The 57,251-nt window shown below is 65.7% G+C and carries 49 protein-coding genes and 2 tRNA genes (1 of these 51 running past the window's edge); 17 read left to right on the top strand and 34 right to left on the bottom strand.

Annotation, left to right across the window (positions count from 1 at the left end):
- On the top strand, nucleotides 1-249 hold the 3' portion of the coding sequence (locus tag PVW49_RS14735) for a TfoX/Sxy family protein (protein WP_074835538.1). Its footprint begins 96 nt before the window's first position; 249 of the gene's 345 nt are visible here — the last part of the coding sequence; its start codon lies beyond the left edge, outside the window; its stop codon occupies nucleotides 247-249.
- A 76-nt stretch (nucleotides 250-325) separates the two neighbouring features.
- The gene (locus PVW49_RS14730) at nucleotides 326-946 is read left to right on the top strand and encodes a thiamine phosphate synthase (RefSeq protein ID WP_048533762.1); all 621 of its coding nucleotides are present in this window, start codon (nucleotides 326-328) and stop codon (nucleotides 944-946) included.
- Nucleotides 947-1,220: 274 nt separating this feature from the next.
- On the opposite strand, the gene PVW49_RS14725 is transcribed toward PVW49_RS14730, so the two are convergent.
- The 3 genes from PVW49_RS14725 to PVW49_RS14715 form a co-directional block, all read right to left on the bottom strand.
- The gene (locus PVW49_RS14725; protein WP_274565415.1) at nucleotides 1,221-2,057 is read right to left on the bottom strand and encodes a lysophospholipid acyltransferase family protein; all 837 of its coding nucleotides are present in this window, start codon (nucleotides 2,055-2,057) and stop codon (nucleotides 1,221-1,223) included.
- Complete coding sequence (locus PVW49_RS14720) at nucleotides 2,054-2,821, bottom strand: GNAT family N-acetyltransferase (protein ID WP_074835535.1); 768 nt, start codon at nucleotides 2,819-2,821, stop codon at nucleotides 2,054-2,056. Before PVW49_RS14720 ends, PVW49_RS14725 begins: the two co-directional genes overlap by 4 nt.
- A 129-nt stretch (nucleotides 2,822-2,950) precedes the next feature.
- The gene (locus PVW49_RS14715) at nucleotides 2,951-3,133 is read right to left on the bottom strand and encodes a DUF3553 domain-containing protein (protein WP_048531461.1); all 183 of its coding nucleotides are present in this window, start codon (nucleotides 3,131-3,133) and stop codon (nucleotides 2,951-2,953) included.
- 24 nt (nucleotides 3,134-3,157) lie between these two features.
- Between PVW49_RS14715 and PVW49_RS14710 the strand changes: the two genes are divergently transcribed.
- Complete coding sequence (locus PVW49_RS14710; protein ID WP_274590898.1) at nucleotides 3,158-3,781, top strand: histidine phosphotransferase family protein; 624 nt, start codon at nucleotides 3,158-3,160, stop codon at nucleotides 3,779-3,781.
- A gap of 19 nt (nucleotides 3,782-3,800) precedes the next feature.
- Here the strand turns inward: PVW49_RS14710 and PVW49_RS14705 are convergent, their stop codons facing one another.
- The 7 genes from PVW49_RS14705 to PVW49_RS14675 form a co-directional block, all read right to left on the bottom strand.
- On the bottom strand, nucleotides 3,801-5,066 hold the full coding sequence (locus PVW49_RS14705; RefSeq protein WP_274590897.1) for a glutamate-5-semialdehyde dehydrogenase: 1,266 nt from the start codon (nucleotides 5,064-5,066) through the stop codon (nucleotides 3,801-3,803).
- 78 nt (nucleotides 5,067-5,144) lie between these two features.
- Nucleotides 5,145-6,248 (bottom strand): glutamate 5-kinase, encoded by a 1,104-nt coding sequence (gene proB / locus PVW49_RS14700; RefSeq protein WP_074835530.1) that lies wholly within the window; start codon nucleotides 6,246-6,248, stop codon nucleotides 5,145-5,147.
- Entirely contained in the window at nucleotides 6,236-7,273 is a 1,038-nt protein-coding gene (obgE, locus tag PVW49_RS14695; protein WP_074835797.1) for a GTPase ObgE, read from the bottom strand. Before obgE ends, proB begins: the two co-directional genes overlap by 13 nt.
- 143 nt (nucleotides 7,274-7,416) lie before the next feature.
- Nucleotides 7,417-7,959, bottom strand: a complete 543-nt coding sequence (locus PVW49_RS14690) for a GNAT family N-acetyltransferase (protein WP_074835529.1) — start codon at nucleotides 7,957-7,959, stop codon at nucleotides 7,417-7,419.
- Between the two features lie 395 nt (nucleotides 7,960-8,354).
- Nucleotides 8,355-8,624 (bottom strand): 50S ribosomal protein L27, encoded by a 270-nt coding sequence (rpmA, locus tag PVW49_RS14685; protein ID WP_074835527.1) that lies wholly within the window; start codon nucleotides 8,622-8,624, stop codon nucleotides 8,355-8,357.
- Nucleotides 8,625-8,636: 12 nt separating this feature from the next.
- A complete protein-coding gene (locus PVW49_RS14680) occupies nucleotides 8,637-9,248 on the bottom strand; it encodes a 50S ribosomal protein L21 (protein ID WP_048531452.1) in 612 nt (203 codons plus the stop codon).
- A 227-nt stretch (nucleotides 9,249-9,475) separates the two neighbouring features.
- Nucleotides 9,476-10,312, bottom strand: coding sequence for a DUF2059 domain-containing protein (locus PVW49_RS14675; protein ID WP_274565413.1), 837 nt, complete (start codon nucleotides 10,310-10,312; stop codon nucleotides 9,476-9,478).
- A 193-nt stretch (nucleotides 10,313-10,505) separates the two neighbouring features.
- Between PVW49_RS14675 and PVW49_RS14670 the strand changes: the two genes are divergently transcribed.
- A tRNA-Ser gene (locus PVW49_RS14670) sits at nucleotides 10,506-10,595 on the top strand.
- Nucleotides 10,596-10,678: 83 nt separating this feature from the next.
- Here PVW49_RS14670 and PVW49_RS14665 read toward each other — a convergent pair.
- Genes PVW49_RS14665 through PVW49_RS14655 form a run of 3 tightly spaced genes read right to left on the bottom strand, consistent with a single transcriptional unit; the run spans nucleotide 10,679 to nucleotide 14,030 of the window.
- Entirely contained in the window at nucleotides 10,679-10,996 is a 318-nt protein-coding gene (locus tag PVW49_RS14665; RefSeq protein ID WP_274590896.1) for a hypothetical protein, read from the bottom strand.
- The gene (gene ctaD, locus PVW49_RS14660) at nucleotides 10,993-13,437 is read right to left on the bottom strand and encodes a cytochrome c oxidase subunit I (protein WP_274590895.1); all 2,445 of its coding nucleotides are present in this window, start codon (nucleotides 13,435-13,437) and stop codon (nucleotides 10,993-10,995) included. Before ctaD ends, PVW49_RS14665 begins: the two co-directional genes overlap by 4 nt.
- Entirely contained in the window at nucleotides 13,434-14,030 is a 597-nt protein-coding gene (locus PVW49_RS14655; protein WP_244526447.1) for a cytochrome c oxidase subunit II, read from the bottom strand. The genes ctaD and PVW49_RS14655 overlap by 4 nt, the downstream gene beginning before the upstream one ends.
- Before the next feature lie 78 nt (nucleotides 14,031-14,108).
- Here PVW49_RS14655 and PVW49_RS14650 point away from each other — a divergent pair, with 78 nt between their 5' ends.
- Nucleotides 14,109-14,627 carry a DUF2231 domain-containing protein gene (locus PVW49_RS14650; protein ID WP_048531443.1) on the top strand — a complete coding sequence of 173 codons (519 nt, stop codon included), beginning with the start codon at nucleotides 14,109-14,111 and terminating at the stop codon, nucleotides 14,625-14,627.
- Here PVW49_RS14650 and PVW49_RS14645 read toward each other — a convergent pair.
- Nucleotides 14,594-15,106, bottom strand: a complete 513-nt coding sequence (locus PVW49_RS14645) for a CopD family protein (RefSeq protein WP_048531441.1) — start codon at nucleotides 15,104-15,106, stop codon at nucleotides 14,594-14,596. The two genes, PVW49_RS14650 and PVW49_RS14645, sit on opposite strands and share 34 nt — an antisense overlap.
- Nucleotides 15,103-15,816, bottom strand: coding sequence for a cytochrome c oxidase assembly protein (locus PVW49_RS14640; RefSeq protein WP_074835506.1), 714 nt, complete (start codon nucleotides 15,814-15,816; stop codon nucleotides 15,103-15,105). The genes PVW49_RS14645 and PVW49_RS14640 overlap by 4 nt, the downstream gene beginning before the upstream one ends.
- 385 nt (nucleotides 15,817-16,201) lie before the next feature.
- Here PVW49_RS14640 and PVW49_RS14635 point away from each other — a divergent pair, with 385 nt between their 5' ends.
- The 3 genes from PVW49_RS14635 to typA all read left to right on the top strand — a co-directional run bounded on the left by PVW49_RS14635 (nucleotide 16,202) and on the right by typA (nucleotide 20,064).
- The gene (locus PVW49_RS14635) at nucleotides 16,202-17,749 is read left to right on the top strand and encodes a trimethylamine methyltransferase family protein (RefSeq protein ID WP_274590894.1); all 1,548 of its coding nucleotides are present in this window, start codon (nucleotides 16,202-16,204) and stop codon (nucleotides 17,747-17,749) included.
- 102 nt (nucleotides 17,750-17,851) lie between these two features.
- The gene (locus PVW49_RS14630) at nucleotides 17,852-18,184 is read left to right on the top strand and encodes a DMT family transporter (protein WP_048531435.1); all 333 of its coding nucleotides are present in this window, start codon (nucleotides 17,852-17,854) and stop codon (nucleotides 18,182-18,184) included.
- 62 nt (nucleotides 18,185-18,246) lie between these two features.
- Nucleotides 18,247-20,064, top strand: a complete 1,818-nt coding sequence (gene typA, locus PVW49_RS14625; protein ID WP_048531433.1) for a translational GTPase TypA — start codon at nucleotides 18,247-18,249, stop codon at nucleotides 20,062-20,064.
- A gap of 196 nt (nucleotides 20,065-20,260) precedes the next feature.
- Here typA and PVW49_RS14620 read toward each other — a convergent pair whose 3' ends face one another.
- From PVW49_RS14620 to recA, 3 genes are all read right to left on the bottom strand, one after another.
- Complete coding sequence (locus tag PVW49_RS14620) at nucleotides 20,261-20,545, bottom strand: DUF1330 domain-containing protein (RefSeq protein ID WP_048531431.1); 285 nt, start codon at nucleotides 20,543-20,545, stop codon at nucleotides 20,261-20,263.
- Nucleotide 20,546: 1 nt separating this feature from the next.
- On the bottom strand, nucleotides 20,547-23,207 hold the full coding sequence (alaS, locus tag PVW49_RS14615) for an alanine--tRNA ligase (RefSeq protein ID WP_274590893.1): 2,661 nt from the start codon (nucleotides 23,205-23,207) through the stop codon (nucleotides 20,547-20,549).
- 173 nt (nucleotides 23,208-23,380) lie between these two features.
- A complete protein-coding gene (gene recA / locus PVW49_RS14610) occupies nucleotides 23,381-24,457 on the bottom strand; it encodes a recombinase RecA (protein WP_074835501.1) in 1,077 nt (358 codons plus the stop codon).
- Between the two features lie 214 nt (nucleotides 24,458-24,671).
- Here recA and PVW49_RS14605 point away from each other — a divergent pair, with 214 nt between their 5' ends.
- Nucleotides 24,672-25,265, top strand: coding sequence for a gamma-glutamyl kinase (locus tag PVW49_RS14605; RefSeq protein ID WP_274590892.1), 594 nt, complete (start codon nucleotides 24,672-24,674; stop codon nucleotides 25,263-25,265).
- A 56-nt stretch (nucleotides 25,266-25,321) separates the two neighbouring features.
- On the opposite strand, the gene PVW49_RS14600 is transcribed toward PVW49_RS14605, so the two are convergent.
- The 8 genes from PVW49_RS14600 to pdxH all read right to left on the bottom strand — a co-directional run bounded on the left by PVW49_RS14600 (nucleotide 25,322) and on the right by pdxH (nucleotide 36,963).
- Nucleotides 25,322-27,559, bottom strand: coding sequence for an ATP-binding protein (locus PVW49_RS14600; protein ID WP_371398938.1), 2,238 nt, complete (start codon nucleotides 27,557-27,559; stop codon nucleotides 25,322-25,324).
- A 190-nt stretch (nucleotides 27,560-27,749) separates the two neighbouring features.
- Nucleotides 27,750-28,901: an RsmB/NOP family class I SAM-dependent RNA methyltransferase gene (locus PVW49_RS14595; protein WP_274590890.1), complete on the bottom strand. Its 1,152-nt coding sequence runs from the start codon at nucleotides 28,899-28,901 to the stop codon at nucleotides 27,750-27,752.
- Nucleotides 28,901-30,349, bottom strand: a complete 1,449-nt coding sequence (gene guaB / locus PVW49_RS14590; protein ID WP_048531423.1) for an IMP dehydrogenase — start codon at nucleotides 30,347-30,349, stop codon at nucleotides 28,901-28,903. The genes PVW49_RS14595 and guaB overlap by 1 nt, the downstream gene beginning before the upstream one ends.
- A 504-nt stretch (nucleotides 30,350-30,853) precedes the next feature.
- Nucleotides 30,854-34,516 (bottom strand): vitamin B12-dependent ribonucleotide reductase, encoded by a 3,663-nt coding sequence (locus PVW49_RS14585; protein WP_274590889.1) that lies wholly within the window; start codon nucleotides 34,514-34,516, stop codon nucleotides 30,854-30,856.
- A gap of 589 nt (nucleotides 34,517-35,105) precedes the next feature.
- Nucleotides 35,106-35,182: transfer RNA gene (locus tag PVW49_RS14580), tRNA-Pro, on the bottom strand.
- 82 nt (nucleotides 35,183-35,264) lie between these two features.
- Nucleotides 35,265-35,744 (bottom strand): DUF192 domain-containing protein, encoded by a 480-nt coding sequence (locus PVW49_RS14575; protein WP_274590888.1) that lies wholly within the window; start codon nucleotides 35,742-35,744, stop codon nucleotides 35,265-35,267.
- Complete coding sequence (locus PVW49_RS14570) at nucleotides 35,717-36,247, bottom strand: cold-shock protein (protein ID WP_048533757.1); 531 nt, start codon at nucleotides 36,245-36,247, stop codon at nucleotides 35,717-35,719. Before PVW49_RS14570 ends, PVW49_RS14575 begins: the two co-directional genes overlap by 28 nt.
- 110 nt (nucleotides 36,248-36,357) lie before the next feature.
- Nucleotides 36,358-36,963: a pyridoxamine 5'-phosphate oxidase gene (pdxH, locus tag PVW49_RS14565; RefSeq protein WP_274590917.1), complete on the bottom strand. Its 606-nt coding sequence runs from the start codon at nucleotides 36,961-36,963 to the stop codon at nucleotides 36,358-36,360.
- A gap of 135 nt (nucleotides 36,964-37,098) precedes the next feature.
- On the opposite strand from pdxH, the gene fabI reads away from it, so the two are divergent.
- The 5 genes from fabI (at nucleotide 37,099) to trpE (ending at nucleotide 42,609) form a co-directional block, all read left to right on the top strand.
- Nucleotides 37,099-37,905 carry an enoyl-ACP reductase FabI gene (gene fabI / locus PVW49_RS14560; protein ID WP_048531415.1) on the top strand — a complete coding sequence of 269 codons (807 nt, stop codon included), beginning with the start codon at nucleotides 37,099-37,101 and terminating at the stop codon, nucleotides 37,903-37,905.
- 3 nt (nucleotides 37,906-37,908) lie between these two features.
- Nucleotides 37,909-38,514 carry a LysE family translocator gene (locus tag PVW49_RS14555; RefSeq protein ID WP_274590887.1) on the top strand — a complete coding sequence of 202 codons (606 nt, stop codon included), beginning with the start codon at nucleotides 37,909-37,911 and terminating at the stop codon, nucleotides 38,512-38,514.
- Nucleotides 38,515-38,607: 93 nt separating this feature from the next.
- Nucleotides 38,608-39,111 carry a xanthine phosphoribosyltransferase gene (gpt, locus tag PVW49_RS14550; RefSeq protein ID WP_048531412.1) on the top strand — a complete coding sequence of 168 codons (504 nt, stop codon included), beginning with the start codon at nucleotides 38,608-38,610 and terminating at the stop codon, nucleotides 39,109-39,111.
- Nucleotides 39,112-39,241: 130 nt separating this feature from the next.
- Nucleotides 39,242-41,086, top strand: a complete 1,845-nt coding sequence (locus PVW49_RS14545) for a peptidylprolyl isomerase (RefSeq protein WP_274590886.1) — start codon at nucleotides 39,242-39,244, stop codon at nucleotides 41,084-41,086.
- A gap of 11 nt (nucleotides 41,087-41,097) precedes the next feature.
- Nucleotides 41,098-42,609, top strand: coding sequence for an anthranilate synthase component I (gene trpE, locus PVW49_RS14540; RefSeq protein ID WP_048531407.1), 1,512 nt, complete (start codon nucleotides 41,098-41,100; stop codon nucleotides 42,607-42,609).
- A gap of 204 nt (nucleotides 42,610-42,813) precedes the next feature.
- On the opposite strand, the gene prfB is transcribed toward trpE, so the two are convergent.
- The 4 genes from prfB to PVW49_RS14520 form a co-directional block, all read right to left on the bottom strand.
- Nucleotides 42,814-43,941: a peptide chain release factor 2 gene (gene prfB / locus PVW49_RS14535; RefSeq protein ID WP_274590885.1), complete on the bottom strand. Its 1,128-nt coding sequence runs from the start codon at nucleotides 43,939-43,941 to the stop codon at nucleotides 42,814-42,816.
- 108 nt (nucleotides 43,942-44,049) lie between these two features.
- Nucleotides 44,050-46,563: a penicillin-binding protein 1A gene (locus tag PVW49_RS14530; RefSeq protein WP_274590884.1), complete on the bottom strand. Its 2,514-nt coding sequence runs from the start codon at nucleotides 46,561-46,563 to the stop codon at nucleotides 44,050-44,052.
- A 109-nt stretch (nucleotides 46,564-46,672) separates the two neighbouring features.
- Nucleotides 46,673-47,884, bottom strand: a complete 1,212-nt coding sequence (locus tag PVW49_RS14525; RefSeq protein WP_274590883.1) for an N-acetylmuramoyl-L-alanine amidase — start codon at nucleotides 47,882-47,884, stop codon at nucleotides 46,673-46,675.
- Nucleotides 47,885-48,070: 186 nt separating this feature from the next.
- A complete protein-coding gene (locus PVW49_RS14520) occupies nucleotides 48,071-49,228 on the bottom strand; it encodes a pyridoxal phosphate-dependent aminotransferase (protein WP_274590882.1) in 1,158 nt (385 codons plus the stop codon).
- A gap of 57 nt (nucleotides 49,229-49,285) precedes the next feature.
- Here PVW49_RS14520 and PVW49_RS14515 point away from each other — a divergent pair, with 57 nt between their 5' ends.
- Both PVW49_RS14515 and PVW49_RS14510 read left to right on the top strand, forming a co-directional pair.
- On the top strand, nucleotides 49,286-50,596 hold the full coding sequence (locus PVW49_RS14515) for a M48 family metalloprotease (protein ID WP_082154448.1): 1,311 nt from the start codon (nucleotides 49,286-49,288) through the stop codon (nucleotides 50,594-50,596).
- A 25-nt stretch (nucleotides 50,597-50,621) separates the two neighbouring features.
- Nucleotides 50,622-51,377: a DsbA family protein gene (locus tag PVW49_RS14510; protein WP_274590881.1), complete on the top strand. Its 756-nt coding sequence runs from the start codon at nucleotides 50,622-50,624 to the stop codon at nucleotides 51,375-51,377.
- Between the two features lie 190 nt (nucleotides 51,378-51,567).
- On the opposite strand, the gene ispG is transcribed toward PVW49_RS14510, so the two are convergent.
- From ispG to hemA, 3 genes are all read right to left on the bottom strand, one after another.
- Nucleotides 51,568-52,692, bottom strand: a complete 1,125-nt coding sequence (ispG, locus tag PVW49_RS14505; protein ID WP_074835476.1) for a flavodoxin-dependent (E)-4-hydroxy-3-methylbut-2-enyl-diphosphate synthase — start codon at nucleotides 52,690-52,692, stop codon at nucleotides 51,568-51,570.
- Nucleotides 52,693-52,766: 74 nt separating this feature from the next.
- Nucleotides 52,767-54,071: a helix-turn-helix domain-containing protein gene (locus PVW49_RS14500; RefSeq protein ID WP_274590880.1), complete on the bottom strand. Its 1,305-nt coding sequence runs from the start codon at nucleotides 54,069-54,071 to the stop codon at nucleotides 52,767-52,769.
- A gap of 121 nt (nucleotides 54,072-54,192) precedes the next feature.
- Entirely contained in the window at nucleotides 54,193-55,416 is a 1,224-nt protein-coding gene (gene hemA, locus PVW49_RS14495) for a 5-aminolevulinate synthase (RefSeq protein ID WP_048533755.1), read from the bottom strand.
- Between the two features lie 228 nt (nucleotides 55,417-55,644).
- Here hemA and PVW49_RS14490 point away from each other — a divergent pair, with 228 nt between their 5' ends.
- Nucleotides 55,645-57,024 (top strand): M20/M25/M40 family metallo-hydrolase, encoded by a 1,380-nt coding sequence (locus PVW49_RS14490; RefSeq protein ID WP_274590879.1) that lies wholly within the window; start codon nucleotides 55,645-55,647, stop codon nucleotides 57,022-57,024.
- A gap of 52 nt (nucleotides 57,025-57,076) precedes the next feature.
- Here PVW49_RS14490 and PVW49_RS14485 read toward each other — a convergent pair.
- Nucleotides 57,077-57,251, bottom strand: a 175-nt coding sequence (locus PVW49_RS14485) for a transposase (protein ID WP_274590916.1), incomplete at its 5' end; no start/stop codon positions are given.

Here is a 57,251-nt window from a genome sequence, read left to right as displayed (position 1 = left end):
GGCGGGCTCTGCTTCATGCTCAACGGCAACATGCTCTGCGGCGTGCACAGGGACGGGCTGATGTACCGCGTGGGCAAGGACAATGCCGATCGCGCCCTGGCGCTCGAGGGCGCGCACCCGATGGCCTTCACAGGCCGGCCGATGGGCGGCATGATCGAACTCTACGAGGATGACCTCGACCGCGACACCACCCGCCAGGGGCTGATGGCGCTGGCGCTCGACTTCGTCGATGCCCTGCCGCCGAAATGACCGGGGGTCTCGCCAGTGATGGCCATGGCCGAAATTTGCCGCTATAGGGAGCGCAGCCACCTGAATGGAGCCCGAAATGGCCGATATCGAGCACCCGCAAATCTACCTCATCACTCCAGCCAGCTTTGAATTGTCAAGCTTCGGCAAGGAGTTGGAACGGGTCCTCGATGCCGTGCCCGTGGCCTGCCTGCGGCTCGCCATGGCCAGCCACGACGAAGACCGGATCGCCCGTGCCGCCGATATGCTGCGCGAGATCACCCACCGCCGCGACATTGCCATGGTGATCGAATCCCACGTGCTGCTGGCCGAACGGCTGGGCCTCGATGGCGTCCACCTCAAGGAGGCCCACGGCGTCCGTGCCGCGCGCAAGACGCTGGGCGAGGATGCCATTGTCGGGCTGCATGCCGGCAGCTCGCGCCACGACGGCATGTCGGGCGGCGAGGCCGGCGCGGATTACGTCTGTTTCGGCCCGGTGGGCGCCGCCGGTCTCGGCGATGGCGACCTGGCCGAGCGCGATCTCTTCGACTGGTGGTCGCAGATGATCGAACTGCCGGTGGTCGCCGAAGGCGCGCTCGACGAGAGCCTGATCCGCACGCTCTCGCCGGTGACCGATTTCTTCGGCCTCGGCGAAGAGCTCTGGTCTGCCGAGGATCCCGCCGCCCGCGCCCGCGCCTGCCTGGCGGCCATGGGCGGCTGACAGCTCCAAAGGCCGCGACACAGCGCCCACCCAGTCCTTCTTCTGGCCAAAAATATCCTGGGGGGAGGCCGAAGGCCCGGGGGGCAAAGCCCCCCTATCTCGACCCTGCGAGCAAAGCCCCCCTGTCTCGACCCTGCGGGCAAAGCCCCCCCTGTCTCGACCCCGCGGGCAAAGCCCGGCTTTTTGCAGAACTGGCCCCCTCCTCCGGTCCCGCCGGGGCGCAGCCCCGGCCCCCCGTCGACACGCGCAGGCGTGGCGAAATCCCGAAGCGTCGCTATCCCCGCAGCGCCGAGTGATGCGCCGCGCGCACCGTTTCTTCGAGCGTCCTGGCCAGCGCCTTGCGATCGGCAAAATCCGCGACCTTCAGCGGCGGGTGAAAGATCACCTCCGCCGAGCCGTGCCGCCGTGCCACCAGCATCGCCAGCATATGCGCACCAAATCCCATCTCGCCCCACCAGCCATAAAATCGCGGGTCGGTGCCGGCGGGCGCGTGATAGACTAGGGTCACCGGCTGGACATGCAGCGCATCGCGCAGTGCCGGGTCGAAACAGGCGGCAAACAACGTCGGCTTGAACGGCAGCACGCGGCGCGAATCCGTCGAGGTGCCCTCGGGAAAAAACAACAGGTGGTGCCGGCCCATCAGCCGCGTGCGGAACAGCTCGGTCTGTGCCCGCGCCTCGCGCCGGTCGCGGGCGATAAAGACCGTGCCGGTGGCCCGCGCCAGCAGGCCGATACCGGGCCAGCCCGCCACCTCGGCCTTGGAGACGAAATAGACATCCCGCGCCGCGTTCAGCACGAAGATATCCAGCCAGGAGGCATGGTTGGCGACAAAGGCGCCATGGTGGCGCATCGGCGCGCCCTGCAATCGCGTGGCAAGCCCCAGGAGCCGCAGCACGCCGCGACAGACCACCACGGTGATATAGGGCGTGACCGGGCGGCGTGCCCCGAAAAGCGGCCATTCCACCAGCCGCACCAGCAACAGCAGCGCCAGGCCGAGCCCCAGCAGCACGAGGATCGGCACCCCGCGCCGCAGCACCCGCAGCCAGTCGCGCAGGCCGTGTGGCCGGCCCAGCGGCGGCGCCGGCGTCTCGTCGGTCCAGGTCGGGGTCATCGCCGCGCCCCCGAGCCGGCATAAAGCTGGCGCTGACGGCTGTTCATCCGGGCGGTGTCCATCACCAGACAGACATCGGTGGTGTTGAACTCATGGTCGATCCAGGCGCCCTCGCCGACAGTGCCGCCCAGCCGCAGATAGGCCTTGATCAGCGCCGGCGTCTGCAACATCGCCTGCTTGCGGTCGATCCGGTCGCGCGGCAAGAGGTCCATGCGCTGATATTGCGCCGGCCGCGCCCGCACCCGAAGCTCTTCCGGCGCCAGGTGGTTGTGATAGAGCGAGGACAGCGGCTGCGCCAGAGCCGCGGCATCGGTGCCGTGAAAACTCGCCACGCCGAACAGCACCTCGATGCCGTGCCGCTCGACGTAATCGGCGAGCGCCTGCCAGAGGTGAAACATCGCCGCCCCGCCGCGATAGTCCGGGTGCAGGCAGGAGCGGCCCAGCTCCATCAGCCGCCGGCCCGAGGCGCGCAGCGGCGCGAGGTCGTATTCCTCGTCGGAATAGAACTGCCCGATCGCCGCCGCCTGATCGTCGCGCAGCACCCGGTAGACCCCCACCACCGGCGCCGTGTCGCGGGCCCGGTCATAGAGCAACAGGTGATCGAAATAGGGGTCGAAGCGGTCCTTCTCGAGGCCGGTCGCATGATCCACCAGCGCGCCGCCGCCGCCCAGTTCCTCGACAAAGACCTGATAGCGCAGGGCCTGCGCGGCGCGAATCTCGGCCTCTGTGTCCGCAAGCCTGACAGAAAACTCCGGTGTGCGCATGGATATCCCGCTTCGCTTGGCCGTCGCGCGTGTCATAGTGCCGTCGCCGCGCAAAGACAACGTGTGGCCCCGGATTGCGCCGCCCTGCCGCACCGTGTTTAACAGGGCGTTAACCCCGGGCCGCGTAGCCTAGGTCTCGAAGACAGGTTCCAGAGCGATCCTGTTGCCATCTATGACAACTTTACCCGCTTCACGGAAATTCACTGTGATCCTGCCTGCGATATTCGATTGCACCTGCCCTACGCCCCAATCCGGGCGCTCCGGGTGGCGCACCAGATTTCCCGGTTCGAGCAAGGCGTTCATGTCGGTCATCCGTGGCACCTCCGGAGTAGATTGATGACCTCCTATACGGCAAAGCTCGCCTCCCTGATAGCCTCGCGCATCTGCCATGACCTGATCTCGCCGGTGGGCGCCATCGCCAACGGGCTGGAGCTGATGTCGCTGGGCGGCGCAAGCAACGGCGGGCCGGAGCTGGCACTGGTGACCGAGAGCTGCGACCACGCCAGCGCGCGCATCCGGTTCTTTCGCATCGCCTTTGGCGCGGCGACCGACAATGCGATGGTCTCGCGCAACGAGGTTGTGGCCGTGCTTCAGACCCTTGGCGCGGCGGGACGGGTGTCCTACGACTGGGCCCCCGGCGGCGATCTGCCCCGGCGCGAGGTGCAGCTTGCGCTGCTGGCGCTGCAATGTGTCGAGGCCGCCCTGCCGCGCGGCGGCGAGATCTGTATCGAATACCAGCCCGGCCGTTGGTCGGTCACAGGCCTGTCTGACCGGATCGCCCCCGACCCGGCGCATTGGCAGCAGATGGAGCGGATCGCGGCCGCGCCGGTGCCGGAAGCCGAAGAGCCCGCGGTGGCGCCCAACCATGTGCAATTTGCCCTGCTGCCGCTGCTGGCGCGCGCGCTGGACCGGCGGCCGACGATGGACGAGGCCAGGGGGCGGCTGACGCTGACGGTCTGACGCCCCTCTTTCGGCGCGCTTATGGCCGGGTGGTGCCGTTGCCGTCGACCAGATACTTGAAGCTGGTGAGCTGCGCCGCGCCGACCGGGCCCCGGGCGTGCATCTTGCCGGTGGCAATGCCGATCTCGGCCCCCATGCCGAACTCGCCGCCATCGGCGAACTGGGTCGAGGCGTTGCGCATCAGGATAGCGCTGTCGACCCGTTGGAAAAAGCGCTCGGCGGCGGCATCGTCCTCGGTGAGGATGCATTCAGTATGCGACGAACTGAACTGCCGGATATGGGCAATCGCCGCGTCGAGATCCTCGACCACCCGCGCCGCCAGGATCGAATCGAGGTATTCCTTGCCCCAATCCGCCTCTTCCGCCGCCACCGTGCCGGCGATCTTCCGCAGCGCGGCATCGGCCCGCACCTCGACCCCGGCATCAATCAGCGCGCGGATCACCCCCTGGCCGATGGTGTCGACAATCTCGCGGTGGATCAGCAGACATTCGGCGGCGCCGCAGATGCCGGTGCGCCGGGTCTTGGCATTGAGCACCACGTCGAGCGCCTTGACCGGATCGGCCGCCTTGTCGAGATAGACATGCACGATGCCCTCGAGATGGGCAAAGACCGGCACCCGCGCCTCGCGCTGCACCAGTCCGACGAGACCCTTGCCGCCGCGCGGCACGATGACGTCGATGAAATCGGTCATCGTCAGCATTTCGCTCACCGCCGCCCGGTCGCGCGTGGGCACCAGCTGGATCGCATCCGCCGGCAGCCCGGCCGAGGTGACGCCGGCAACCATCGCCGCATGGATCGCGCCCGAGGAATGAAAACTCTCGGAGCCGCCGCGCAGGATCACCGCATTGCCGGCCTTGAGGCAGAGCGCGCCGGCATCGGCGGTCACATTGGGCCGGCTTTCGTAGATCACCCCCACCACGCCCAGCGGCGTGCGCACCCGGCGGATGTGCAGCCCCGACGGCCGGTCCCATTCCTCGAGCACCGCGCCCACCGGATCCGCCTGTTCGGCCACCGCGCGCAGCCCTTCGACAATGCTGCCGATGCGGGCCGAGTCGAGCTTCAGCCGGTCGAGCATTGCCGGGCTCAGCCCCTTTTCGCGGCCAAATTCCATGTCCTTGGCGTTGGCAGCGATAATCGCGTCGCGGGCGGCCCAGACCTCGTCGGCCGCGGCGGTCAGTGCGGCCTGTTTGGCCTCGGCCGGGGCATAGGCCAGTTCGGCGCTGGCCGCCTTGGCGCGGGCGCCGATGTCGGCCATCAGGGCGGGGATATCTGCGAGGTCTTTCATGTCGGGTGCCTTTTCTCGGCCTTGGTCCAGAGACTTTATGCCTCCGGCGGCGGTATTTTCAAACAGAAGAAGTGCGGATCACAGCGCCATGTCATCGCGGTGGATCAACACCGCGCGGCCCGGATAGCCCAGCAGCGCCTCGATCTCGTCCGAGCGGTGCCCCTTGATGGTGCGGGTCTCGGCCGCGGTGTAGCGCGTCAGCCCCTGCCCCAGCACATGGCCCGCCCCGTCGAGAATTGCCACCGGCTGGCCCCGGCCATAGGTGCCGCTGACGCCGGAAACACCGGCCGGCAGCAGGCTGCGGCCCGCGCGCAGCGCCCGCACCGCGCCGGCGTCGAGCGTGACCTCGCCGCGCGGTTTCATCGCCGCGATCCAGCGTTTGCGCGCCGCCTGCGGATCGATATGGGCGGTGAACCAGGTGGCATTGGCGCCCTCTTCCAGCGCCTTGAGCGGCCGCAGCGCCTCGCCATGGGTGATTACCATGGCACAGCCCGCCGCCGTCGCGGTCTTGGCCGCCATCAGCTTGGTCTTCATGCCGCCCTTGGACAGGCCCGAGCCGGCATCGCCGGCCATGGCCTCGATCTCGGGGGTGATCTGGTCGATCACGTCATACCGCCGCGCCCGCGGATCGACCGCCGGATTGGCGCTGTAGAAGCCGTCGACATCCGACAGCAGCACCAGCACATCGGCGCCCACGGTGGCGGCGACCTGCGCCGCCATCCGGTCATTGTCGCCATAGCGGATTTCATCCGTCGCCACGGTGTCGTTCTCGTTCACAATCGGCACCGCGCCGAGCGAAATCAGCGTTTCCAGCGTCGCGCGCGAATTGAGGTACCGCCGCCGGTCGCTGCTGTCTTCCAGCGTCACCAGCACCTGTGCGGTGGTCAGCCCATGCGGCGCCAGCGCCTCCTCATAGGCGCGCGCCAGGCGGATCTGTCCGACCGCGGCGGCGGCCTGGCTCTGCTCCAGCGCCAATTCGGACAGCCCCAGCCCCAGCGCCCCGCGGCCCAGGGCGATCGAGCCGGAAGAGACCAGGATCACCTCGGCGCGGGTCTTGAGCCAGGCCACGTCCTCGGCCAGGGCGCGCAGCCAATCGGCCTTGAGCGCGCCGGTCCGCCTGTCCACCAGAAGCGCCGAGCCGATCTTGATGACAATGCGGCGGGCGTCGCTCAGGGTTGCCACGTCTCGGGCTCCTCGTCCTGCGCCTTCTGCCGCAGCTTGTCCTCGGAAATCTCGGCGCGCAGCGCGCGCAGCACCTCGGTCACCCCGTCGCGCGCGACGCCCGACATCAGCCTCACCGGCCCGCCGACCTCGGCCTCGAGCGCGGCCTTGGCTTCGGCGCGCTCTTCGTCATCCAGCGCATCGATCTTGTTGAGCACGGTCACCCGCGGCTTGTCGGCCAGATGGCCGCCATAGGCCTCGAGCTCGGTGATGATGGTCCGGTAATCCTCGGCCACGGTCTCGGAGGTGCCATCGATCAGATGCAGCAGCACCGAACAGCGTTCCACATGGCCCAGAAAGCGGTCGCCGATACCCCGGCCCTCATGCGCGCCTTCGATAAGCCCGGGAATGTCGGCGACGACGAACTCGGCGCCATCAACCCCGACAACCCCGAGATTGGGATGCAGCGTGGTGAACGGGTAATCGGCGATCTTCGGCCGGGCGTTCGAGGTGGCGGCCAGGAACGTCGATTTGCCGGCATTGGGCAGGCCCAGAAGCCCGGCGTCGGCGATCAGCTTGAGCCGCAGCCAGATCGTGCGTTCCACCCCCGGCTGGCCGGGATTGGCGCGGCGCGGCGCCTGGTTGGTGGCGGTCTTGAAATGCAGGTTGCCAAAGCCGCCGTTGCCGCCCTTCGCCAGCACCACCTGCTCGCCCACCGCCATCAGCTCGGCCACCAGCGTCTCTTCGTCCTCGTCCAGCACCTCGGTGCCGACGGGAACCCGCAGGATGATGTCGTCGCCATCCTTGCCGGTGCGCTGCTTGCCCATGCCGGGCTGGCCGTTCTTGGCAAAGAAGTGCTGCTGATAGCGGAAGTCGATCAGCGTGTTCAGCCCCTCGACCGCCTCGATGATCACCGACCCGCCCTTGCCGCCGTCGCCGCCGTCGGGCCCGCCGTATTCGATGTACTTCTCGCGCCGGAACGACACCGCGCCGCCGCCCCCGGCGCCGGAACGGATATAGACCTTGGCAAGATCGAGAAATTTCATGGCGTGGGCCTCATTGATTGCTGCACCGGCGATAAAGAAAATGCGCCCCGGCCTCAAGCCTTGGCGCATCCCCTGTTTCTTCTGTTTTCAAATGCCCTCGGGGGAGACAGCCCCCGCGAGGACGGGGGGCAGCCCCCCAGGCCCTACCTGAGCTTGCGCAGATAGGTCCAGGTCGGCACCTGGCTGCCGCGCGCCACCGAATAGCTCTCGGCGTCGCCGATGTAGTCAAAGCCGCAGTTGGTCAGAACCTTGGCCGAGGCCGGGTTGTCCTGGAACACCGAGGCGAACATCGTGTCATGGTCCATCGGGTTGGCCTCGACCAGCGCGCGCACCGCGTCGGAGGCCAGGCCGGTGTTCCAGAAGGCCGGCGCCACCCAATAGCCCACTTCCGATTGGTTGCGGTCCATCCGCTCCAGCGAGATCAGCCCCATCAGTTCCGGCCCGTCCAGCCGCGTGCCGTCCATTGCCCAGACATCCTCGTCCCGCTCGGCCGCCATGGCGCGGGTGACAAAGGCTTCGGTCACCCCGGGCGGCAGCGGATGCGGGATCGAGGTCGTCATGCGGGCCACCCGCTCATCGGAGGCATGCATTTCGATCAGCCCCATGTCGGACCGGCGCAGCGGGCGCAAATCCACGCGCTCGGTTTCGATCAGGGGTTGGGCAACCAGGTATTGCTGGGCGGTCATGCAGTTCCTCCTCAAAAACGGCAGTCTCGGGATCGGGCCGGTGACAGGCGCCCAAATTGGCGGATGTCAGGCCCAAAAGGGATTACTTCAGCGCGGTCCGGACAGGTGCGAGGCAAGCCGCCCGCAGTAGAACCCGTTCAGATTACTCCGAAAACATGGCAGAGACATGGCGATTGGCGGTTGATCATGCAAGGGGTCCACCCTCCTCCCGGGTGCGGCATCTGCCGAATGGAACACTGACCACTTGTCGATCTTCATCTGGTATTTCTATCCGAAAAGCCGTCAATTCAGAAACACCAAATCGCCGCAGGCGCCGCGCCCTGCCGGTAGCAAAACGAAACGGGGACCGGCTTTCGCCGATCCCCGTTGTTTGTCGTGCAAACCTTTAGGTCGGCTTATTCGGCGGCCTCCGCGGCCGGCAGCACGGAAATGAAGGTGCGGCCCTTGAAGCCCTTGCGGAAGGTGACCTGGCCTTCGACGGTTGCAAAGATGGTGTGATCCTTGCCTTCGCCAACGCCTTCACCCGGCCACCACTTGTTGCCGCGCTGACGCACGATGATGTTACCCGGGATGGCGCGCTGGCCACCGTAGAGTTTCACGCCCAGCCGGCGTCCGGCAGAGTCGCGACCGTTGCGGGAGGAGCCGCCTGCTTTTTTATGTGCCATGGGGTACTCTCCTTATTTCCCGGCCAGTTCTTTGGCCTGTTGCGTCCATTCCGGCTTGATCTTGACGGCATCGAAGCTGTCAACGTCAACCTCTGCAAGCTGGGCGAAGCTGGTGATCCCGGCATCGTTCAGCTTTTTCGCGGCCGCGGGGCCCACACCGGTGATCTTGGTCAGATCGTCGCCCGCAGCGGCGTCGGCTTTCGGAGCCTCTGCCTTGGGGGCGGCTTTTTCGGCCTTGGGCGCTGCGGCAGCCGGCGCACCGGTGACGGAGCCCGCGCCGATCGCGGCCTTGACGCCCGACTTGTCGGCGCCTTCGGCCAGAATGTCGGTCACGCGGATCAGCGTCAGTTGCTGACGGTGGCCCTTGGTGCGCTTGGAGCTGTGCTTGCGGCGGCGCTTGACGAAGTGGATGACCTTGTCACCCTTGATCTGGTCGATCACTTCGGCCTGCACGGCGGCACCGCTGACCAGCGGGCTGCCCAGCACGGTGGTGTCCCCACCCAGCATCAGCACGTCGTTGAATTGAACCTTTTCGCCGGCATCAGCAGCCAGTTTCTCGACGCGAAGCGTATCGCCCGAGGAAACCTTGTATTGCTTGCCGCCCGTCTTGAGGACTGCGAACATTCTCGTCTTCCTTTGTTTCCGCGTTCTGTGGCCCCGGGTGCCCGGCGTTGGTGGCATCTGTCTTTCACATCTGCCGCCGCGAACAGCGCGCCCCGTTCCGGAGCGTCATGAATATCAAACCCCGCGAGGCCTGGGCCCGGCGGGGTGTGGGCCTTATTCAGAGGATGGCCCCGCGTGTCAAGCGATTTCCCACCTTGGCGCCCGGCAATCCTGCGGCGCGGGCCGCCCTACAGCTCCTGCGCGGTCATCTGCCGCGCCAGTGCCAGGCCCAGCGCATAGGAGATCTCGGCATACATCCGGTCGTAGCCGGCAAACAGCGCGCGGTTGAGCGCCCTGCCCTGCGCGCTCGACGCAAGGTCGACATAGTCGCGCAGCGCCGCCTCTTCCAGGGGCCGATAGGCCAGCATCATGTAAGAGAACAGCCATTCGCGGGTGTCGCTGCGGTTGTCGGCCTCGCTGTCCCAGACCACGCCGAGGATCTCCTCTTCGCTCATCTCGAAGGCGCCGCCATCGACCAGCCCGGCATAGAATTCATAGCTCGAATTCATCGCACCGACCACATTGGCATCGATCAGGTCGTTGGCCTCGATGAAATCGGCGATCAATTGCAGCCGCGGATCGCCGGCGCCCGCGTCGAGGCTGTCGCGATAGGCATCGCGCGCGGCCTCTTCGACCCCGGGATCGATCATCGCCTCGCGCGCCGAGATCTCGAGGCGGATCACCTGCTGTCCTTCCGCCGAGGCAAAGAAACCGGCAATCGCCTCGAGCGGCATGTCCTCTTCTTTCCAGGCCGAGGCAAAGCCGCGGCGCACGGTCTCCTCCATCCGCTCGACGTCGTAGATCCGCGCCACCACCTCGCTCCAGCTGCGGCCGCCGCCGCCGGGCAGCATCTCGTCGGCCAGCTCTTCGCCGTAATCGAGCCCCTCCTGGCGCATCACCGCCACCGTTTCCGGCAGACCGAGCTGGTCGAGCAGCGCGTCGGTGGCCCGCGTCGCCTGGGCCCAGACCGGCGTGGCCAAGGTTAGCGCCGCAGCGGTGGCAAGAGGCAGGAAGCGATGCAGCATAAGGAGGCTCCGATGAGTGGCTTTGCGCGAATCTAACCTCTGGCCGCCCGGTTTCCAAGCCGGGCAAAGGGGCAAAGGCTTCACATGCCGGTCACCGCCGAAAAAACCGCCGGCGAAAATTGCGGTGAAAAAGTTCGGTTTGCCGCTTGCACCCGGCCAAAAGTCGGATTAAACGCAGCCCCCAGACCCCCGCGGAGAGGTGCCGGAGTGGTCGAACGGGGCGGTCTCGAAAACCGTTGTCCCTTCACGGGGACCCAGGGTTCGAATCCCTGTCTCTCCGCCACTATCGTCCTGATAGTGCACACTTATCCCGATAGTTCCCCGGCCTGGCCGCGCGTGATTCGATGCCACGCGGGCGACTGGCGCTCACAGGCAATGTGACGCCGCAACCACCGGGATCAGCGTCCAGAGCGTGGAGACCAGCGCCACCACGCCCAATCCCAGGCTGATGTGCCGGATCACGGTGTTGCTTTCGGGCCAGACAGAGGCCCGCAGGGCCAGGATCAGCGCGACTTGCAGCAGGATCGCCAGCGCGGCGGCGGCGATCAGCAGACCGCGTCCGGGCAGATCGTCACCGGCCAGCGCCCATCGGCTCGAACACAGCAGACCGTGCAGCCCGTAGATCGCGGAAAAGCTGGCCAGCCAGAGCGTCAGCGGCAGGGCGATGCGCAGAAGACTGCTCATGTCAGCGCCCCCGGCAGCCCCACCGCCGCCGCGATCACCAGGGATATCAGCGCGGTGTAGCGGCTCCAGAGGTGCGACACGCGCTCGGCGCCCCGGGTGGTGGTGGCGGAATGCCCGGCCCGCCGGCGGGCGGCGACCACGGCGATCATCAGCAGACAGACGGCGTGATGCAGCAGCCCGTATCCCACCAGCACCCAGACCGTGGCGTCATAGGCATGGGCCGAAGGGTCCGGCACCAGGAACAGGGCCGCAATGCCGGCGGCGCTCAGCAAGAGACTGCCCACCGCCGCGACCCAGTGCCCCGCTCGCGGCCCGGCAAGCGCCAGGCCGGCGCCGAGCGCCACCAGAAGGAGCAGCGCCGGCCCCGGTTCGGCATAGGCCGGCGGCGGCCAGTTCGGCGCCACGGTCCAGAGGAAGGCATAGCCAAAGAGCAGCGCGCCGAAAAACGTGCCATCGGCCAGCAAGAGAAACAGTGACCCCCACCAGCCCGGCGGATCCGCCGCCTCGGCGGCAGTGGCCAGCGACAGCCCGCGTCCGACCGGCAAACGGCCTTCGGGCCGGCGGCGTCCGAGGCTCCAGACCCAGATCAGCGCGCAGATGATGACCCCCACGGCCGAGATCGGCACCAGCCAATAGGTCTTGAGCAGCAAGCCGAGAAAGAACAGCCCGGTGATCGCCGCCATCCAGATCGGCAGGAGGGTGTTGCCCGGAAAGACGACGATATGGCGCGGTTCGGCGCTGGCGACGTCGATCGCCAGCGTCTCGCGGCGGTTGCGGGCGGGATCGCCCAGATAGCCTTCGCCGCGCGCCAGCTGGGCCGGCAGATCGGGCGTGTCATACAGCGGATCACGTGAGCTCACCTGCGGCAGGCTGGCGAAATTATAGGCCGCCGAAGGGGTCGGCATGGCCCATTCCAGCGTGCCCGCCCCCCAAGGATCGCGCGAGCCGCGGATCGCCACTATGGCGTTGACCACCACGTCGACCAGCACCAGCGCAAAGCCGATCGCCATGACAAAGCCGCTGACCGAGGCGATCAGGTTGATCAGCTCCCAGCCCTGCCCCGGTTCGAAACTGTCGATCCGCCGCCGCATGCCCAGCAGCCCGGCCCAGTGCAACAGCAGAAAGGTGCCGTGAAAGCCCGTGAAGACCAGCCAGAAGGCCGTGGTGCCCAGTTTGAAATACGTCCGCCGGCCGGTGAAATGCGGCATCCAGTAATAAAGCGCGGCGAGCATCGGAAAGACAAAACCGCCAACCAGCACATAATGCAGATGGGCGACGATGAAATAGGTGTCATGCACCTGCCAGTCGAAGGGCACGATGGCCACCATCACCCCGGTCAGCCCGCCGATCACGAAGGTGGCGAAAAACGCCAGCAGCCAAAGCATCGGCAGATGCAGCCGCGGGCTGCCGGTGGCGAGCGTGCCAATCCAGGCAAAGATCTGCACCGCCGTCGGAACCGCCACCAGCGTCGAGGCGGCGGAAAAGAACGCCAGCCCCATATGCGGAATGCCGGTGGTGAACATGTGATGCACCCAGAGCCCGAAGCTCAGAACCGCCAGCGAGACCGCCGCCGCCACGATCCAGCCGTAGCCCATCAACCTGGTGCGCGCCATGACCGGCAGAATGGTCGAGATCGCCCCGGCCGCCGGCAGAAAGATGATATAGACTTCCGGGTGGCCAAAGAGCCAGAACAGATGCTGCCAGAGCAGCGCATCGCCGCCCGCCGCCACCTGAAAGAACGGCATGCCGAAGGCGCGTTCCAGCTCGAGCAGGATCGAGCCGAGGATCAGCGGCGGAAAGCCGGTCAGGATCATCACCGCCGTCACCAGCGCATACCAGGCAAAGATCGGCATCTGCGACAGCCTCATCCCCGGCGCCCGATAGCGCAGCACGGTGACGGTGATCTCGACCGCCGCCGAGATTGCCGAGATCTCGACGAAGGTGATGCCGATCAGCCAGAAATCCGGGTTGATCCCCGGCGCCCCCAGGGTCGAGGACAGCGGCGGATACATGAACCAGCCGCTGTCGGGCGCGATGCCCGCCAGCAGCGCAAAAATCATCATCGCGCCACCGAAGACATAGCACCAGAAGCCGTAGGCGGTGAGCCGCGGAAAGGCCAGGTCACGGGTGCCCAGAAGCTTGGGCAAAAGATAAACGGCGAGCCCCTCGAAAAACGGGATCGCGAAGAGGAACATCATGATCGTCCCGTGCATGGTGAAGATCTGGTTGTAATGCTCCGGTGCGAGAAAGGCCGAGCGCGGCGTTGCCAGCTGCGCCCGGATCAGCATCGCCAGAATGCCGCCGACCACGAAAAAAAACGCCGCTGTGGCAAGGAACATGCGGCCAAGGTCGGTGTGGTTGACGGTGGTGAACCAACCTTTCCATCCGGGATCGGAAGCCCAGATGCGCGTCAGGGCACGGTGGCGGCGCAGCGCGTTCATGGTGTTTCTCCTGTCAGAAAGGCCTGCCAGCCTTGGGCGTCATGGGCGATCACCTCGAACCTATGCGCACGATAGCCCGGGCCGCTGAACTCGGCGCTCACGCCGGCGTAACGGCCCGGCGCAAAGGCCTCGATCCGCAGCGTGTTGACATGGCCCGGCACCGCGTCGAGCTTGCCGGCCAGCCTGGGCACCCAGAACGAATGCACCACATCCACCGTGGTGATCGCCACATCCACCGGCCGGCCCGCCGGGATGTGCAGGATGCCCTGCGTCTCGCGCCCCGGCGCATCGTCATAGCCGAAACGCCAGGCCCATTGCCGCGCCTCGGCGGTCACCGAGACGACTTCGGGCGCGGCGCGCGGCAGCAACCGCTCGCCCACCACCAGCCCATACGCCAGAAGCGCCGCCAGCACCGTCAGCGGAAAGGCCAGCCCCAGCCCGATCACGTAGCGGCGCACATCGGCGGGGCCGGCCGGACGGCGCCAGGCCCAGGCAAACAGCCCGGCCACGAACAGGAAGATCAGCGTTGCGCCGATCAGCAGAACCCACCACAAGGTGGCAATCACCGCGGCCGCCGGCCCGGCCGGATGCACCGTGGACAAGGAATTTTCGCAACCAGACAGCGCCAGCAGCGTTGTCCCGGCAGTTCCCCATCGCAAGAGGACATGCGCATGCCGAAAAAAACCGCCGAAGACAACGTCGACCAGCTGCTCGATCCGATCGCCCAGACGCCGGGCTATGACGACACCGAAACCAATGTCGGCATCTGGGGCCATCCGATCCACGCGATGAGCGTGGCCTTTCCGGTGGCCCTCACCTTCTGCACCTTCGGCGCTGACGCGCTGTACTGGTGGTCGGGCGAGCTGTTCTGGGCACGCGCCGCTGTCTGGGCCGCCGGCACCGCCTTTCTGTTCGGCCTGGCCGCCGGGGCGACCGGCACCGCCGAATTGCTGCTGGTGCCCGGCATCCGCGCCCGTGCCCCGGCCTGGACGCATTTCGTCATCGCGGTGATGCTGCTGTCGCTGCTGGGGCTGAACTGGGGATATCGGATGCAGGGCTACGAGGCGGCGATCCTGCCCTATGGCATCCTGCTGTCGGGGGTCAACGTGCTGGTGGTGATGGTCACGGGCTGGCATGGCGGGAAACTCGTCTTCGATTATCGTCTGGGCACATCGAAAGGCAGCGGCTGACCGCGCGGCTCGGTCAGCCAGGCGGGCATCGGTATCTCGCCCAGCTCGGGCTTGGCCAGAACCAGCGTCAGGATGACCACGATCAGGGCCACCAGTACTACCGTCGCCCCGACCAGCCGCTTGGGTGTCTTGGGCACGCCGCGGGTTTCGGCCACGGCCACGACGGCATAGCCGACCCAGACGTGAAACCCGACCAGCAGCGCCACCGCCACCAGCTTGGCAAACATCCAGGTGACAAAGACCTCGCGCAGGAAGATCAGCAGCGTGCCCGAGGCAATGGCGATCACCGCTGCCGGGGTGACGCAGAGCGTATAGGCGAAATGCGTCGCCTGCCGCATCCGGGTGTAGTCGCTCTGGCCGACGGCCGGATCGTGCCGCGCCAGCATCAGCGGCAGCGCGAAGAGCCCGGCGCACCAGAGCAGCAGCATCGCCAGATGCAGTGCCTTGAGATGCGGGATCACCCCGACCAGCCAGCTCATGCGGCGCCCTGCCCGGCCGTGGCGCGCCAGCTCTGCCGCCCGGCCAGCGCGATCATCGCCAGATAGGGCAGCATGGCCGGCACCCACATGATCAGCCCGCCAAGCTGCTGATCGGCCAACGGCGTTAGCCCCCAGTCGAGCGGCGCCAGCGCATGGGCGGCATAAAGCGGCTCGGGCGCAAAGGTCAGCAGCGCGCCGAGCGCGCCCATCTGCATCAGCCCGGCCAGCGACCAGAGCACCGCCGCGATGCCGCCGCGGCTGCCCAGCACCGCGCGCCAGAACCAGACCGCAGAGCCGAGGAGTGACAACTGCATCGCCCAATAGACCGCCATGTCGGCCAGCGCGAGGTCGTAGGCCGCCGGCTGATGCCAGCCCCAGAGCACGGCGGTCGAGATCAGGAATGCCAGCCCGGTCGGCATCGCGCGGGCCCGCGGCAGGGCCGCGGCCAGAAGCGGCGCGGCGACGGCCACCAGCAGCACGTGATGCACCACCCGCGCCGAAAACAGCGCCACCGAAACCGCACAGAGCGGCGAGACGAAGGCCAGCACCAGCACCATGACCCCGGCCAGCCCCGCCGGGCTGCGCCGCAGGGCGAAGCCGAGGATCAGCAGAGCGACCAGCAGCAGCGGATCGAGATTCCAGGCGGACAGGGCCTGCGCCGGCAGGGGCGCGGCGCCGCAATAGCTTCCCGGTAGAATACCTACAGACATCAAAACGTTTGCTCCGGTTCGGGCCAGATCCTGCCGCGCGCATCGCAGAGGCTTCGGGGCATGTGGCAGGGTTTCGGGGAGTCCTGGTCGCTTGCCGCTCAGAAACTATTGCGGAAAGCGGATCGGTCAACAACCGCGCCGGCGGTTCGTTGCCTTCGCGCTCCCGCTCCGCGTTCCGAAAGCGACGCGATGTCGCAAACGAGCCAGACCGCAGGCGCGACTCAGGCAAAGCTCGGGTCACTTGGCGGGAGCGCGCGGATGACTGGCAGGGTTTGCCTACATATCATCACTTGCAGGACCATCGGCGCAGGCCGGGGTCGTGCCGCGCGCGGCAGGCCGGGCCGGGTCTGAGACCTGACCCCTTCCCTTTCCGCCGGAGCCAGAGATGAACGACCAGACACACCCGAAATCCGCCCGCATGGGCGGTCGCGCCGCGCGCCGTGCTGCCCGTGCCGCAAAGCTCGCCGACCACCTGCGCCCGATCCGCCCCGGCCTGACCGGCGGCGCCTTTCGCCCGCTGACCGAAGCGCAGATGCGCCGCATCCACACGGCCGCGTTGGAGCTGCTCGAAACCGTCGGCCTGGCCGATGCGCCGGCCAGCGGCATTGCCGCGCTGACCGCCGCCGGCGCCGAGCTGGGCGCCGACGGCAGGCTGCGCTTTCCACCGGCGCTGATCGAGGAGACCATCGCCGGCGCCAATCGCGAGATCACCCTCTGCGGCCGCGATCCGGCGCATGACCTGCACCTCGGCGGCAGCCGTGTGCATTACGGCACCGCCGGCGCCGCGGTGCACATGGTCGACGTCGACGGCCGCAGCTATCGCGACAGCACATTGCAGGATCTGCACGATGCCGCACGGATCGCCGACAGGCTGGACAATATCCACTTTGTCCAGCGGCCGATGGTGCCGCGCGATATCCCCGATCCCTTCGAGATGGACATCAACACCGTCTATGCCTGTGTCAGCGGCACCCGCAAACACATCGGCACCTCCTTTACCGAGGGGGCCTTTGTCGGGCCGGCGTTGGAGATGTTGCACCTGGTGGCCGGCGGCGAGGAGGCCTGGCGGGCCCGGCCCTTCGTCTCGAACACCAATTGCTTTGTGGTGCCGCCGATGAAATTCGCCACCGAAAGCTGCCTGGTGATGGAGGAATGCATCCGCGGCGGCATGCCGGTGCTGCTGCTCTCGGCCGGTCAGGCCGGCGCCACCGCCCCGGCATCGATCGCCGGCGCCATCGTGCAGGCCACGGCGGAATGCCTGGCCGGGCTGGTCTATGTCAACGCCATCCGGCCGGGCCATCCGGCGATCTTCGGCACTTGGCCCTTTGTCAGCGATCTGCGCACCGGCGCGATGTCGGGCGGCTCGGGCGAGCAGGCGCTGCTGACCGCCGGATGCGCACAGATGCATGGCTTCTACGACCTGCCGGGCGGCGCCGCGGCGGGGATCGCAGATGCCAAGCTGCCCGACATGCAGGCCGGCTGGGAGCAGATGTGCTCGAATGTCATGGCCGGGCTGTCGGGGCTCAACATGGTCTACGAAGCGGCGGGGATGCATGCCTCGCTTCTGGGGTTCTGCCACGAGAGCCTGATCCTCGGCGACGACCTGATCGGCCAGGCGCTGCGCTGCGTGCGCGGTATCGAGGTCACCGACGAGAATATCTCGGTCGAGGTGATCCGCGAGGTCTGTCTCGGAGGACCGGGGCACTACCTGGGCACCGATCAGACCCTGGGGCTGATGCAGACCGATTACGTCTATCCGACGCTGGGCGACCGGTCCTCGCCCAAGGAATGGGAGGAGCTGGGCCGGCCGGACCTGCTGGCCCGCGCGACGGCGCGCAAGGAGATGATCCTGGCGGACCGGGCCCCGGCGCGGTTGTCGGCCGAGATCGACCGGGAGATCCGGCGGCGCTTGCCGATCCGCTTGCCGACCTAGCGCTTTTGTGAGACGTCGGACCGGGGCTCTGCCCCGGACCCCGCGGTATTTTCAAACAGAAGAAGCAGGGGTGCGTCACAAGTTTCGAGGGGAGTTCCGTCCATGCCCGCCTATCTGGCCCTTGTCCTCGCCGTCGCGGCGGAAACCGTCGGCACCTCGGCGCTTCAGGCCAGCCAGCAGTTCTCGCGCTTCTGGCCCTCGGTGCTGGTGGTGGTGGCCTATGCGCTGGCGTTCTATCTGCTGGCGCTGACGCTGAGGACCATTCCGGTCGGCGTGGCCTATGCGCTCTGGTCCGGGCTGGGCATCGTCTTTATCGCGGTGATCGGCACGCTGGTGTTTCACCAGAAACTCGATCTGCCGGCGATCCTCGGGATGGCGATGATCATCGCCGGGATTGCCGTGATCCAGCTGTTTTCCGGCGCTGCGACACATTAGGTCTGGCATTTCGGGGCGCGCGGCGATAGGTGGCGCGCAACTCCGACATAAAGGTATCCCCGATGGACCTTCGCAATATCGCGATTATCGCGCACGTTGACCATGGCAAGACGACTCTCGTTGACGAGCTTCTGAAACAATCCGGCGCCTTCCGGGCCAACCAGGCGGTGGAAGAACGCGCCATGGACAGCAACGATCTGGAGCGCGAGCGCGGCATCACGATCTTTGCCAAGCCGACCTCGGTCGAATGGAAGACGCATCGGATCAACATCGTCGACACCCCGGGCCACGCCGATTTCGGCGGCGAGGTCGAGCGCATCCTGTCGATGGTCGACGGTGTTGTCCTGCTGGTCGATGCCGCCGAAGGCCCGATGCCGCAGACCAAGTTCGTGACCTCCAAGGCGCTGGCCCTGGGGCTGCGTCCGATCGTGGTGCTCAACAAGGTCGACAAGCCCGACGCCGAGCCCGACCGGGCGCTGGATGAATGTTTCGACCTCTTCGCCTCGCTCGATGCCAACGACGACCAGCTGGATTTCCCGCATATGTACGCCTCGGGCCGCAACGGCTGGGCCGATCACGAGCTGGACGGGCCGCGCAAGGACCTGACCGCGCTGTTCGACCTGATCGTCAACCACGTGCCGGCGCCGAAGCAGATCAAGAAGCAGGACGACGATTTCCGCATGCTGGCCACCACCCTGGGCGCCGATCCCTTTGTCGGCCGCATCCTGACCGGCCGGGTGGAGAGCGGCAAGCTCAAGGTCGGCGCCACGGTGCAGGCGCTGAGCCGCATCGGCCAGAAGATCGAACAGTTCCGCGTCACCAAGATCCAGGCCTTCCGCGGACTGGCGCAGCAGGACATCGAAGAGGCCCAGGCCGGCGACATCGTTTCGATCGCCGGCATGTCCAAGGCCACCGTGGCCGACACGATCTGTGCGCTGGCGGTGGACGAGCCGCTCGACGCCCAGCCGATCGACCCGCCGACCATCACCGTGACCTTCGGCATCAACGACAGCCCGCTGGCGGGCCGCGACGGCAAGAAGGTGCAGAGCCGCGTCATCCGCGAGCGGCTGATGAAGGAAGCCGAGAGCAATGTCGCGATCAAGATCGCCGACACGCCGGGCGGCGAGGCCTTCGAGGTGTCGGGCCGGGGCGAATTGCAGATGGGCGTTCTGATCGAAAACATGCGCCGCGAAGGCTTCGAGCTGTCGATCTCGCGGCCGCAGGTGATCATGAAGGAGGTCGACGGCAAGGTGATGGAGCCGGTCGAAGAGGCCACCATCGATGTCGATGACGAATATTCCGGCGCGGTGATCGAAAAGCTGACCGGCACCCGCAAGGGCGAGCTGGCCGAGATGCGCCCCGCCGGCGCCGGCAAGACCCGGATCATCGCCCATGTCCCCTCGCGCGGGCTGATCGGCTATCACGGAGAATTTCTGACCGACACCCGCGGCACCGGCGTGCTCAACCGGGTGTTCCACGGCTGGACCGAACACAAGGGCCCGATCCCGGGCCGCCGCGCCGGGGTGCTGATCTCGATGGAGAACGGCGAGGCGGTGGCCTATGCGCTGTGGAACCTCGAGGATCGTGGCAAGATGTTCATCGGCGCCCAGGCCAAGGTCTATCAGGGCATGATCATCGGCGAGCATTCGCGCGAGAACGACCTCGAAGTGAACCCGCTCAAGGGCAAGAAGCTGACCAACGTGCGGGCCTCGGGCACCGACGAAGCGGTGCGGCTGACCACCCCGGTGACGCTGTCGCTGGAAGAGGCGATTGCCTATATCAACGACGACGAGCTGGTCGAAGTGACGCCGTCCTCGGTGCGGCTGCGCAAACGCTTCCTCGATCCGCATGAGCGCAAGCGGATGGCGAAGGCGGGGTGATCCCCAGTCTCTCGTGACAAGACAAAGGCCGGGCATGAAGCCCGGCCTTTTGCGTAGGGTGGGTTTGCGACCCACCGGCGCGCGACGGCAGTCGTGAAAAAACCCGGGGCGCACGGCCCCGGGTTTTCGTTGGTCTCAACCTGCTGGCTGGGGCGGTGGGTTAGAAACCCACACTACACAGCTTCAGAAACCCAGCCTACACACCCTCGACGATGATCAGATCGCGTTCCGAAGCGCCCTTGGCATGGCTCAGGGCCTCCTGGTAGGCCTCGGAATGGTAACACTCGTGTGCCGCCTGAAGCGAGGGGAACCGGGCCACCACGTGGCGGGCGCGGTCCGTGCCTTCGAGCGTCTCATGCGCGCCACCGCGGGCCAGGAACTCGCCGCCATGGGCGGCAATCGGCGCCCCGGCGAGCTTGGCATACCGGCCATAGGCCTCTTCGTCGGTCACATGCACATGGGCGATCCAATATGCGCTCATCTTATCCTCCCAGCACGGCTTTGGCCGCGTCGATTGCCTTGGTTGCATTCCCTGCGTCGGCACCGCCACCCTGCGCCATGTCGGGCCGGCCGCCGCCGCCCTTGCCGCCGAGTTCCGCCACCGCCGCGCGCACCAGATCCACCGCCGAGACCTTGTCGGTCAGATCCCGTGTGACACCGGCCGCGACCGCCGCCTTGCCGCCGGTGTCGGCGATCAGCAGGATCGCCGCCGAGCCCAGCTTTTCCTTTTGCGCGTCGATCAGCGGCGGCAGATCCTTGCCCGTCACCCCCGAAAGCACCTGCGCCACGAACGGCACGCCACCGACCTCTTCGGTCGCCGCCTCGGGGCCCGCGGCGCCACCCGACATCGCCAGTTCGCGCCGAAGGCTTGCGACCTCGGCCTGAAGCGCCTTGCGCTCGTCCAGCAGCGCCCGCACCCGCTCGGGCACCTCGGCGGGCTGGGTCTTGAGCTGGCCGGCGGCCTCGGAAAGCCGCGCGCCCTGGGCCTTGAGGTGATCCAGCGCCGCCTCGCCGGTCAGCGCCTCGATCCGGCGCACGCCGGCAGAAGACGCGCTGTCGCTCAGGCAGACAAAGGCGCCGATATCGCCGGTCTGGCGCACATGGGTGCCGCCGCAGAGCTCGATCGAATAAGTTGCCTTGTCGCTGCCCTTGCCCGAGCCCGGCTTGCGGCCCATCGACACGACGCGCACCTCGTCCCCGTATTTCTCGCCAAAGAGCGCCTGGGCACCGAGGCCGCGAGCGTCATCGGGCGTCATGATCCGGGTTTCGACCGGCGCATTCTGCCGGATGAAGGCATTGACCTCGCGGTCGATCCGGGCCAGCTCCTCGGCCGAGAGCGCCTTGGTGTGGCTGAAGTCGAACCGCAGGCGGTCGTCGGCATTGAGCGAGCCGCGCTGGGCCACGTGATCGCCAAGCGCCTCGCGCAGCGCCTCGTGCAGCAGGTGGGTCGCCGAGTGATTGGCGCGGATCGCCGTGCGCCGGGCATTGTCGACCTTGAGTTCGAGCGCGTCGCCGGTGGACAGCGCGCCTTCCTGCGGCGTCACCCGATGGGCGAAAAGCCCGCCGGCCATCTTGCGGGTGTCACGGATCGTGCCCTTGCCCCCGGATTTCAGATACAGCCCGCTGTCGCCGACCTGGCCGCCGGATTCGGCATAAAACGGCGTCTGGTTGACCACCAGCCAGCCCTCTTCACCGGCTTCGAGCTGCCCGACCTCGGCACCGTCCTTGACCAGCGCCAGCACCTGGCCTTCGGCCTCTTCGGTATCGTAGCCGAGGAAATCGGTGGCGGCATGCTTGTCGGCGATGTCGAACCAGATCTCGGCATCCTTTGTCTCGCCCGAGCCGGCCCAGGCGGCGCGCGCCTTGGCCTTCTGTTCGGCCATAGCGGCGTCAAAGCCCGAGGTGTCGACCTCGCGGCCCTTTTCACGCAGCGCATCCTGTGTCAGGTCGAGCGGGAAGCCATAGGTGTCATAAAGCTTGAAAGCCGTCTCGCCCGGAAGCCGCGCATCCTCGGGCAGGTCCGAGAGCTCGTCATCGAGCAGCTTCAGCCCGCGGTCCAGCGTCGCCTTGAAGCGGGTCTCTTCCAGCCGCAGGGTCTCTTCGATCAGCGCCTGCGCCTGACCGAGTTCGGGGTACGCCGCCCCCATCTGCCGCACCAGCGCCGGCACCAGACGGTGCATCATCGGATCCTTGGCGCCCAGCAGATGCGCATGCCGCATGGCCCGGCGCATGATCCGGCGCAGCACATAACCGCGGCCCTCGTTCGAGGGCATGACGCCATCGGCCAGCAGGAAGGAGGTCGAGCGCAGGTGATCGGCGATCACCCGGTGATGCACATTGCCCGGCCCGTCGGGATCGGTCGACGAGACATCGGCGCTGGCCTCGATCAGGCTGCGCATCAGATCGGTGTCGTAATTGTCGTGTTTGCCCTGCAACAGCGCGCCGATCCGCTCCAGCCCCATGCCGGTGTCGATCGACTGCATGTCGAGCGGCACCATCGAGCCATCCTCGAACTGCTCGTTCTGCATGAAGACGATGTTCCAAATCTCGATGAACCGGTCGCCGTCCTCTTCCGGGCTGCCCGGAGGTCCACCCCAGATATGTTCGCCGTGATCGTAGAAGATCTCGGTGCAGGGGCCGCAGGGGCCGGTCGGACCCATCTGCCAGAAGTTGTCGGAGGTGGCGATGCGGATGATCCTGTCTTCCGGCACGCCGACCTTTTTCCAGATCTCGAAGGCCTCGTCATCGGTGTGATAGACCGTGGCCAGCAGCCGGGTCGGATCGATGCCGAAATCGCGGGTGATCAGCTCCCAGGCATAGGGGATCGCCTCGGTCTTGAAATAGTCACCGAAGCTGAAATTTCCCAGCATTTCAAAGAAGGTATGGTGCCGCGCGGTATAGCCGACATTGTCCAGGTCATTGTGCTTGCCACCGGCGCGCACGCATTTCTGGCTGGTGGTCGCACGCTTGTAGTCGCGGGTCTCGACGCCAGTAAAGAGGTTCTTGAACTGCACCATGCCCGAGTTGACGAACATCAGCGTCGGGTCATTGCGCGGCACAAGCGGGCTCGAGGGCACGACCTCATGGCCGTTCTTGGCAAAGAAATCGAGGAAGGTGGAGCGGATGTCGTTCAGCGTGGCCATAGGTCATCTTCTTCTCAAGGTCGGCGAAGGTGTATCGCCCCGCCCCGGCACTGTCCATAACCGGTTGGGCCGAAACCGGGCCTGACGCAAACCGGGCCTGACGCAAAACGAGGCGCAGCCCGCGCTGCGCCCCGTTCCGGGTTGTCTTGATCCCGCCGGCGGGACCGGCGGCCTCAGGCCTCCATCACGTCTTCGTCGTCCTTGTCCTCGGGCGGCATGTCGAATTCGAGCCCGTGGGCGGCGCGGATCTTGTCTTCGATCTCCAGCGCCATGCGCTTGTTCTCGCGCAGGAAGGTCTTGGCATTCTCGCGCCCCTGCCCGATCCGCTCGTCGCCATACGAGAACCAGGCGCCGGATTTGTCGACCACGCCGGCCTTGACCCCGAGATCGAGCAATTCGCCCATCTTCGAGATGCCCTCGCCGTACATGATGTCGAATTCCACCTGCTTGAACGGCGGCGCGACCTTGTTCTTGACCACCTTGACGCGGGTGGCGTTGCCGACCACCTCGTCGCGGTCCTTGATCGCGCCGATGCGGCGGATATCGAGACGCACCGAGCTGTAGAACTTGAGCGCGTTGCCGCCGGTCGTGGTTTCGGGGCTGCCGAACATCACGCCGATCTTCATGCGGATCTGGTTGATGAAGATCACCATGCAGTTCGAGCGCGCGATCGACCCGGTGAGCTTGCGCATCGCCTGGCTCATCAGCCGGGCATGCACGCCGACCGAACTGTCGCCCATGTCGCCCTCAAGCTCACTCTTGGGGGTCAGCGCGGCAACCGAATCGACGATCACCATGTTGACCGCGCCGGAGCGCACCAGGGTATCGGTAATCTCGAGCGCCTGTTCGCCGGTGTCGGGCTGCGAGATCAGCAGCTCGTCGAGATCGACGCCGAGCTTGCGGGCATATTGCGGGTCGAGCGCGTGTTCGGCATCGACAAAGGCACAGACGCCGCCCTTTTTCTGCTCTTCCGCCACGCAATGCAGGGTCAACGTGGTCTTGCCCGAGGATTCGGGGCCGTAGATCTCGATGATCCGGCCTTTCGGCAAGCCGCCGATGCCAAGCGCGATATCGAGCCCGAGCGAACCGGTCGAGGTGGCCTCGATATCCGGCAACTGGTTCTCGCCGCCGAGTTTCATGATCGACCCCTTGCCGAACTGGCGTTCGATCTGGGCCAGGGCGCTGTCGAGCGCCTTTTGCTTGTCGGGGTTGTTCTTTTTGCTCATCGAGAGAAGATCTGCCGTTGCCATGCGTTTCGGGCCCTTATTTCACACCGCCTCGGAAGCGGCAATGCTGCCAAATGTTCTTGCCTTGTTCCTAGATGCGACCAAAACGAGAACATTTCAAGAGAATTTTGCTCGACCCCACTGTTTCGCAGAATCCTTAAAGAGTGGTTTACGCCGCAGAACCGCCCGCCTATGCTGCCCGAAATCCCTGATCCGCCACCTGAAGAGGTTCACCCAAGTGCTTGTGTTCTGGAAAGAAAACCTGGCGTTTCTGGCGGTACCCAAGACCGGAACCTCGGCCTATGAAAAGGCGCTTGCGCCACGCGCGGACATGGCGATCCTCAATCCGCCGGATCTGAAACATGCCCCGGTATATCGTTACAACCGGTTTTTTCGGCCGATGTTCGAAAAGATGGGCGCGCCCGACATGGAAACTCTCGCGGTGATGCGCGAACCGGTTTCCTGGCTCTCGAGCTGGTATCGCTATCGGCAACGGCCGTTCATGGCCGGCAAGGCAAATTCCACCAAAAACCTGAGTTTCGACGAATTCGTCGAGGGGTATTGCAAGGGCGCGCGTCCCGGCTTTGCCAATGTCGGCAGCCAGGCGAAATTCCTCGAACCGCGGCCGAACGGCACCCGGATCACCCATCTGTTTCGCTACGAAGATCAGGCGCGACTGATCGGCTTTCTCGAAGACCGGCTCTCGGTCACGCTCGATCTGCCGCGGGAGAATGTCTCGCCGCGCCTGGAGGTGACGTTGTCGCCGCGGGTCGAGGCCAAGCTGCGGCGCAAATGCGCGGCCGAATTTGCACTTTACGAGTCGATCGGCTGAGCCCGGCCCGCCATGTCCGGTCACGACGCCCGGACCTTCCGGGAAATACCGGGATGTCAATGCAATTGCCGCTGGACCGTGTCGGTCAGCTCGACCAGTGAAAACGGCTTGGGCAGGAAGGTGGAATTGGGGATGGCCGCCTGGTCGTCGTGGAAGCTTTCCTGAGCGTAGCCGGAGACAAAGACAACCTTGACCTCGGGGCGATCCTCCAGCGCCTGGCGCACCCAGCTTGGCCCGTCGAGCCCCGGCATCACCACATCGGTCACAAAGACGTTCACCTTGATTTCGGGGTCGCGCAACAGATCGAGCGCTTCCTCGGCCGAGGCCGCCTCGAGCACCTTGAAGCCGCGCATCCGCAGCGCTCGGCTGGCAAAGGCGCGCACCGGCGCCTCGTCTTCGACCAGCAGGATCACCGCGTCATAGCCGGTGCCGCCGGCGCCGGTGTCCTCCTGGGCCAGGCTTGCGGCATCTGCGGCCGGTTTCTCGCTGTGGACCGGGAACAGAAGCGAAAAGCAGCTGCCCTTGCCGACCACCGAATCGACAAAGATGAAGCCGCCGGTCTGTTTGACGATGCCGTAGACCGTGGACAGGCCCAGCCCGGTGCCCTCACCGGTGCGCTTGGTGGTGTAAAACGGCTCGAACACCTTTTGCAGCATGTCCGGCGCGATGCCGACCCCCTGGTCCTGCACCTTGACCAGCACGTAATCGCCGGGCGGCACCGACGCCCGGTCGCGTTTCAGCGGGGCGTCCAGGGTCAGCCCCTCGGTGGTGATGCGAATCTCGCCGCCCTCGGGCATGGCATCGCGGGCGTTCACCACCAGGTTCATCAGCACCTGCTCGAGTTGCCGCTTGTCGGCCCGGATGGTGCGCAACACCGGGTCGTGGTCCAGCGCCAGCGCCACCCGCTCGCCCACCAGACGGTTGAGCAGATGGGTCAGATCGGCCAGCGTGTCGCGCAGGTCGAGCACCTCGGGGCAGAGCGTCTGCTTGCGGGAAAACGCCAGCAGCTGGCCCACCAGCGCGGCGGCGCGATTGGCATTCTGGTTGATCTGCACCAGGTCGCCGTAGTTCGGATCGCCCTGATCGTGGCGCAGAAGCAGCAGGTCGCAATGGCCGGAAATCGCGGTCAGCAGGTTGTTGAAATCATGCGCCACGCCGCCGGCGAGCTGGCCGATGGCCTGCATCTTCTGGCTCTGCACGAATTGCGCCTCGAGCGTTTTGAGCTCGGTGGCGTCGTTCAGCACCGCGATAATCGACGGTTCGCCATCCTCGAACACCCGGTTGAGCACGACCTGCACGAAAACCTCGCGGTCGCGGCGGGAAATGCGCAGGAATTCCGATTGCTTCTGGCCCCGCCCGGCAGCGGCATCGCGCAACCAGTCGGTCACCGGCCGGCCCAGTCCCTCCATCAGATCGGAGAGCTTCTTGCCGGTGACCTCTTCGGCGTTGAGCAGTTTGAGCGCCTCGTGATTGGCCCGCGTCACCACACCCATCTGCGACACTTTCATCAAGGGCACGCTGAGGTGGTCGAAGCTGGTGCTGCTTTCATTTTCGGCCGGCGGCGGCAGAAAGAACAGCTCGCGCCGCCCGCCGTTGAGCGCCACCTCGCTGACCAGCCGCGCCACCGGCCCGGTGGCGGTATCGAGCGAGATCACCTTGCCGTTTTCCAGCGGATCGCTGCTCAGCCGGTCGAGCGAAGAAACCCGCTTGCCGATCAGTTTGCGGGCGACGGCGTTCATGAACAGGATCGTGCCGCCGCGCCCGACCGTCAGCCGCGGCAGCAGCCCGGTTTCGGCCTGTTCGGTGGCCGTCGCGCGGCTTTCCTCGATCCGCCAGAGCCGCAACCCGCCACCGATGTCATGCACCGAAAGCGCCACCTGCCCGCTTCGCGTGCTGACCGTATCGCTCGCCACACCCTCGGCCTCGACCCGTTTCTGTAACCGATAGACAACGCTGGCCGGATTGGCCATCAGCCCGCGCAAGAGCGCCACGACGCTGCCGTCTTCGCCGGTTTCCTGCTTCGACGATACATCGGCATCGCGAAACCGGCTGCGGCCGGCGGGGTTGATGTGGTGAATGTCGCCCTCGGCATCGGCCACCACCGAAACCGCCGGATCACCGGCGAGAAAATGCGACACCCGCAGCAAGACCCGCAATTGCCCCCGTCGGTGCAGCAACTGGCGGGCATGCAGCGCCAGCGCCGACACGAAAATGCCGACGCCGAGCGCAAGTGTGCCAAGCGCCGGAACGCCGGCGGGCAGAAAGCCGGACAAGAGAATCAGAACGACCGACACGGCGACCAGATACAGCGGCCGGCGGCCCCCCGGCCGGGGGGGCGCCGCGTCGGGCGGTTCAGCGCTGATCGTGTCTGCCAACTCGGCTCTCCAGGCTCGTCGCGTTTCACCCCATAAAACCCGGTGAGTCTTAATTGTGGGTTAACCGATTTCACCGCTTCAACACCCACAGGTTGAGTGGAGCACAGGATCAGCCGCGTTTCAACAGCGCAAGGTAGAATCCGTCACCGCCGTCCTGCAACGTGAACTGCCGGTCAAAGTCCATGACCCACCCCGGATGCCGGTCTTGAAAGGCCGAGACGCGCGCGGAATTCTCCGGTGCAAGCAGCGAACAGGTGGCATAGGCCAGCCGGCCGCCGGGGGCCACGAAGGGCGCGGCGGCGTCGAGCACCGCATCCTGCATGGTGCAGAGCTCGGCCAGGCGGTCCTCGGTCAGCCGCCATTTCGCCTCGGGCGCACGGCGCCAGCTGCCGCTGCCGGAACAGGGCGCATCGCAAAGCACGATGTCGAACACCCCCTGCGGCGCCGGTTGCACGGTGATCTCGGCCCCGGCGCGGGCAGCGCGGGCGGGAATGTCGCGCATCCGCCCCGGATCAATGTCATGGGCGGTCACCGGGCCGCCGGCCTGCGCGGCCATGGCCAGGGCCTTGCCCCCGCCGCCGGCGCAGAAATCAAGCAGGCTCTGACCGGGCTGCGGCGCCAGCGCATTCACCACTGCCTGCGAGGCGGCATCCTGCAATTCCACCAGACCGTCGCCGTAGGCAGCAGAAAGATGCACCCGGCGCGCGCCCTCTGTCACCCGCAGCGCGGTCGGCGACAGCGCGTGAGGTTCGGTGGCGATGCCCTCTTCGGCGAGACGGGCTTGGGCCGTATCCAGGTTGGATTTCAACAGGTTGACCCGAAGAAAGACCTCAGCCCGCTCGCGCAAGAGACGCGCCTCGGCTTCGGCCGCGTCACCCAGCGACCGGGCGAACTCCGGCCAGAGCCAATCCGGCAGGTCGCGGGCCTCGGCCTCGGACGGGCTGCGGAACGCGGCGCGTTCGGCTTCGGTCACCGGGGCGGGCATGAAACGCGCGCCGGTAAAGACCTCGTCGATCGCCGTTTCTGAGGCGCGCAGGGCGCCAAGCATCAGGCCGCGACCGGTCTCGGCCCCGCCAAGCGCGGCATAAGAGCGTTTGCGGCGCAGCGCGTCGAACACCAGATCGCGGATCGCGGCGCGGTCCTTCGAGCCGGCATAACGGTTGCCGCGGGCCCAGCGGGTCAGCGCCTGTTCGGCCGCCTGCCCCGCCAGAACCGCATCAAGCAGCTCACCCGCCGTCTGAATCCGCGCCGCCGGTGTCATCAGCCGATCCGGTAGTTCGGGCTCTCGCGGGTGATCTGCACGTCATGCACATGGCTTTCGCGCAGGCCGGCGCCGGTGATCTTGACGAAGTTGCAGTTGCTCCGCATCTCTTCGACAGTGGCGCAGCCGGTATAGCCCATGGCGGCCCGAAGCCCGCCCACCAGCTGGTGGATCACCGCGCCGGCCGAGCCCTTGTAGGCCACCTGCCCCTCGATGCCTTCGGGCACCAGCTTGTCGCTGGCGGCGTCCTTCTGGAAATAGCGGTCGGCCGAGCCGCGCGCCATGGCGCCAAGGCTGCCCATGCCGCGATAGGCCTTGAACGAGCGGCCCTGATAGAGAATGACCTCGCCCGGGCTTTCATCGGTGCCGGCGATCATGGAGCCCACCATGGCGCAGGAGGCGCCGGCGGCAATTGCCTTGGCAAAATCGCCCGAGAACTTGATGCCGCCGTCGGCGATCACCGGCACGTCACCGGCGGCCTTGGCGCAGTCCATCACCGCGGTGAGCTGGGGCACGCCGACACCGGCCACCATCCGCGTGGTACAGATCGAGCCCGGCCCGATGCCGACCTTGACCGCATCCGCCCCGGCGTCGATCAGCGCGCGGGTGGCCTCAGCGGTGGCGACATTGCCGGCGATCACCTGTACCTCGTTCGAGAGCTGCTTGGCGCGCTTCACGGCATCGATCACCCCGGCGGAATGGCCGTGGGCGGTGTCGATCACCACGATATCCACACCGGCATCGACCAGCTCGGACGTCCGTTCAAACCCCGAATCCCCGACCGAGGTGGCGGCCGCCACGCGCAGGCGGCCCAGCGCATCCTTGCAGGCGGTGGGGTTGAGCACCGCCTTTTCGGTGTCCTTCAGCGTCAGCAAGCCGGTTAGCCGGCCCTTGCCGTCATGCACCAGAAGCTTTTCGATCCGCCGCGCCTTCATCAGGCTTTTCGCCTCTTCCAGGTCGGCCGGTTCGGCCAGCATGGCGAGGTTGTCCGAGGTCATCATCACCTTGACCGGGGTCTGGTCACTGGAGGCAAAGCGCATGTCGCGGTTGGTCAGGATGCCGACCACATGGCCGGCGTCGTCGACCACCGGGAAACCGGTGAAATTGTACCGCTCCACCAGCGCCTTGGCATCGGCCAGAGTCTGGTCGACCTTGAGCGTCACCGGGTTGTAGACGATGCCGCTCTCGAACCGTTTGACACGCCGCACCTCGCGCGCCTGGGCCTCGACCGAGAGGTTCTTGTGAATGACGCCGATGCCGCCGGCCTGGGCCATGGTGATGGCCATGCGGCTTTCGGTGACGGTGTCCATCGCCGAGCTGAGCAGCGGGATGTTCATCGCGATCGAGCGGGTTACCCGGGTGGCGGTGTCGGCAGTGTTGGGCAGGACATTGGACGCAGCCGGAACCAGCAGCACATCGTCAAATGTCAGAGCCTCGCGAATCTCCATTCGGCGGTCCTCTTCAGTAGCAGCATTTGACGCTTCCCTATTTCACGGGGGCCGGGAAAAGAAAAGACCTTATGGCCGGTTGCATGGAATTGGCCGGCCGCGGCGCTGTGGAAAGACGGGACAATTCTGTGGATGGATATGTGTGCGATCGAGGCAGAATGCCGGAAATCGTTTCGTTTCAGTGGCTTGCTCAATGGGGTAAATGTGAGTTTGGCTGTGGGTATGTTTCTGGTGGCTGTGGGTGGCCGGTGGTTTTCCGGGCCGGAATGATGACTTGGAAACCCACCTTACCAGGGCGGCGTCAAGGCAGGCGTAATTTCCACGATGGATGAACTATGGATCATAAATCACTGGAAATACTGAAAATACTTAGCAAAAAGAAAGAGGGGCGCCTCGGCGCCCCCAAGTCTCACGAACCAAGCTCATCGTTACACCGCTCGCGTGCTTGTTGCCTGCGGCCTGGTTGTGCAAAGGGGCGAGCGCACCCGCCCCCTGAACTGATTGTCAGCTACAGCCGGACGTCCCGCCGCAGGTGTTGCACTTCATGCAGGTGCCGTTGCGCACCAGCGTGTAGTTGCCGCAGTCGCCGCAGGGGTCGCCTTCGTAGCCCTGCATCTTGGCCTTGGTGCGGGCGTCCATCGACACGGAGCCGCTGGCTACAGCCGTTGTCGTCGTCACCGTGGTCGCGGCGGTGCCGCCGCCTGTGCGGACTTCCGGGACCAGGGTCTGGAGGGCCATGACCGGATCGTCCGACTGCCCGCCCCGGAGCACGATCAGCTCCTGGGGCAGACGTTTGCGCAGGTAGCCGGTCGAGCTGATCTGTTTCAGCACTTCCAGCGATTTGGTGGCCGCACTTTCGCTGACCTCGGTGACGTTGGGTTGCCCCTCCTCGACGCCGCGGCCCAGATCGTCAAAGCTGGCGCCCTCGGGCTTCACATGGGCCAGGTCGGTGCGGTCCAGATAGGACACCGCCAGCTCGCGGAAGATGTAGTCGAGGATGGATGTGGCATTCTTGATCGAGTCGTTGCCCTGCACCATGCCGGCAGGCTCGAACTTGGTGAAGGTGAAGGCATCGACGAATTCCTCCAGCGGCACGCCGTATTGCAGGCCGACCGAGACGGCGATGGCGAAGTTGTTCATCATCGCCCGGAAACCGGCGCCTTCCTTGTGCATGTCGATGAAGATCTCGCCCAGCGTGCCGTCGGCATATTCCCCGGTGCGGAGATAGACCTTGTGGCCGCCGACAATCGCCTTCTGGGTATAGCCCTTGCGGCGTTCCGGCATCTTGGAGCGCTCGGATTTGATGATCTCCTTGACGATGATCTTCTCGACGACCTTCTCGGCCAGCACCTGCGCCTTTTCGCTCTGCGAGCCGCTTTCCAGCACCTCGGCCGCCTCATCGTCATCCGCCACCAGCGCCGCCGCCAGCGGCTGGCTCAGCTTGGAGCCGTCGCGGTAGAGGGCATTGGCCTTGATGCCCATCTTCCAGGAGCGTTCGTATGCCGCCTGGCAATCCTCGATGGTGGCGTCATTGGCCATGTTGATGGTCTTGGAGATCGCCCCCGAAATAAAGCTCTGCGCCGCCGCCATCATGTCGATGTGGCTGTTGACCGAGAGGAAGCGCTTGCCCTTCTTGCCGCAGGGGTTGGCGCAGTCGAAGATCACGTAGTGCTCGGACTTCAGATGCGGCGCGCCTTCCAGCGTCATGGTGCCGCAGACGTGGTCGTTGGCGGCCTCGATCTCGGCCCGGGAATAGCCCAGATGCCGCAGCAGATCGAAGGTCGGGTCATTGAGCCGTGCCGCGGGAATGCCCAGCACGTCCTGGCAGAAGGCTTCGCCCAGCGTCCACTGGTTGAAGACAAAGCGGATGTCGAAGGCCGAGGCCAGCGCCGCCTCGATCTTCTCGATCTCCTTGCTGCCGAAGCCATGGCCGATCAGCGAGGTGTGGTTGATGCCCGGCGCATTGCCGAGGCTGCCATGACCGACGGCATAAGAGATGATCTCTTCAATCTGGGAGGAGGAATATCCGAGCTTCTCCAGTGCCGCCGGAACCGAACGGTTGATGATCTTGAAATAGCCGCCACCGGCGAGCTTCTTGAACTTCACCAGCGCGAAATCGGGCTCGATCCCGGTGGTGTCGCAATCCATCACCAGGCCGATGGTGCCGGTGGGCGCAATCACCGTGGTCTGGGCGTTGCGATAGCCGTGCTTCTCGCCCAGGCTCAGCGCCTCGTCCCAGGCAGTCTTGGCCATTTCAACCAGACCGGCCTCGGGGCAGTTCACCTGATCCAGCGCCACCGGGTTGATCGCCAGCGCCTCGTAGCCTTCGGTCTTGCCGTAGGCGGCAGTGCGGTGGTTGCGGATGACACGCAGCATGTGCTGCGCATTGCGCTCGTAGCCCGCAAAGGCGCCCAGTTCGCCGGCGATCTCGGCCGAGGTGGCATAGGCCACGCCGGTCATGATCGCAGTCAGCGCGCCACAGAGCGCCCGGCCCTCGTCGCTGTCATAGCCGTAGCCCATGTTCATCAGCAGGCCGCCGATATTGGCATAGCCGAGGCCCAGGGTGCGGAAGTCATAGGACAGCTGGGCAATTTCCTTGGAGGGGAATTGCGCCATGGTGACCGAGATTTCCAGAGTCAGGGTCCAGAGGCGCGTGGCATGCACGTAGTCCTCGGCCTGGAACTTGCCGTCCTGATAGAATGTCAGCAGGTTCATCGACGCCAGGTTACAGGCGGTATCGTCGAGGAACATGTACTCGGAACAGGGGTTCGAGCCGCGAATTTCGCCATCCTCGGGGCAGGTGTGCCACTGGTTGACGGTGTCGTGGTACTGGATGCCCGGATCGGCACAGGCCCAGGCCGCGTGGCCGACCTGCTCCCAGAGCTCCTTGGCGTCGATTTCCTTGGCAACCTCGCCGTCGGTGCGGTTCAGCAGCGCCCATTTCTCGCCGTTCTTGACGGCGTCGAGAAAGGCGTTGGTGACGCGGATCGAATTGTTCGAGTTCTGGCCCGAAACGCTGGCATAGGCCTCGCTGTCCCAATCGGTATCATAGGTCGGGAACTCGATCGAGGAATAGCCCTGGCGGGCATAATCCAGCACCCGCTTGACGTAGGTCTCGGGGATCATCGACTTCTTGGCGGCGCGGATCGCGGTTTTCAGCGCGTCGTTCTTGGCCGGGTCATAGGCGTCTTCCACCGCGCCGTCCCATGTGCCGATGGCCGCAAAGATGCCGTTGAGCATCTTTTCATGCATCTTCGAGCCGGCGACGATCGAGGCGACCTTCTGCTCTTCCTTGACCTTCCAGTTGATGAATTCCTCGATGTCCGGGTGGTCGGCGTCGCAGATCACCATCTTGGCGGCGCGGCGCGTGGTGCCGCCCGACTTGATGGCGCCGGCCGCCCGGTCACCGATCTTGAGAAAGCCCATGAGGCCCGAGGACTTGCCGCCGCCAGAGAGCTTTTCACCTTCGGCGCGCAGCGACGAGAAATTGGTGCCGGTGCCGGAGCCGTATTTGAACAGCCGCGCCTCGCGAACCCAGAGATCCATGATGCCGCCGTCTCCGACCAGGTCATCGGCCACCGACTGGATGAAACAGGCGTGCGGTTGCGGATGCTCGTAGGCCGATTTCGACTTGGTCAGCTTGCCGGTCTTGTAATCGACGTAATAGTGGCCCTGCCCCGGACCGTCGATGCCATAGGCCCAGTGCAGACCGGTGTTGAACCACTGCGGGCTGTTCGGCGCGGCGCGCTGGGTCGCCAGCATGTGGCGCATCTCGTCGTAATAGGCGCGGGCATCCTCCTCGGTGGTGAAATAGCCGCCCTTCCAGCCCCAGTAGGCCCAGGCGCCGGCAAGACGATCGAACACCTGTTTGGACGAGATTTCACCAGTGCGCGGCGCGTCGTCATTGGCGGGGACCGACCGCCAGAGGAACTCGGGCACATCCTTTTCGCGAACCTTCTTCAGCTCGGTCGGCACGCCGGCCTTGCGAAAGTATTTCTGCGCGATCACGTCGCTGGCCACCTGGCTCCAGGCGGCCGGCACTTCGACATCGTCGAGACGGAAGACAATGGTGCCGTCAGGATTGCGGATCTCTGACGCGGTGGTCACGAAATCGATCTCTGCGTAGGCGTCCTGCCCAGCCTTGGTAAACCGTCTTTCGATTTTCATCTGTGTCTTGCCTCTTAACCAATGGTCCCGGCCCTGGGCCGTCGCGGCGATGCCGCCTGAATTTTCTGCGCAAACCCTGCTCCACAAACCGCCAGGAGACGCCCGGCGGCGCATCGGCCCGTCATCCGGGCCCTATGGCGGGGCATCCAAGCCCGTGGTTCTGAAGGTTGCTGCCGTCCCGCCGCCACCGCCACAACATGTTGTGTGCTCTCTAGCGACCCCCACAATCTGACGTATTCGCGCATAGACCGTCAACATCGAAATTTCACTTAATGCGGGCAAAAATGCCTTGACGGATGAGCCCAGCGACATGTCCTCGATTCAGCCCCGAAATACGCACAAGATTGCCCACAGGCTCTGTTAACTTTTTTTTCGTGTTTTCCGGCATGTTTACCGGGGCGCTCGGGTGCCGAAGGGCAATTTTATCCCCCGGCTGCGGGCCGCTTCGGAGGCAAAGTTATTCGCATGTGCAGAAATATTTTCCGCGCCCGCGCGCGTGCGCAAAAGCCACATGGACGCCGCCCGAAACACGGCAGAGATCGGGGTCCGCCGCAAAGCTGACCACAATATCTGGTGTGTGATGAGAGGATGGTCGGGACGGCAAGATTCGAACTTGCGACCTACGGTACCCAAAACCGTCGCGCTACCAGGCTGCGCTACGCCCCGAAACCGAGGGCTTCATAATCCGCCCGCGCGACAATGAAAAGCGCAAAGGCGCCGGAACAGACCGAAAGCGCCCGCTGCCCGCTCAACAGGGCCAGGCGGCGCCTTTTTGCGGCAATTCGGCGTGGCGCACCAACGTGCCGGGCACGATCCCCAGCTTCTCGGCCAGGCCGCCGTTGATTTCGAGCACGCTGCGAATCGGAACGTCGCTGGAGATGCTGGTGGTGTCATGCGGCACTGCGTTGGCGTGGACCTTCTTCACCACGCCACGCTTGTCGATAAAGATCATGTCGAGGGGGATGTAGGTGTTCTTCATCCAGAAGCTCACCGGGCGGGTCACACCGTAGATGAACAGCATGCCCTGGTTGTCGGCCATTTCCTTGACGAACATCAGCCCGCGGCCGCGCTCCTGGAAATCATCGGCCACGGCGACATCAAAGCTCACCCGGCCCTTCTCGGTGGCCAGTTCGATCTTGCCCGGCTGGCAGGCGGCAAAGGCCGCCTGGGTCAGCGTGAAAAAGGCGAGGATCGCCGCGATCAACCGGATTTCAATGCGCTTTCCCATGGACATACCTCAACTGCCATCCGGCCGCGCTTGCCCTCGATGGCGCGCAGACCCAGAGCTTCACCAGATTGCACGTCAGAGAGGCCGGAACGGCGCAGAACCTCGACATGCAGGAACACATCCTCGGGTCTACCAAAGACATTGGCAAAGCCAAAGCCTTTTGCCTTGTCAAACCATTTCACCCGCGCCGGCTCGAGCTCGGCGGCGGCGATCACCGCGGGATCGACCACTTCGAAATCGGCCAGCGGCGGCGTTCCGTCATCTTCCGGCGGCTGTATCTCGACCACGGCCACGGCCTGAATGCCGCGCGGGGTTTCCTGAATGTCGACAACGACATGCGCACCATCGGCCACTGAGCTTTGGCCATAGTTGCGCAGCACGTTCGAATGCAGGAGGATGTCCGGTCCTCCGACATCGGCAACCACAAATCCGAAGCCCTTGAGAGGGTCGAACCATTTTACCCGGCCTTCAACCCGTCGGGGCTGTTGTTCTACTTGTTCCAAAACGCTCTCTGTTCTTTCTCATCCCGATTAACACTTGCAACCAAGCCTACGTCAAATGCAAGCCCATACCCCTGATTTTTCGGGAAAATGCATTTCACGATACGCAAAATTCAGGGGTTCAGACGTGAAATTTGCCATCTTTCTCCTTCTGATTGACGCCGCCAGACGAAACGGTCGTGCAAGCGGAACGCCCCGTCCGCCCAAAACTCGATTTCCACCGGGGTGATCCGCCAGCCCCCCCAGAACGGCGGCCGCTCGGGGTCGCTGCCCTTCTGCGCGGTGATCTTGGCCACCTCGGCCATCAGCGCGGTGCGCGATTTCAACGGTTTGGACTGATCCGAGGCCCAGGCCCCCAGCCGGCTCTTGAGCGAGCGCGACTTGTAATAGGCATCCGCCTGCGGCCCGTCTTCGCGGGTGACATGGCCGCGCACGCGGATCTGGCGGCGCAGACTCTTCCAGTGCATCACGAAGGCGGCGGTGCCGGTGGCCTCGATTTCCTGGCTCTTGGCGCTCCCGTAATTGGTGTAGAAAACAAAACTGCCTTCCTCGATATCCTTGAGCAGCACCATCCGGGCATTGGGCATGCCTTGTGCGTCCACCGTGGCAAGCGCGATGGCGTTGGGATCGTTGGCTTCCGTTTGCTCGGCCTCCGCCAACCATTGGCGGGCAATTTCAAACGGGCTCTCCCCGGCAAAAATCCCGGTGCGTTCCGACATAAGCGGCTCCTTTTCACGATAGTCTAACGGATTAATTGCATGCCGTCGCCGGCGCATTCGAGAGCACGTGCTCTTGATGGTTAGCTTTCTTTGCCATAAGCGTGACATTCGAGACACTTGAGCGGAGAATGCGAGATGTCAAATACGCTGATGGCCGGCAAACGCGGCCTTATCATGGGGCTGGCGAACGACAAGTCGATTGCCTGGGGCATTGCCAAGGCGCTGGCCGACGCCGGCGCGGAACTCGCGTTTTCCTACCAGGGTGAGGCGCTGTTGAAACGGGTCGGCCCGCTGGCGGCGCAATTGGGCAGCGATATCGTCCTGCCCTGCGATGTCGGCAACGAGGCGTCAATCGACGGGCTGTTCGACGCGCTCAAGGAGCGCTGGGGCGAACTGGATTTCATTGTCCACGCCATCGGCTTTTCCGACAAGAACGAGCTGCGCGGCCGCTACGTGGAAACCAGCCGCGCCAATTTCACCCTGTCGATGGACATTTCGGTCTATAGTTTCACCGCCGTGATGCAGCGCGCCGAAAAGATGATGAAACCCGGCAGCTCGGCCGTGACCCTCACCTATTACGGCGCCGAGCGGGTAATGCCGCATTACAATGTCATGGGGGTCGCCAAGGCCGCGCTCGAGGCTTCGGTGCGCTACCTGGCCGAAGATCTGGGCAAGGATGGCATCCGGGTCAATTCGATCTCGGCCGGCCCGATCAAGACGCTGGCGGCCTCGGGCATCGGTGATTTCCGCTACATCATGAAGTGGAACGAATACAATTCGCCGCTGCGCCGGAATGTCACCACCGAAGACGTCGGCCGCTCGGCGCTCTACCTGCTGTCCGATCTGGGCTCCGGCGTGACCGGCGAGAACCTGCATGTGGATGCCGGCTATCACGTGGTCGGCATGAAGGCGGTCGACGCCCCCGACATCACCAAGGGCTGAGCCATGGGCTGGGACCATCTCCTGGCTTTCAACCTGACTCTGCTTGCGGCGCTGGCCTCGCCCGGGCCGGCGCTACTTCTGGCATTGCGCACCTCGTTGGTGGCCGGGCCACGGGCGGGGATTGCCACCGGGCTGGGGCTGGGCGCGATGGCGGCGGGCTGGACGGCACTGGCGCTGCTCGGGCTCGAGGCGGTCTTCGTGGTGGTGCCCTGGGCCTATCTGGCGATCAAGATCGCCGGGGCGCTCTATCTGCTGTACATCGCCTGGGGCATGTGGCGCGATGCGCGCCAGCCTCTGACACAGGCCGCCGTCGTTCCGGGGCGGCAGGCGTTTCGCACCGGCTTTCTGGTCAATCTCGGCAATCCCAAGTCGGTGCTTTTTGCCTCGGCGGTGCTGTTGGTGATCTTTCCGCCCGAGCTGAGCCTGACCGACAAGGCGCTCATCGTGGGCAACCACCTGCTGGTGGAATGGGTCGCCTATACCGGTTTTGCGCTCGTGCTCTCCACCCGGCGGGCGCGGGACGGTTATCTCCGGCTGAAACATCTGTTCGACCGGATCGCGGCCCTGGTGCTCGGGATGCTGAGCCTGCGGCTGATCTTCGGGCGCTAGCCCGGGCCGTCCCGGCTGACGCAACAAAATGACACGGCCAGCTTTCTTTTGTCAGGGCTTTGGGCTAGACGCGAGAAAAACGGAGGGCCGGAGATGAACGATCGTCTGCCGCATGAAAAGGGTTTTCACGTCAGCTGGGATCAGTTGCACCGGGACGCACGGGCGCTGGCCTGGCGGCTGGACGGGCACGGGCCCGACGATGGCGCCTGGCGCGCCGTGGTGGCGATCACGCGGGGCGGCATGGCACCGGCGATGATCGTCGCGCGCGAGCTTGATATCCGCATGGTCGATACGATCTCGGTCAAGAGCTACAACCACCAGGAACAGACCGAACCCAAGGTGATCAAGTCGCCCGACATGGATGTGGTCGGCGATGGCACCGGGGTTCTGGTGATCGACGATCTGGTCGACACCGGCAAGACCATCGAGGCGGTGCGCACCCATATGCCGAACGCCCATATCGCCACCGTCTATGCCAAGCCGATGGGCCGGCCGCAGGTCAACAGCTTCATCACCGAGGTCAGCCAGGATACCTGGATTTTCTTCCCCTGGGACATGGCGTTGCAATACGTCGAACCCTATCGCGGCAAGGACTGACAGCCCCGCCCGCGGCCCCTGCGGCCGGCCGGCGCCGCAGGGCGACCGAACAGCCCGCCGCCCCCTTGCCCCTGCCCCGGCCTGCGCGTAGACACGTCTCGCAATAAAGGCGAACACAGCAGGGGCAGTCATGGCCAAAGGCAACAGCATCTCCAAGACATTGGTCTGGATTCTCATGGGTCTGCTTTTCGTGGGCCTGGCCGGGTTTGGCGCGACCAATCTGACCGGCACCGTGCGCAGCGTCGGCGCCGTCGGCGACACGCCGATCAGCGTGGATGACTATGCCCGCGCCTTGCAGCAGGAAATCCGCAGCGTTCAGGCCGAAACCGGCCAGGGGCTGACCTTTGCCCAGGCTCAGGCGCTGCAAATTCCCCAGCGCGTGCTGAGCCAGCTGATCACGTCGACCGCCATCACCAACGAAGCCCGGAGCCTTGGTGTTTCGGTCGGCGACGAGACGGTCGCGCGCGAGTTGATGGGCATTTCCGCCTTTCAGGGCGCCGGCGGCAGCTTTGACCGCGACACCTATCGCTTCGCGCTTCAGAACGCCGGCCTCAACGAGTCCGAATTCGAGCAGGATCTGCGCGAGGAAACCGCCCGCTCTCTGCTTCAGGCCGCCATTGTCTCGGGCAACCCGATGCCCGACACCTATATAGAGACACTGCTCGGCTTTGTCGGCGAAACCCGCAGCTTTACCTGGGCCGCGCTCGACGACAGCGCCCTGGATGCGCCGGTGCCGGCGCCCTCCGAGGAAGAGCTGGCGCAGTTTCATCAGGACAACATTGCCCGCTACACCCTGCCCGAAACCCGCGACATCACCTATGCTTGGCTCACCCCCGACATGCTGATCGACACCGTCGAGATCGACGAGGCGACCCTGCGCAAGGCCTATGACGAGCAATCCGACCGTTTCAACCAGGTCGAGCGCCGGCTGGTCGAGCGGCTGGTCCTGCCCGACACCGCGGCCGCCGAGGCCGCCATCGCACGGATCGAAAGCGGCGGCAGCAGCTTCGAGGCCGAAGTGACCGATCGCGGCCTTGCCCTGCCCGACGTCGACATGGGCGATGTCACCCGTGGCGATCTGGGCGACGCGGCCGATGCGGTCTTTGCCGCCGAAGTGGACACGGTTGTCGGCCCCTTCGCCTCGGATCTCGGCCCGGCGATCTACCGCGTCAACGGCGTGCTGCCGGCGCAGGAGACCTCGTTCGAGGAGGCGCAGCCGATCCTGCGCGAACAGCTGGTGCAGGACCGCGCGCGGCGGGTGATCGACAGCCTGATCACCGATATCGACGACCTCTTGGCCGGCGGCGCGACGCTGGAAGAGCTGGCGCAGGAAACCGAGATGGTGCTGGGCCAGATCGACTGGACGCCGCAGAGCGACAGCGAGATCGCCGGGTACGACAATTTCCGCGACCTGGCGGGCACGGTCAGCGCCGAGGATTTCCCCGAGGTGGCCGAACTGGGCGATGGCGGCATCTTTGCCCTGCGCCTCAACGCCGTGAACCCGCCGAGCCCGCAACCGCTGGATGAGGTGCGCGACCAGGTGGCCGCCGACTGGACCCGCGCCGAGACCGAAACCCGGCTGCTGGCGCAGGCCGAGGCTCTGGCCGGCGAGCTGGCGGAGGGCAAGACCTTCGCGGGCCTGGGCCTTGCGCCCACCACGGTCACCGGGCAGACCCGCTCTGGCCAGCTTCCCAATCTGCCGGGCAACGCACTCGAAGCGCTCTTTGCACTCGACGCCCCCGGCACGCTGACCCTGCCGCATCAAGGCCGGGCGATCATCTTCAGGCTCGACGAGATCACGCCGCCGGATTTCGAGAGCGAGGAAAACCAGGTGATCCTCTCGGCGCTCGAGCAACAGGTCGGCGCGAGCCTGGCCGCTGACATGTTCGAAGCGCTGGCCCGCGACATCCAGTCCCGCGTCGGCATCTCGATCGACCAGCAGGCGCTGAACGCCGTTCACGCCAATTTCCAGTAAGGACGCTGCCGATGGCCCTGACGCCCGACTTCGACGGTTTTGCCCAAGGCCATGCGGCGGGCAAGAACCAGGTTGTCTATACCCGGCTGGCCGCCGATCTCGATACGCCGGTCTCGCTGATGCTCAAGCTGACCGGCGCGGCCCGCGATGCCTTCATGCTGGAATCGGTGACCGGCGGCGAGGTGCGCGGCCGCTATTCGATCATCGGCATGAAGCCCGACGTGATCTGGCAGTGCCATGACAAACAGGCCCGCATCAACCGCGAGGCCCGGTTTGACCGCGACGCTTTTGAGCCGGTCGAAGCCGATCCGCTGGCCTCGCTGCGTGCGCTGATCGAGGAAAGCCACATCGACCTGCCCGCCGATCTGCCGCAGGCCGCCGCCGGGCTTTTCGGATATCTCGGCTATGACATGATCCGGCTGGTCGAACATCTGCCCGACGTCAATCCCGACCCGCTGGGCCTGCCTGATGCGGTGATGATCCGGCCCTCGGTGATTGCGGTGCTGGATGGCGTGAAGGGCGAGGTCACCGTGGTGGCGCCGGCCTGGGTGCGCGAAGGGCAATCGGCCAGGGCGGCCTATGCCCAGGCGGCGGAACGGGTGATGGATGCGGTGCGCGATCTGGAACGCGCCCTGCCCTCGGAAAGCCGCGATCTCGGCGAGGCCGCCGAGATCGGCGCGCCGGTGTCGAACTTTTCCAAATCCGATTATCTGGCGGCGGTGGACAAGGCCAAGGATTACATCCGCGCCGGCGACATCTTTCAGGTGGTACCCTCGCAGCGCTGGACCCAGGAGTTTCCGCTGCCGCCCTTCGCGCTCTATCGCTCGCTCCGGCGCACCAACCCCTCGCCTTTCATGTTTTATTTCAACTTCGGCGGTTTCCAGGTGATCGGCGCCAGCCCCGAGATCCTGGTGCGGGTCTTTGGCCGCGAAGTCACCATCCGCCCGATCGCCGGCACCCGCCCGCGCGGCGCGACGCCGGAAGAGGACAACGCCTACGAGGCCGATCTGCTGGCCGACAAGAAGGAGCTGGCGGAACATCTGATGCTGCTCGATCTCGGCCGCAACGATACCGGCCGGGTGTCCAAGATCGGCACCGTCCGCCCCACCGAGGAATTCATCGTCGAGCGCTATTCCCACGTCATGCACATCGTGTCCAACGTGGTGGGCGAGCTCTCCGAGGATCACGACGCGCTGTCGGCGCTTCTGGCCGGGATGCCCGCCGGCACGGTGTCCGGCGCACCCAAGGTGCGGGCGATGGAGATCATCGACGAGCTGGAGCCGGAGAAACGCGGTGTCTACGCCGGCGGCGTCGGCTATTTCAGCGCCGGTGGCGACATGGACATGTGCATCGCGCTGCGCACGGCGGTGGTGAAGGACGAGAAGCTCTATATCCAGGCCGGTGGCGGCGTCGTCTATGACAGCGACCCCGAGGCCGAGTTCATGGAGACGGTCAACAAGTCCAAGGCGATCCGCAAGGCCGCCGAGGAAGCGGGGCGTTTCGCCGGCCACGGCCGCAACTGACGCGAGGAGCGCATGAGTGGCCCTCGCCGGTCTGCTCGGCGCAGATCTCCGATGGGGATTTTCAGCGCCGTCCGCCGCGCGCCTGGGCGCCCCAGAACGCCTTAAGACGCCCCGCGGCGCTCCCGGGACAGGCGGCGGATGGGGGCTCTGCCCCCGGCCTGCGGCCTCCCCCGAGGGTATTTCCGGCAAGAGGAAGCTGCGGCGTCAATCCTCGCCCTGGGCCTGGGCGCGGCTCTTGCCCGAGACGTCCATCGCCAGGGTGGCGGCCATGAACCCGTCGAGATCGCCATCCAGCACGCCCTTGGTGTCCGAGGTCTCGTGCCCGGTCCGCAGGTCCTTGACCATCTGGTAGGGCTGCAACACGTAAGACCGGATCTGGTTGCCCCAGCCGGCATCGCCCTTGGCCTCATGCGCGGCGTTGATGTCGGCGTTGCGGCGGTCGAGCTCAAGCTGATACAGGCGCGATTTCAACGCCTTCATGGCGATGTCGCGGTTTTGGTGCTGCGATTTCTCGGACGAGGTCACCACGATGCCGGTCGGGTTGTGGGTGATCCGCACCGCCGAGTCGGTGGTGTTGACGTGCTGGCCGCCGGCCCCCGAGGACCGGTAGGTATCGATGCGAATGTCGGCCGGGTTGACCTCGATCTCGATATTGTCGTCGACCACCGGATAGACCCAGACCGAGCTGAACGAGGTGTGCCGCTTGGCCGCGGAATCGTAGGGCGAGATCCGCACCAGACGGTGCACACCGGATTCCGATTTCAGCCAGCCATAGGCATTGTGGCCGGAGATCTTGTAGGCGGCGGATTTGATCCCCGCCTCGTCGCCCGCGCTCTCGGATTGCAGCTCGACCTTGTAGCCATGCGCCTCGGCCCAGCGCACATACATCCGCGCCAGCATCGCGGCCCAGTCGCAGCTCTCGGTGCCACCGGCGCCAGCGTTGATCTCGAGAAAGGTGTCGTTGCTGTCGGCCTCGCCATCGAGCAGCGCCTCGAGCTCTTTCTGCGCCGCCTTGTCCCGGAGCGCGACGATTGCGCTCTCGGCATCGCTGACCACCTCGGAATCGTCTTCCATCTCGCCCAGTTCGATCAGTTCGAGATTGTCGGAAAGCTCCTGCTTCATGCTTTCGTAAGTGGCCACCTTGTCCATCAGGATCTGGCGGTCGCGCATCAGTTTCTGCGCCTTCTCGGGATCGTTCCAGAGATCGGGATCCTCGGTCATGGCGTTGAATTCTTCCAGCCGGTGCGGCGCGGTCTCATAGTCCATCCGCTGCGCGAGAAGCGTCAGCGACTTTTCGATTTCAGCAACCTTGTTCTGGATTTCCGCGCGCATGTCTCTTCCCGGCTTCTGGCGTTTCAGACCTGCGTGATATCAAGCCCCCGGGACATGGACAAGCCACCCGCTGCGCGGTTCCGGCCCCGAAGGGCCGACCCGCCACGCTTAATACAGCCCGCCCGAGGACAGCGTGCCAAAGCTCGCCTTCGGGCCGACAACCGCCTTCTTGCCGGTCGAGGTGGTGACCTGCTTGCTGCTGTTGCCCGGGGCGATCTGCTCGAAGTTCGAGCCCATGGCAAAACCGCCGTCGAAGGTGATGCCAAAGATCGGCTCTTCGCCTTCGCGGAAACATTCGGTGACCACATTGGCGCCCGAGGCCCCATCGCCCAGCCGTGCCCCGGTGAAGCGGTCGATATTGATGAACTGGCAGGCCTCGGGCACGCGGAACTTGCCGCCGCCGTATTTCTCGACCGCCTCGCTCATGAACCGCTGGAACACCGGGCCGCAGAACCCGCCGCCCGAGGCGCCCCGGCCAAGGCTGCGCGGCTGATCGTAGCCGATGTAGCAGCCGGCCACCACGTTCGAGGTGAAGCCCACGAACCAGACATCCTTGGCGTCGTTGGTGGTGCCGGTCTTGCCCGCCGTGGGCACCGGCAGGTTGACGTAATTCGAGGCGGTGCCGCGTTCGACCACGCCCTGCATCATCGACGTCAGCTGATAGGCGGTCACCGGGTCCATCACCCGCTCGCGGTTCGACACGATGCGCGGGCCGCGGCTGCCGGCGATCGAGGGGTCGTCGCAATCGACGCAATCGCGGGCGTCATGGCGATAGACGGTCTTGCCGTAGCGATCCTGCACCCGGTCGACCAGTGTCGGCTCCACCCGCTCGCCGCCATTGGCAAACATCGCATAGGCCGCGACCATCTTGAACAGGGTCGATTCCTGCGAGCCCAGCGCATTGGCCAGCACCGGGCTGAGCCGGTCATAAACGCCGAAGCGCTCGGCATAGCTGCCGACCACATCCATCCCGACCTCTTGCGCCAGGCGCACGGTCATCAGGTTGCGCGAGCGTTCGATGCCGGTGCGCAGCGGCGTCGGGCCGTAGAACTGGTTCGAGGCGTTCTTGGGCCGCCAGACGCCCTGCGGCGTGTCGATCTCGATCGGCGCGTCGACGATGATGGTGGCCGGCGTATAGCCGCTGTCGAGCGCCGAGGCATAGACAAAGGGCTTGAAGGACGAACCGGGCTGACGCTGGGCCTGGGTGGCGCGGTTGAACACCGAATTCTGATAGGAAAAGCCGCCCTGCATTGCCAGAACCCGGCCGGTGTTGACGTCCATCGCCATGAAGCCGCCCTGCACTTCCGGCACCTGCCGCAAGGTCCAGCGGATAAAGGCGCCCGCGCCATTGTCGCCTTCGGTCATCCTGCGCACATGCACCACGTCGCCGACCTCGAAATTGTCGAAGAAGTTGCCGCGAAGCCACTCGATGTCCTGACGCGGCACCACATGCGGCGCGTTCTCGTCCTCGGCCACACCCTCGATGCCGAGGCGCAATTGCTGATCCTCGACCGCCAGCACCACCGCCGGATACCAGGGGCTCTCGAGCGTGACGTCGCGGGCGACACGCACATCGGCCAGCGCCTCGCGCCAATTGTCGATCTCGGCGGCATCGATGCTCTTGCCGGTGCCGCGCCAGGTGCCCAACCCGCGATCATATTGCTCGAGCTGCCTTTGCAGCGCGTGAGCGGCAATCACCTGCATCTCGGGGTCGATGGTGGCGCGCACGGTCAGACCGCCGGAAAAGAACTCGCCCTCGCCGAAATCCTCGGAGAGCTGGCGGCGGATCTCGTCGGTGAAATAGTCGCGCGGCGGCAGCGCGGTCTTGAAGCTCTCGAAATCGCCGTTCTGCACCGAGCGCAGCGGCTGGGCAACCTCGTCGCGATAGACGGCTTCGGTGATATAGCCGTTCTCCATCATCTCCTTGAGCACGAAGTTGCGCCGCTCCAGCAGCCGCTCCTTGCGGCGCACCGGGTGGAAATCCGACGGCGCCTTGGGCAGCGAGGCGAGGAAGGCGGCCTCATGCGGGGCGAGCTGGCCCAGGGTCTTGTTGAAATAGGTCTGGGCGGCGGCGGTGACGCCATAGGAGTTCTGGCCGAGGAAGATCTCGTTCATGTACAATTCGAGAATGCGCTCCTTGTCGAGCGTTTCCTCGAGCCGGGTGGCAAGGATGATCTCTTTGATCTTGCGCTCGATCCGGCGGTCGCCGGAGAGCAGGAAGTTCTTCATCACCTGCTGGGTGATGGTCGAGGCGCCGCGCACGTTCTGGCCGCGCGATTGCACCGCCTCGACACCGGCGGCGATGATGCCGCGCGCGTCATAGCCGGCGTGGTCGTAGAAATTCTTGTCCTCGGCCGAGATGAAGGCCTGTTTGATCAGGTCGGGGATCTCTTCGGCGGGGGTGAAAAGCCGGCGTTCCTGGGCGAATTCATCGATCATCCGGCCTTCACCGGAATAGATCCGGCTGATTGTCGGCGGCTTGTACTGGGCCAGCGATTCGTGGCTGGGCAGATCGCGGCCATAGACCCAGAAGACCGCGCCGATCGACAGTGCGATGGCCGCGGCCCCCATGGTGACCACGGTGAAAATGCCACCAAAGAAAGAAAGGATGAACCTCAGCACCACGCGCTCCTGCTGGTTTAGATGGCTTATATAGGCGTGATGCCCCGGACGGTCAAAACACAAACCCCGTTATGATCCGCTCTTGCGGAAATCAGCCAATGGCGTCGCGTCACTTGCGCCGGAGCGGGGCAATCGTGGCGTCAGCCAGCGACCAGGCCAGGATGCCGTCGCGGATGCCGCGCGCCATTTTCGCCCGCCATTCCGGGTCTTGCAGGTTCTCCAGGTCACGGTCGGTCGAGAGAAAGCCGACCTCGACCAGCACGCTGGGAATATCGGCCGCCTTGAGCACTGAGAACCCGGCCTCGCGCAAGGGGCGCTTGTGGATCTCGCCCACCGAGTCGTCGATCGCGCGCACCATCGCCTTGGCCAGCATATGCGAGCGCGGGCCATTGTCCTGCCGCGCCAGATCCATCAGGATTTCCGCCACTTCATCGTCCGACCCGGTCAGGTCGACCCCGGCCAGGAGATCGCTGCGGTCATGGCGTTCGGCCAGCGCGGCGGTGGCTTCGTCGGTCGCGGTGTCCGACAGCATGTAGACCGAGGCCCCATGTGCCACGCCCTCTTCGAGCGCATCGGCATGCAGCGAGATGAAGAGATGCGCCCCGGCGCGGCGGGCGATGGCGACGCGGGCCTCGAGCGAGACGAAGTGATCCTCTTCGCGGGTCATCACCACGTTGATGCCGCCCGCGCGCAACAGCGCCTCCTTCACGTCGCGGGCCAGTTGCAGCACCAGATCCGACTCGCGATAGCCGCCGCGCAGCGCGCCGGGATCGATACCGCCATGGCCCGGATCGAGCACCACGGTCAGCACATCCGGCACGCCGGTCGTCTCGGCGCGCAGCGCGGGTTCCGGCAGCACCCATCGCGCGCTTGGAACGGCACCGACGGCGGCGTCGAAATCGGCCCGGTCGGTCCGGTCGAGCGTCACCCGCAGGGTCGCGGCGGCGGTGGTATCATCGACCTCGAGCGCGGCGGTCCTGACCGCCAGTGGCGCCGCCAGTTCGGCGACGAAGCGCGACCAGCCGGGCTGCAAGGCCCCGAAACGCACCGAGGCGAGATGTTTGGACGCAAAGGCCTCTGCGACCAGCCCGGTCCAGTCCACCTCCTGAAAGTCGAGGATCAGCCGGTCCGGCTCGGTCAGCGTATAGGCGCGCCAGGGCACGCCCTGGCTGAGTGCGAATTCAAGCGTCAGATCGCCGCCGCGGGCGATGCCGCTGTCCTCGGCATCGATCCGCGCCAGGGCGCCGAATTCCTGCGCCGGGGCTTGCGCGGTGAAAAGTGCCAGCGCGAAGGCGCAGGCGGAAAGGAGATGTCTGCTCATGCCGATGACCCTTGCTGCACGGGTCTCGCGCCCGCGTTCGAGCCACAATCTACCACGGCGCGCCGCCCCCTGCATCCCTCTATCGCGCGCCCCGGCAGCCGCACCACGCCCCGCCTCTCTTTCCTCTTGCCGAAAATACCCTCGGGGGAGTCGCCAAAGGCGACGGGGGCAGCGCCCCCACCCGGCTCAGCCCGCAGCCAGCCCGCGCCGCGCCATGAACCGCGCCAGCCGTTCCAGCCCCTCGCGGATATCCGCGGTCGAGCGGGCATAGGAAAACCGCAGGGTGCCGCCGCCGCGCACCGGATCGAAATCGAGCCCCGGCGTCACCGCCACCCCGGCCTCGTCGAGGATCTCGCGGCAGAAGCTCAGGCTGTCATCAGTGATGTGGCTGACCTCGGCATAGACGTAGAACGCGCCATCCGGCGGCGCGATCCGGTCGAACCCAGCCTTGGGCAGCCCGTCGAGCATCAACCGCCGGTTCTCGGCATAGACCGCGAGATTGGCCTGCAATTCGTCGTCGCAGTCCATCGCCGCCAGCGCCGCCACCTGGGCCACATGTGGCGCGCAGATGAACATGTTCTGCGCCAGCCGCTCGATCTTGCGCACATGTCCCTCGGGCACCACCATCCAGCCGACGCGCCAGCCGGTCATGCTGAAATACTTTGAAAAGGAGTTGATCACATAGCAGTCGTCGGTGATCTCCAGCGCGGTGACCGCCTTGGCCTCATATTCGATGCCATGGTAAATCTCGTCCGAGATGAAGGCCGCGCCCTTGGCCTGCGCCGCCGCGATCAGCGCCGCCATCGCCGGCCGGTCCAGCATGGTCCCGGTCGGATTGGCCGGCGAGGCGACCAGCAGGCCCTGGATATCGAGATCGGCGAAATCCCCGGGGGCCGGTTGCAGCCGGTTTTCGGGGCGGGTTTCGAGATCGATGGGTTCCAGCGACAGCCCCTTGAGGATCTGGCGATAGCTCGGATAGCCCGGCGCGCCGATTGCCACCCGGTCGCCGGCGTCGAAGAGCGCAGTGAAGGCCAGCAGGAAGGCGCCGGAGGAGCCCGGAGTGACGATCACCCGCGCCGGATCGAGCGTCACGCCGTACCAATCGGCATAAAGCCGCGCAATCCGTTCGCGCAGCGCCGGCAGGCCGAGCGCCACGGTATAGCCCATCGGATCGCTCTGCATTGCCGCGCCCACGGCGGCGCGCGCGCCTTGTGGTGCTGGGGTTCCGGGCTGGCCGACCTCCATGTGGATGATGTGGCGGCCGGCGGCCTCGGCCTGGCGCGCAGCCTCCATCACATCCATCACAATAAACGGATCGACGTCCCCCCGCCTTGAGTCTCGCATGTTATTCTCCCAAGCTCTGCCCAGAGGCGGTTTTCCGGGATCGAGACGGGGAGGTCAATGCGGATACTGAGACACTTTGCGGCCACGCTCGCGCTCTGGGCGCTCGTGGCCGTGCCTGCCAAGGCGGCCGGGCTGATCCGGGATGCCGACGTGGAATATGCGCTGGCGCAGATCGCCGCGCCGGTGCTGCGGGCGGCCGGCGTGCCGGCGAACTTGCGGATTCTGGTGATCGACGATCCGGCACTGAATGCCTTTGTCGCCGACAACCAGCATATTTTTCTGAACTCCGGACTGATCATGAAGCTGGGCAGCGTCGAGGCGCTGCAATATGTCATCGCCCATGAGGCCGCGCATATCTCGAACGGCCACCTCGCCCGCCGCGCCGGCAATGCCCGCGCCGCGCGCACCGCCGCAGGGCTCGGCATGGTGCTGGCCGCCGCCGCAGCAGCCTCGGGCGCGCCCTCGGTGGCCACCGGCATCGCCGCCGGCAGTCAGAGCGCGGCGCTGCGCCAGTTCCTGGCCCATACCCGCGCCGAGGAAAGCTCGGCCGATGCCACCGCCCTGCGCAGCCTGGTCCGCGCCGGCATCGACCCGCGCGCCGCGCTCGAGGTGCATGAGCTGTTTCGCGGCCAGGAGGCCCTGAGCGCCGGCCGGCAGGATCCCTACATGCGCTCGCACCCGCTGACCCGCGACCGGATGCGCGCCGCACAGGGCTTTGTCGCCGGCAACGCCGGGGCGGCCCGCGACGATCCCGGCGCCGCCTATTGGTTCGCCCGGGCCCAGGGCAAGCTCTCTGCCTTTCTGCGCGCGCCGGGCTGGACCCTGCGGCGGGCGGGCGCCAGCGTCAGCAAGGACATTGCCCTGATGCGCGAGGCGGTGGCCTATCACCGGAGCTCGGACCTGCGCAAATCCCTTGCGGCCATCGACCAGGCGCTGGCGCTGCGGCCCCGGGACGCGCTCTACCTCGAACTCAAGGGGCAGATCCTGCTGGAAGGCCGGCAGTTCGGCCCGGCGGTGCAGGTCTATCGCCAGGCCGCCGCCATGGCCCCGAACGAGGCGCTGATCCTGGGCGGCCTGGGCCGCGCGCAGATGGCGGCGGGGGATGCGAAATCCGCACTCGAGGTGCTGGAGCGCGCCCGCAGCCGCGATTTTCGCGATCCGCGCATCCTGCGCGACCTGGCGGTTGCCTATGCCAAGACCGGCCAGAACGGCATGGCCTCGCTGGTCACAGCCGAGCGCTATGCGCTGCAAGGCCGGATGAAGGACGCCAGGCTGCACGCCACCCGCGCCGAGGGGCTGCTTCCGCGGGGCTCCGGCCCTTGGCGGCGCGCCGAGGATGTGCTTTCTGCCACCAAGACCCTGCGCTGATGCGCGCGCTCATACAGGATAGCCAATGACCCGTTTTCTGACCGCCACCGCCCTTGCCGCCACCCTGGCCTGTGCCGGGCCCGCGCTGGCCACCGATCTGACCGAAATGACCGATGCCGAGCATGATGCCTTTGGCGCGGCGGTCCGGGCCTATCTGATGGAGAACCCGCAGGTCATCGTCGAGGCAGTCAACGAGCTCGAGCGGCGGCAGCAGGCGGCGCAGGGCGACCGCGATCTCGACCTGATCGCCGCCAATCGCGGTGACATCTTCGACGACGGATTCAGCCATGTCGGCGGCAACCCCGAGGGCGATGTCACGCTGGTGGAATTCATCGACTATCGCTGCGGCTATTGCCGCAAGGCACATGAAGAGGTCAAGGAACTGATCGAAAGCGACGGCAATATCCGCTTTATTGTCAAGGAGTTCCCGATTCTCGGCCCGGACAGCCTCGAGAGCTCGAAATTCGCCATTGCGGTGCTCGAGGTGGCCGGGGACGCGGCTTATGAGAGCGCGCATGACGCGCTGATCAAGCTTGGCGGCACGGTCAACGAGACCGCGCTGCGCCGGCTGGCCGAGACGCTGGGGCTGGATGCCGAGGCGGTTCTGGCGGAGATGGAGAGCGACAGGGTCGCGCAGCGGATCGCCGAGACCCGCGCCCTGGCGCAGCGGCTTCAGATCAACGGCACGCCGACCTTCGTGCTGGAAGACAGCCTGCTGCGCGGCTACCTGCCGCTCGACGCGATGCGCCAGGTGGTGGCGCAAGAACGCGCCGAGGGCTGAGGCCGCGCCCGGGACACCGGGCGGAACGGGAGGCCCCGGATCAGGTCCGGGGCGGGGGCGGGATCAGGTCCGGGGCGGGAGCGGGATCGGGTCCCGGGGTTTTTTCTGGGGGCTCTGCCCCCGGCCTTTGGCCTCCCCCGAGGTATTTCGTGCAAGAGGAAAGACAGGCGTTGTCATCCGCGCCCCGGGGTCATTCCGCCGCCTGGGCTTCGCGGGCCGCGATTTCGGCGGCCTTCTTTTCGACTTCCTCGACGATATGTTCGACCATCTGGTCGTTCGACATCTTGTGGCTGGCCTTGCCGGCGAGATAGACCATGCCATTGCCGGCACCGCCGCCGGTAAAGCCCACGTCGGTCATCAGCGCCTCGCCCGGGCCATTGACCACGCAGCCGATGATCGACAGGCTCATCGGCGTCTTGATGTGTTCCAGCCGCTGCTCCAGCACTTCGACCGTCTTGATCACGTCGAAGCCCTGACGGGCGCAGGAGGGGCAGGAAATGATGTTCACGCCGCGGTGACGCAGGCCGAGCGACTTGAGGATCTCGAAGCCGACCTTGACCTCTTCGACCGGATCGGCCGAGAGGCTGACGCGGATGGTGTCGCCGATGCCCATCCAGAGCAGGTTGCCGAGACCGATAGCGCTCTTGATGGTGCCCGAGGTCAGCCCGCCGGCCTCGGTGATGCCGAGGTGGATCGGCGCATCGGTGGCCTCGGCCAGCGCCTGATAGGCGGCGGCGGCCATGAAGACATCCGATGCCTTGCAGGAGATCTTGAACGCGTGGAAATCGTTGTCCTGCAAGACCTTGATATGATCGAGGCCGGATTCGACCATGGCGTCGGGGGTCGGTTCACCGTATTTCTCGAGCAGGTGCTTTTCCAGCGAGCCGGCGTTGACGCCGATGCGGATCGAGCAATCGTGATCGCGGGCCGCGCGGATCACTTCCTTGACCCGGTCCTCGGAGCCGATATTGCCGGGGTTTATCCGCAGACAGGCCGCGCCGGCCTCGGCGGCTTCGATGCCGCGCTTGTAGTGGAAGTGTATGTCGGCGACGATCGGCACCGGGCTCTCGCGGCAGATTTCCTTCATCGCCTTGGCCGACGCCTCGTCGGGTACCGAGACCCGGACGATATCGGCCCCGGCCTCGGCGGCGCGAATGATCTGGTCGAGCGTGGCCTTGACGTCGGTGGTGATGGTATTGGTCATCGTCTGCACAGAGATCGGCGCATCGCCGCCCACGGCGACATTGCCGACCATGATCTGACGGCTCTTGCGGCGATAGATATTGCGCCACGGACGGACGTGATTGAGGCTCATGGAAAGTATCCCGAAGCTGTACGCATGTTGCCCGCAACCTAGTCAGACTGGCCGGCAATGCAATGCGTCAGAGGTTATTCGCCGGCCGTGGTCTCCGGCGTCGGCGTGGCGACACGCAGGTTCAGCTCGGCCACCATCCGCTCGAGGTCGCCATCGCTGGCCGGATCGGCGGGCTGATAGCGCTCGGTCAGGCTCGCTGCGGCCAGCGCCACATTCGAGGTCACGGCGCCGCGCGGCCCGGCGGGGCCGTAGGTCTGGCCGTTGACGGCGAAATAGACCGCGCCCGAGGCCCCGACCCGCAGCGTCGCCGGCTCTTCGCCCTGCGGCACGTCGAAGGTATCGCCGGCGTTCATCACCGCCTCGTAGAGCACGCTGCCATCGGCGGCGCGCACCCGCACCCAGGCCGGGCGGACGGCAACCAGCTGCACACCGGGTTTCGGAGGCTCCAGCACCTGCGGCAAGGCGGTGGCGGCCACCTGTTCGGCGACCTGAACCATCACCCTGTCCAGCGGCACATCGCCCGAGGCGGCGGCGCTCGCGGTGACAATCGAGGGGGTGCGTTCCCGCGAGGCCCTGGCAAAACTGCCGACGCGTGACGGATCGAGCGTGGAAATCGGCGCGTCGCGGGCGATCATCACCGGCACATCCAGCGCCTGCGGGCGATAGAGCCGGTCCATCGGTTCGCCCGAGGGCGGGTTGAACACGCCGGCGGCGCGGGTCTCGTCGGGATCGAGGCTGTCCTCTTCCGGCGCGATCCGGCCGGCGCCCTCCAGCGGGTCGAGCTCGGCCAGTGCGATCGGCGTCTGATCCACCGGGGTGAGCTGCACCCGCTGGATTTCCTGCAACACGCTCCAGCCGCCATAGCCGATCCCGGCGATCAGCGTCAGCAGCACCAGCATCGAGCCGACGGCCCCGGGTTCGATCTGGGCCAGGAAGCTTTCGCCGCGCGGGGCGAAAGGCATGTTCGGATCGGTGAAGAGATCCCGTTCGGCCGGAGATTTCTGCGGCAGCTTCTGCCCCGGCTTGCGCTGCTGGCTGGACGCTTCGGCCGACATGCCATGCGCGGTGGTAAAGCCGCTTTCGATGCAGAAATTCTGAAAGGTGACATCCGGATCCATGTTGAGATAGCGCGCATAGGAGCGCACGTATCCGGCGATGAATCCTGGAGTATCAAAAGCTTCGGGATCGCAATTTTCGATCGCGGCGATATAGGAGGCCTTGATCCGCAATTCGCGCTGCACGTCGAGCAGGGATTTGCCCATGGTGGCCCGTTCGCCCCGCATGACATCCCCAAGGCGCAATGCGAAGTCGTCAAACCCCTTTGGGCCGACGTTTTCCTCGCCCGGCGCCTCGCCGCGCCTCAGTTTGCGCCCTATCATGCCGATCTGCCCCGTTTTTCGTTGCCCTGACCATTCCCCAACGGTTCAGGACGATTCGTGTCGCCCCTTTGCTTGTAACGAGGTTAGCATGTAGCGCGCATAATGGCAGGGTCAAAACCGCTCAGGCACTCAGGTCGGCACGATTCAGCGCACAATGCGACCACAGATCGTCCATTGCTCCCACCAAGGCATCCATCTCGCGCGGACCGTGCACCGGCGACGGGGTGAACCGCAGCCGTTCGGTGCCACGCGGCACGGTCGGGAAGTTGATCGGCTGGACATAGATGCCGTAGGTCTCGAGCAGCATGTCCGACAATTTCTTGGTGTGCACCGGGTCGCCGACGATCACCGGCACGATATGGCTGCCGTGATCGATGATCGGCAGGCCCATGCCCTTGAGCCGCAGCTTGAGGATGCTGGCCTGGGTCTGGTGCCGCTCGCGCAACGCCTGGTCGGTCTTGAGATGTTTCACACTGGCCGCGGCGCCGGCGGCAATCGCCGGCGGCAGCGAGGTGGTGAAGATGAAGCCCGGCGCATAAGACCTTATGGCGTCACACATTTTATGACTGGCCGCGATATAGCCGCCCATCACGCCAAAAGCCTTGGCCAGGGTGCCGTTGATGATGTCGAGCCGGTGCATCAGCCGGTCGCGCTCGGCCACGCCGGCGCCGCGCGGGCCGTACATGCCCACCGCATGGACCTCGTCGATATAGGTCAGCGCGCCGAATTCGTCGGCCAGGTCGCAGATCTCTTCGATCGGACCGAAATCGCCGTCCATCGAATAGACCGATTCAAAGGCGATCAGCTTGGGCGCCGCCGGATCGTCGGCCTCGAGCAGCTCGCGCAGATGGGCGACGTCGTTGTGGCGGAAGATGCGCTTGGCCCCGCCGTTGCGCCGCACGCCCTCGATCATCGAGGCATGGTTCAGCGCGTCCGAGTAAATGATCAGACCGGGAAACAGCTTGGGCAGCGTACTTAACGTCGCGTCATTGGCGATATAGGCGCTGGTAAAGAGCAGCGCAGATTCCTTGCCGTGCAGATCGGCCAGCTCGGCCTCGAGCCGCTTGTGATAGACCGTGGTGCCCGAAATGTTGCGGGTGCCGCCGGAGCCGGCGCCGGTGGCCTCCAGCGCCTCGTGCATCGCCGCGAGCACCACCGGGTGCTGGCCCATACCGAGATAGTCGTTGCCGCACCAGACAGTGATCGGCTGTTCGCTGCCGTCGGGCTTGCGCCAGGTGGCATGCGGGAAATGGCCCTGCTTGCGTTCGATATCGATAAAGGTCCGGTAGCGGCCCTCGTCGTGCAGGCGGCCGAGCGCCGCGTCGAGTTTCGCGGTATAATCCAGATTGTGGCTCACCGGGGCACCTCCGTTTGCGTGGGGCCGCGGGCCCTGCGTATGAACCTGATCGCCCGAAAGGCGGTCAAATTCACGTTCCTGAATACTTACAGCGGGAAATCCCGTCTGGCAACCTCTACTAGCGGCGACCCATGGCCGCAGCATTGATCCATGTCAAACCCCACTGGACAGGGATTTCCGCTTCGCTAGGGTCTGACGCAAAAAGGAAACCTGCCGATGGACATTTCGCCCGTTCTGACCCGAATCGATGATGACCTCAATGCGGCATCTGACCGCTTGAAAGACCTTCTTCGAATCCCGTCGATTTCCACCGATCCGACCTATGCGGCCCAGTGCCAGCAGGCCGCAGACTGGCTTGTGGCCGACCTGCAATCGCTGGGCGCCGAGGCCAGCAAGCGCCCCACCCCGGGCCATCCCATGGTGGTGGGCCATATCGGCGAGGGCGGCCCGCATCTGCTGTTCTACGGCCATTACGACGTGCAGCCGGTCGATCCGCTCGAGCTCTGGGATCGGGACCCGTTCGACCCGCAGATCGAGGACACGCCTCAAGGAAAAGTGATCCGTGGCCGGGGCACCAGCGACGACAAGGGCCAGCTGATGACCTTTGTCGAGGCCTGCCGGGCCTGGATCGCGGTGCATGGCCGGCTGCCCTGCCGCATCACCTTCTTTTTCGAGGGCGAAGAGGAAAGCGGCTCGCCCTCGCTCATCCCCTTCATGCAGGAGAATGCCGCCGAGCTGAAATCCGACATCGCGCTGATCTGCGACACCGGCATGTTCGACCCGGAAACCCCCTGCATCACCACCATGCTGCGCGGGCTGATGGGCGAGGAGGTCACCATCACCGGGCCCTCGCGCGACCTGCATTCCGGCATGTTCGGCGGCATCGCGATGAACCCGATCCGGGTGCTGACCAAGGTGCTGGCCGGGCTGCATGACGACACCGGCCGGGTCACCCTGCCCGGCTTCTACGACGACGTGCCCGAGCTGCCGGCGGCGCTGCGCGAGCAATGGGCGGCGCTTGGCGATCCGGGCGAGATGGCGCGCGACTTCCTCGGCGCCGTGGGCCTGTCGCAGCCGGCGGGCGAGAACACCCGCACCGGGCTCGAGATGATCTGGTCGCGCCCGACCTGTGACGTCAACGGCATCTGGGGCGGCTACACCGGCGCCGGCTTCAAGACCGTGCTGCCGAGCCAGGCCCATGCCAAGGTGAGCTTCCGTCTGGTGGGCAGCCAGGACCCGCAGGCCATCCGCGCCGCCTTTCGCGCCTATGTCGAGGCGCAGCTGCCGCCCGATTGCAGCGTCGCGTTCAAGGCGCATGGCGCCTCTCCGGCGGCGGCGATGGACACCACCTCGCCGCTTTTCGAGGCCGCCCGCGGCGCGCTGTCAGACGAATGGCCCAACCCGGCGGTCTTCGCCGGCTGCGGCGGCTCGATCCCGATCGCGGGGTATTTCAGCGACTACCTCGACATGCCGGCCATGCTGATCGGCTTTGGCCTGGACGACGACCAGATCCATTCACCGAACGAGAAGTATTCGCTGACGAGCTTCCACAAGGGGATGCGGAGCTGGGCTCGGGTGTTGGGGGCTGTGGGGTGAACGAGCTATAACGTTGTTATTGAAAACTTCGCAATAAGCTTAGGGTCAGGATTCATAACCAATAGATGACGAGCGCCGCGAGCGCGATGGCAGAGAGAAACACCTTGGGGCATCGGTCATAACGGGTCGCGACACGCCTCCAGTCCTTAAGCCTACCGAACATGATCTCGATCCGGTTGCGACGCTTGTATCTACGCTTGTCGTATTTGACCGGTGTCTTACGTTTC

Origin of the sequence: Marinovum sp. PR37 (genome assembly GCF_028807375.1) — a bacterium.
GTDB lineage: Bacteria > Pseudomonadota > Alphaproteobacteria > Rhodobacterales > Rhodobacteraceae > Marinovum > Marinovum algicola.
This window is presented reverse-complemented; position numbering and strand designations above follow the sequence as displayed.

Coding starts and splice junctions, on each gene's coding strand:
- PVW49_RS14730 (WP_048533762.1), top strand. CDS start 326: ATGGCCGATATCGAGCACCCGCAAATCTACCTCATCACTCCAGCCAGC.
- PVW49_RS14725 (WP_274565415.1), bottom strand. CDS start 2,057: ATGACCCCGACCTGGACCGACGAGACGCCGGCGCCGCCGCTGGGCCGG.
- PVW49_RS14720 (WP_074835535.1), bottom strand. CDS start 2,821: ATGCGCACACCGGAGTTTTCTGTCAGGCTTGCGGACACAGAGGCCGAG.
- PVW49_RS14715 (WP_048531461.1), bottom strand. CDS start 3,133: ATGACCGACATGAACGCCTTGCTCGAACCGGGAAATCTGGTGCGCCAC.
- PVW49_RS14710 (WP_274590898.1), top strand. CDS start 3,158: ATGACCTCCTATACGGCAAAGCTCGCCTCCCTGATAGCCTCGCGCATC.
- PVW49_RS14705 (WP_274590897.1), bottom strand. CDS start 5,066: ATGAAAGACCTCGCAGATATCCCCGCCCTGATGGCCGACATCGGCGCC.
- obgE (WP_074835797.1), bottom strand. CDS start 7,273: ATGAAATTTCTCGATCTTGCCAAGGTCTATATCCGTTCCGGCGCCGGG.
- PVW49_RS14690 (WP_074835529.1), bottom strand. CDS start 7,959: ATGACCGCCCAGCAATACCTGGTTGCCCAACCCCTGATCGAAACCGAG.
- rpmA (WP_074835527.1), bottom strand. CDS start 8,624: ATGGCACATAAAAAAGCAGGCGGCTCCTCCCGCAACGGTCGCGACTCT.
- PVW49_RS14680 (WP_048531452.1), bottom strand. CDS start 9,248: ATGTTCGCAGTCCTCAAGACGGGCGGCAAGCAATACAAGGTTTCCTCG.
- PVW49_RS14675 (WP_274565413.1), bottom strand. CDS start 10,312: ATGCTGCATCGCTTCCTGCCTCTTGCCACCGCTGCGGCGCTAACCTTG.
- PVW49_RS14665 (WP_274590896.1), bottom strand. CDS start 10,996: ATGAGCAGTCTTCTGCGCATCGCCCTGCCGCTGACGCTCTGGCTGGCC.
- ctaD (WP_274590895.1), bottom strand. CDS start 13,437: ATGAACGCGCTGCGCCGCCACCGTGCCCTGACGCGCATCTGGGCTTCC.
- PVW49_RS14650 (WP_048531443.1), top strand. CDS start 14,109: ATGCCGAAAAAAACCGCCGAAGACAACGTCGACCAGCTGCTCGATCCG.
- PVW49_RS14645 (WP_048531441.1), bottom strand. CDS start 15,106: ATGAGCTGGCTGGTCGGGGTGATCCCGCATCTCAAGGCACTGCATCTG.
- PVW49_RS14640 (WP_074835506.1), bottom strand. CDS start 15,816: ATGTCTGTAGGTATTCTACCGGGAAGCTATTGCGGCGCCGCGCCCCTG.
- PVW49_RS14635 (WP_274590894.1), top strand. CDS start 16,202: ATGAACGACCAGACACACCCGAAATCCGCCCGCATGGGCGGTCGCGCC.
- PVW49_RS14630 (WP_048531435.1), top strand. CDS start 17,852: ATGCCCGCCTATCTGGCCCTTGTCCTCGCCGTCGCGGCGGAAACCGTC.
- typA (WP_048531433.1), top strand. CDS start 18,247: ATGGACCTTCGCAATATCGCGATTATCGCGCACGTTGACCATGGCAAG.
- PVW49_RS14620 (WP_048531431.1), bottom strand. CDS start 20,545: ATGAGCGCATATTGGATCGCCCATGTGCATGTGACCGACGAAGAGGCC.
- alaS (WP_274590893.1), bottom strand. CDS start 23,207: ATGGCCACGCTGAACGACATCCGCTCCACCTTCCTCGATTTCTTTGCC.
- recA (WP_074835501.1), bottom strand. CDS start 24,457: ATGGCAACGGCAGATCTTCTCTCGATGAGCAAAAAGAACAACCCCGAC.
- PVW49_RS14595 (WP_274590890.1), bottom strand. CDS start 28,901: ATGACACCGGCGGCGCGGATTCAGACGGCGGGTGAGCTGCTTGATGCG.
- guaB (WP_048531423.1), bottom strand. CDS start 30,349: ATGGAGATTCGCGAGGCTCTGACATTTGACGATGTGCTGCTGGTTCCG.
- PVW49_RS14585 (WP_274590889.1), bottom strand. CDS start 34,516: ATGAAAATCGAAAGACGGTTTACCAAGGCTGGGCAGGACGCCTACGCA.
- PVW49_RS14575 (WP_274590888.1), bottom strand. CDS start 35,744: ATGGGAAAGCGCATTGAAATCCGGTTGATCGCGGCGATCCTCGCCTTT.
- pdxH (WP_274590917.1), bottom strand. CDS start 36,963: ATGTCGGAACGCACCGGGATTTTTGCCGGGGAGAGCCCGTTTGAAATT.
- fabI (WP_048531415.1), top strand. CDS start 37,099: ATGTCAAATACGCTGATGGCCGGCAAACGCGGCCTTATCATGGGGCTG.
- PVW49_RS14555 (WP_274590887.1), top strand. CDS start 37,909: ATGGGCTGGGACCATCTCCTGGCTTTCAACCTGACTCTGCTTGCGGCG.
- gpt (WP_048531412.1), top strand. CDS start 38,608: ATGAACGATCGTCTGCCGCATGAAAAGGGTTTTCACGTCAGCTGGGAT.
- PVW49_RS14545 (WP_274590886.1), top strand. CDS start 39,242: ATGGCCAAAGGCAACAGCATCTCCAAGACATTGGTCTGGATTCTCATG.
- trpE (WP_048531407.1), top strand. CDS start 41,098: ATGGCCCTGACGCCCGACTTCGACGGTTTTGCCCAAGGCCATGCGGCG.
- prfB (WP_274590885.1), bottom strand. CDS start 43,941: ATGCGCGCGGAAATCCAGAACAAGGTTGCTGAAATCGAAAAGTCGCTG.
- PVW49_RS14525 (WP_274590883.1), bottom strand. CDS start 47,884: ATGAGCAGACATCTCCTTTCCGCCTGCGCCTTCGCGCTGGCACTTTTC.
- PVW49_RS14520 (WP_274590882.1), bottom strand. CDS start 49,228: ATGCGAGACTCAAGGCGGGGGGACGTCGATCCGTTTATTGTGATGGAT.
- PVW49_RS14515 (WP_082154448.1), top strand. CDS start 49,286: ATGCGGATACTGAGACACTTTGCGGCCACGCTCGCGCTCTGGGCGCTC.
- PVW49_RS14510 (WP_274590881.1), top strand. CDS start 50,622: ATGACCCGTTTTCTGACCGCCACCGCCCTTGCCGCCACCCTGGCCTGT.
- ispG (WP_074835476.1), bottom strand. CDS start 52,692: ATGAGCCTCAATCACGTCCGTCCGTGGCGCAATATCTATCGCCGCAAG.
- PVW49_RS14500 (WP_274590880.1), bottom strand. CDS start 54,071: ATGATAGGGCGCAAACTGAGGCGCGGCGAGGCGCCGGGCGAGGAAAAC.
- PVW49_RS14490 (WP_274590879.1), top strand. CDS start 55,645: ATGGACATTTCGCCCGTTCTGACCCGAATCGATGATGACCTCAATGCG.